This is a genomic window from Rhizobium alarense (assembly GCF_021555155.1).
Classification (GTDB): Bacteria; Pseudomonadota; Alphaproteobacteria; order Rhizobiales; family Rhizobiaceae; genus Rhizobium_D; species Rhizobium_D alarense.
Window position 1 is genome coordinate 23,864 of sequence record NZ_JAKGBU010000015.1, and the last position, 46,511, is coordinate 70,374.

At 64.7% G+C, this 46,511-nt stretch carries 41 protein-coding genes and 1 pseudogene; 12 read left to right on the forward strand and 30 right to left on the reverse strand.

From position 1 onward, the window contains the following. The 4 genes and pseudogenes from eutB to doeB form a co-directional block, all read left to right on the forward strand. A pseudogene (eutB, locus tag LXM94_RS06810) lies at positions 1-310 on the forward strand (hydroxyectoine utilization dehydratase EutB); the annotation flags it as partial. Further along, positions 307-1,299 (forward strand): ectoine utilization protein EutC, encoded by a 993-nt coding sequence (gene eutC / locus LXM94_RS06815; RefSeq protein ID WP_235770410.1) that lies wholly within the window; start codon positions 307-309, stop codon positions 1,297-1,299. The pseudogene eutB and the gene eutC, both read left to right, overlap by 4 nt. Positions 1,300-1,331: 32 nt before the next feature. Beyond that, complete coding sequence (doeA, locus tag LXM94_RS06820) at positions 1,332-2,513, forward strand: ectoine hydrolase DoeA (protein WP_235770411.1); 1,182 nt, start codon at positions 1,332-1,334, stop codon at positions 2,511-2,513. Positions 2,514-2,516: 3 nt separating this feature from the next. Further along, positions 2,517-3,524, forward strand: coding sequence for a N(2)-acetyl-L-2,4-diaminobutanoate deacetylase DoeB (gene doeB / locus LXM94_RS06825; RefSeq protein WP_235770412.1), 1,008 nt, complete (start codon positions 2,517-2,519; stop codon positions 3,522-3,524). A gap of 228 nt (positions 3,525-3,752) precedes the next feature. Here doeB and LXM94_RS06830 read toward each other — a convergent pair whose 3' ends face one another. The 9 genes from LXM94_RS06830 to LXM94_RS06870 all read right to left on the reverse strand — a co-directional run bounded on the left by LXM94_RS06830 (position 3,753) and on the right by LXM94_RS06870 (position 13,591). Beyond that, positions 3,753-5,021 (reverse strand): glycerate kinase type-2 family protein, encoded by a 1,269-nt coding sequence (locus LXM94_RS06830; RefSeq protein ID WP_235770413.1) that lies wholly within the window; start codon positions 5,019-5,021, stop codon positions 3,753-3,755. A gap of 3 nt (positions 5,022-5,024) precedes the next feature. Next, positions 5,025-5,345 (reverse strand): Dabb family protein, encoded by a 321-nt coding sequence (locus tag LXM94_RS06835; RefSeq protein WP_235770414.1) that lies wholly within the window; start codon positions 5,343-5,345, stop codon positions 5,025-5,027. Positions 5,346-5,354: 9 nt separating this feature from the next. Beyond that, complete coding sequence (locus LXM94_RS06840) at positions 5,355-7,010, reverse strand: GMC family oxidoreductase (RefSeq protein ID WP_235770415.1); 1,656 nt, start codon at positions 7,008-7,010, stop codon at positions 5,355-5,357. Between the two features lie 35 nt (positions 7,011-7,045). Next, complete coding sequence (locus LXM94_RS06845; RefSeq protein ID WP_235770416.1) at positions 7,046-7,825, reverse strand: 3-ketoacyl-ACP reductase; 780 nt, start codon at positions 7,823-7,825, stop codon at positions 7,046-7,048. Then, the gene (locus LXM94_RS06850) at positions 7,822-9,330 is read right to left on the reverse strand and encodes a GMC oxidoreductase (protein ID WP_235770417.1); all 1,509 of its coding nucleotides are present in this window, start codon (positions 9,328-9,330) and stop codon (positions 7,822-7,824) included. Before LXM94_RS06850 ends, LXM94_RS06845 begins: the two co-directional genes overlap by 4 nt. Positions 9,331-9,337: 7 nt before the next feature. Next, positions 9,338-10,453, reverse strand: coding sequence for an ABC transporter ATP-binding protein (locus LXM94_RS06855; protein WP_235770418.1), 1,116 nt, complete (start codon positions 10,451-10,453; stop codon positions 9,338-9,340). Between the two features lie 4 nt (positions 10,454-10,457). Continuing rightward, positions 10,458-11,339, reverse strand: a complete 882-nt coding sequence (locus LXM94_RS06860) for a carbohydrate ABC transporter permease (protein ID WP_235770419.1) — start codon at positions 11,337-11,339, stop codon at positions 10,458-10,460. Next, positions 11,336-12,217: a carbohydrate ABC transporter permease gene (locus LXM94_RS06865; RefSeq protein ID WP_235770420.1), complete on the reverse strand. Its 882-nt coding sequence runs from the start codon at positions 12,215-12,217 to the stop codon at positions 11,336-11,338. The genes LXM94_RS06860 and LXM94_RS06865 overlap by 4 nt, the downstream gene beginning before the upstream one ends. Before the next feature lie 162 nt (positions 12,218-12,379). Next, positions 12,380-13,591: an ABC transporter substrate-binding protein gene (locus tag LXM94_RS06870; protein WP_235770449.1), complete on the reverse strand. Its 1,212-nt coding sequence runs from the start codon at positions 13,589-13,591 to the stop codon at positions 12,380-12,382. Between the two features lie 342 nt (positions 13,592-13,933). Between LXM94_RS06870 and LXM94_RS06875 the strand changes: the two genes are divergently transcribed. Beyond that, a complete protein-coding gene (locus LXM94_RS06875) occupies positions 13,934-15,022 on the forward strand; it encodes a LacI family transcriptional regulator (RefSeq protein WP_408015596.1) in 1,089 nt (362 codons plus the stop codon). Positions 15,023-15,159: 137 nt separating this feature from the next. On the opposite strand, the gene LXM94_RS06880 is transcribed toward LXM94_RS06875, so the two are convergent. The 5 genes from LXM94_RS06880 to LXM94_RS06900 are packed head-to-tail and all read right to left on the reverse strand — an operon-like array spanning position 15,160 to position 21,103. Further along, positions 15,160-16,665 carry an aldehyde dehydrogenase family protein gene (locus LXM94_RS06880; protein WP_235770422.1) on the reverse strand — a complete coding sequence of 502 codons (1,506 nt, stop codon included), beginning with the start codon at positions 16,663-16,665 and terminating at the stop codon, positions 15,160-15,162. Continuing rightward, positions 16,665-17,444, reverse strand: a complete 780-nt coding sequence (locus LXM94_RS06885; RefSeq protein ID WP_235770423.1) for an enoyl-CoA hydratase/isomerase family protein — start codon at positions 17,442-17,444, stop codon at positions 16,665-16,667. Before LXM94_RS06885 ends, LXM94_RS06880 begins: the two co-directional genes overlap by 1 nt. Then, a complete protein-coding gene (locus LXM94_RS06890) occupies positions 17,437-19,050 on the reverse strand; it encodes an acyl CoA:acetate/3-ketoacid CoA transferase (protein ID WP_235770424.1) in 1,614 nt (537 codons plus the stop codon). Before LXM94_RS06890 ends, LXM94_RS06885 begins: the two co-directional genes overlap by 8 nt. 8 nt (positions 19,051-19,058) lie before the next feature. After that, positions 19,059-20,060 (reverse strand): Gfo/Idh/MocA family protein, encoded by a 1,002-nt coding sequence (locus tag LXM94_RS06895; RefSeq protein WP_235770425.1) that lies wholly within the window; start codon positions 20,058-20,060, stop codon positions 19,059-19,061. Continuing rightward, positions 20,057-21,103, reverse strand: coding sequence for a LacI family DNA-binding transcriptional regulator (locus LXM94_RS06900; RefSeq protein ID WP_235770426.1), 1,047 nt, complete (start codon positions 21,101-21,103; stop codon positions 20,057-20,059). The genes LXM94_RS06895 and LXM94_RS06900 overlap by 4 nt, the downstream gene beginning before the upstream one ends. Positions 21,104-21,603: 500 nt before the next feature. Here LXM94_RS06900 and LXM94_RS06905 point away from each other — a divergent pair, with 500 nt between their 5' ends. Then, positions 21,604-22,773 (forward strand): dihydrodipicolinate synthase family protein, encoded by a 1,170-nt coding sequence (locus LXM94_RS06905; RefSeq protein ID WP_235770427.1) that lies wholly within the window; start codon positions 21,604-21,606, stop codon positions 22,771-22,773. Between the two features lie 53 nt (positions 22,774-22,826). Here LXM94_RS06905 and LXM94_RS06910 read toward each other — a convergent pair whose 3' ends face one another. After that, positions 22,827-23,423, reverse strand: a complete 597-nt coding sequence (locus LXM94_RS06910) for an NADPH-dependent F420 reductase (protein ID WP_235770428.1) — start codon at positions 23,421-23,423, stop codon at positions 22,827-22,829. Between the two features lie 100 nt (positions 23,424-23,523). Next, positions 23,524-24,309, reverse strand: coding sequence for a 3-oxoacyl-ACP reductase family protein (locus LXM94_RS06915; RefSeq protein WP_235770429.1), 786 nt, complete (start codon positions 24,307-24,309; stop codon positions 23,524-23,526). Between the two features lie 112 nt (positions 24,310-24,421). Here LXM94_RS06915 and LXM94_RS06920 point away from each other — a divergent pair, with 112 nt between their 5' ends. The 3 genes from LXM94_RS06920 (at position 24,422) to LXM94_RS06930 (ending at position 27,175) form a co-directional block, all read left to right on the forward strand. Continuing rightward, on the forward strand, positions 24,422-25,351 hold the full coding sequence (locus LXM94_RS06920; RefSeq protein WP_235770430.1) for a LysR family transcriptional regulator: 930 nt from the start codon (positions 24,422-24,424) through the stop codon (positions 25,349-25,351). A 68-nt stretch (positions 25,352-25,419) separates the two neighbouring features. Next, positions 25,420-26,115 carry a uracil-DNA glycosylase gene (ung, locus tag LXM94_RS06925; protein WP_235770431.1) on the forward strand — a complete coding sequence of 232 codons (696 nt, stop codon included), beginning with the start codon at positions 25,420-25,422 and terminating at the stop codon, positions 26,113-26,115. Positions 26,116-26,188: 73 nt separating this feature from the next. Next, on the forward strand, positions 26,189-27,175 hold the full coding sequence (locus LXM94_RS06930) for a squalene cyclase (RefSeq protein ID WP_235770432.1): 987 nt from the start codon (positions 26,189-26,191) through the stop codon (positions 27,173-27,175). A gap of 12 nt (positions 27,176-27,187) precedes the next feature. Here LXM94_RS06930 and LXM94_RS06935 read toward each other — a convergent pair whose 3' ends face one another. The 6 genes from LXM94_RS06935 to LXM94_RS06960 form a co-directional block, all read right to left on the reverse strand. Beyond that, the gene (locus LXM94_RS06935; protein ID WP_235770433.1) at positions 27,188-28,141 is read right to left on the reverse strand and encodes a nucleoside hydrolase; all 954 of its coding nucleotides are present in this window, start codon (positions 28,139-28,141) and stop codon (positions 27,188-27,190) included. A gap of 42 nt (positions 28,142-28,183) precedes the next feature. Continuing rightward, positions 28,184-29,419: an NAD(P)/FAD-dependent oxidoreductase gene (locus tag LXM94_RS06940; RefSeq protein ID WP_235770434.1), complete on the reverse strand. Its 1,236-nt coding sequence runs from the start codon at positions 29,417-29,419 to the stop codon at positions 28,184-28,186. Positions 29,420-29,555: 136 nt separating this feature from the next. Next, a complete protein-coding gene (locus tag LXM94_RS06945; RefSeq protein ID WP_235770435.1) occupies positions 29,556-30,428 on the reverse strand; it encodes a metal ABC transporter permease in 873 nt (290 codons plus the stop codon). Next, a complete protein-coding gene (locus LXM94_RS06950) occupies positions 30,425-31,297 on the reverse strand; it encodes a metal ABC transporter permease (RefSeq protein ID WP_235770436.1) in 873 nt (290 codons plus the stop codon). The genes LXM94_RS06945 and LXM94_RS06950 overlap by 4 nt, the downstream gene beginning before the upstream one ends. After that, positions 31,294-32,160: a manganese/iron ABC transporter ATP-binding protein gene (locus LXM94_RS06955; protein ID WP_408015597.1), complete on the reverse strand. Its 867-nt coding sequence runs from the start codon at positions 32,158-32,160 to the stop codon at positions 31,294-31,296. The genes LXM94_RS06950 and LXM94_RS06955 overlap by 4 nt, the downstream gene beginning before the upstream one ends. Next, positions 32,160-33,056, reverse strand: coding sequence for a metal ABC transporter substrate-binding protein (locus LXM94_RS06960; protein WP_235770438.1), 897 nt, complete (start codon positions 33,054-33,056; stop codon positions 32,160-32,162). Before LXM94_RS06960 ends, LXM94_RS06955 begins: the two co-directional genes overlap by 1 nt. A 213-nt stretch (positions 33,057-33,269) precedes the next feature. On the opposite strand from LXM94_RS06960, the gene LXM94_RS06965 reads away from it, so the two are divergent. Next, the gene (locus LXM94_RS06965; protein WP_235770439.1) at positions 33,270-33,980 is read left to right on the forward strand and encodes a hypothetical protein; all 711 of its coding nucleotides are present in this window, start codon (positions 33,270-33,272) and stop codon (positions 33,978-33,980) included. A 32-nt stretch (positions 33,981-34,012) separates the two neighbouring features. Here LXM94_RS06965 and LXM94_RS06970 read toward each other — a convergent pair whose 3' ends face one another. The 7 genes from LXM94_RS06970 to LXM94_RS07000 form a co-directional block, all read right to left on the reverse strand. Continuing rightward, positions 34,013-34,408: a VOC family protein gene (locus LXM94_RS06970; RefSeq protein WP_235770440.1), complete on the reverse strand. Its 396-nt coding sequence runs from the start codon at positions 34,406-34,408 to the stop codon at positions 34,013-34,015. A gap of 114 nt (positions 34,409-34,522) precedes the next feature. Beyond that, entirely contained in the window at positions 34,523-36,019 is a 1,497-nt protein-coding gene (gene lysS, locus LXM94_RS06975) for a lysine--tRNA ligase (RefSeq protein ID WP_235770441.1), read from the reverse strand. Between the two features lie 169 nt (positions 36,020-36,188). After that, complete coding sequence (gene gltX / locus LXM94_RS06980) at positions 36,189-37,658, reverse strand: glutamate--tRNA ligase (protein ID WP_235770442.1); 1,470 nt, start codon at positions 37,656-37,658, stop codon at positions 36,189-36,191. Positions 37,659-37,833: 175 nt separating this feature from the next. Then, complete coding sequence (locus LXM94_RS06985) at positions 37,834-39,603, reverse strand: SLC13 family permease (protein ID WP_235770443.1); 1,770 nt, start codon at positions 39,601-39,603, stop codon at positions 37,834-37,836. Positions 39,604-39,911: 308 nt separating this feature from the next. Further along, on the reverse strand, positions 39,912-40,667 hold the full coding sequence (locus tag LXM94_RS06990) for a TerC family protein (protein WP_235770444.1): 756 nt from the start codon (positions 40,665-40,667) through the stop codon (positions 39,912-39,914). A gap of 112 nt (positions 40,668-40,779) precedes the next feature. Continuing rightward, positions 40,780-41,619, reverse strand: coding sequence for an AraC family transcriptional regulator (locus LXM94_RS06995; protein WP_235770450.1), 840 nt, complete (start codon positions 41,617-41,619; stop codon positions 40,780-40,782). Positions 41,620-41,692: 73 nt separating this feature from the next. Next, the gene (locus LXM94_RS07000) at positions 41,693-42,355 is read right to left on the reverse strand and encodes a TetR/AcrR family transcriptional regulator (protein WP_235770445.1); all 663 of its coding nucleotides are present in this window, start codon (positions 42,353-42,355) and stop codon (positions 41,693-41,695) included. Positions 42,356-42,497: 142 nt separating this feature from the next. Here LXM94_RS07000 and LXM94_RS07005 point away from each other — a divergent pair, with 142 nt between their 5' ends. Both LXM94_RS07005 and LXM94_RS07010 read left to right on the forward strand, forming a co-directional pair. After that, entirely contained in the window at positions 42,498-43,697 is a 1,200-nt protein-coding gene (locus tag LXM94_RS07005; protein WP_235770446.1) for an HlyD family secretion protein, read from the forward strand. Between the two features lie 21 nt (positions 43,698-43,718). Further along, positions 43,719-45,311, forward strand: coding sequence for a DHA2 family efflux MFS transporter permease subunit (locus tag LXM94_RS07010; protein WP_235770447.1), 1,593 nt, complete (start codon positions 43,719-43,721; stop codon positions 45,309-45,311). Positions 45,312-45,354: 43 nt separating this feature from the next. On the opposite strand, the gene LXM94_RS07015 is transcribed toward LXM94_RS07010, so the two are convergent. Then, a complete protein-coding gene (locus LXM94_RS07015; RefSeq protein ID WP_235770448.1) occupies positions 45,355-46,239 on the reverse strand; it encodes a PhzF family phenazine biosynthesis protein in 885 nt (294 codons plus the stop codon). Between the last annotated feature and the right edge of the window lie 272 nt (positions 46,240-46,511).

Sequence of the window (46,511 nt, forward strand, 5' to 3'; positions counted from 1 at the left end):
TGCCGATTCGCTCGGCGGCGGCATCGGCCTCGACAATACGGTGACCTTCCCGATGTGCCGCGCGCTTCTCGACGACGTGATCCTGCTTTCCGAAGCCGAGATCGCCGCCGGCATGCGCCATGCCTATCTTGAGGAGCGCGAGGTGATCGAGGGTGCTGCGGCGGTCGGAATCGCGGCGCTTCTCGCCGGTCGTCTCGGCACGCTCGACGGTCCCGTCGTTGCGATCCTTTCCGGCCGCAATGTCGATATGAACCTGCACCGGCGGGTGGTGAACGGCGAGGACGATCCGTTTCGGGAGGAGATGGCATGACCACGATGAAGATCCTGACCGAGGCGGATCTCCGCCGGATCGTGCCGCTCGATCTCGAGGCGATCGCCTGCGTCGAGGATGCCTTCCATGCGCTTGCCACCAAGGCCGTGTCGATGCCGCCGATCCTGCGACTCGATATTCCCGAGCATCGCGGCGAGGTGGATGTGAAGACGGCCTATGTGCCGGGTCTCGACGGATTTGCCATCAAGATCAGTCCCGGCTTCTTCGACAATCCGAAGATCGGCCTGCCGAGCACGAACGGCATGATGGTGCTGTTGTCGGCGAAGACCGGCCTGGTGCAGGCGCTGCTGCTCGACAACGGCTATCTGACCGACGTGCGCACGGCTGCTGCCGGGGCCGTTGCGGCGAAACATCTTTCGCGTGACGATGCGTCCGTTGCCGCCATCTTCGGTGCCGGCATGCAGGCGAAGCTGCAGCTCGAAGCCTTGAGCCTGGTCCGCCCGATCCGTGAGGCCCGGATCTGGGCGCGCGATCTGGAGAAGGCTGAGGCCGCCGCGACGGACCTCGCCGGCAGGCTCGGCATTTCCATTCGCGCCGTGGTCGATCCGGCGCAGGCGGTCGACGGCGCCGATGTCATCGTCACGACCACGCCGTCCGAAACGCCGATCCTGAAGGCCGAATGGCTCCAGCCCGGCCAGCATGTCACGGCCATGGGCTCGGATGCCGAGCACAAGAACGAGATCGAGCCCGCGGTCATCACCGGCGCCGGCCTCTATGTTGCCGACAGCCTGAAGCAGACGCGCCGGCTGGGCGAGTTGCACCACGCCATCGAGGCGGGGCTCGTCACAGCAGAAGCCGATTTTCCGGAACTGGGCGCGGTCATCGCCGGACGCAGGCAGGGCCGCACGAGCCCGGACCAGATCACCGTCGCCGATCTCACCGGCACGGGCATCCAGGACACCGCCATCGCCACGCTCGCCTTTGCCCGTGCACGCGCGGCCGATGCCGGAACGACATTCGAAAGCTGAATGCCGGCGCCGCCGGTTTTGAGGAAAGACCCATGAAACAAGCCAATCTCAAATTCTCCCTGGCGGAGTACGAAGCACGGCTCGACAAGACCCGGAAGGCCATGGAGGCCAAGGGTATCGACGTGCTGATCTGCTCCGATCCGTCGAACATGAACTGGCTGACGGGCTATGACGGCTGGTCCTTCTACGTGCACCAGTGCGTCGTCGTGCCGCCCTCGGGCGAGCCGATCTGGTACGGCCGCGGGCAGGATGCCAACGGTGCCAAGTTCACCGCCTACCTGAAGCACGAGAACATCATCGGTTATCCGGACCACTATGTGCAGTCCACCGAGCGCCACCCGATGGACTACCTGTCGGCAAAGCTCGCCGAACGTGGCCTCGACAAGATGACGATCGGCGTCGAGATGGACAATTACTGGTTCTCCGCCGCCGCCTTCGCCTCGCTCACAAAGCATCTGCCGAACGCCCGCTTCGTCGACGCGACCGCGCTCGTGAACTGGCAGCGTGCGGTGAAGAGCGAGACGGAAATCACATATATGCGCAATGCCGCGCGCATCGTGGAAGCCATGCACCAGCGCATCTTCGACACGATCGAGGTCGGCATGCGCAAATGCGATCTCGTCGCCGAGATCTACGATGCCGGCACGCGTGGCGTCGATGGCATCGGCGGCGACTATCCGGCGATCGTGCCGCTGCTTCCATCCGGCGTCGAGGCGTCCGCGCCGCATCTCACCTGGGACGACCGGCCGATGAAATCCGGTGAAGGTACGTTCTTCGAGATCGCCGGCTGCTACAACCGCTACCACCTGCCGCTGTCGCGCACCGTCTTCCTGGGCAAGCCGACGCAGGCCTTCATCAATGCGGAAAAGGCGACGCTCGAAGGCATGGAGGCGGGCCTTGCCGTCGCCAAGCCCGGCAACACCTGCGAGGACATCGCCAACGCCTTCTTCGGGGTTCTCAAGAAATACGGCATCGTGAAGGACAACCGCACCGGCTATCCGATCGGCGTCTCCTATCCGCCGGACTGGGGCGAGCGCACCATGAGCCTGCGCCCCGGCGACAGGACGGAACTGAAGCCGGGCATGACCTTCCATTTCATGACGGGTCTCTGGCTGGAGGATATGGGCTTCGAGACGACGGAGAGCATCCTGATCACCGAGGCCGGGGTCGAGTGCCTGGCCAATGTGCCGCGCAAGCTTTTCGTGAAGGACTGAGCCATGCTGGAACGTACCTTGCGCCCGTCGCCGATCAGCCCCACGGTCGATTTTTCGGCCGAGGGGGTGCAGCACGGCTTCCTGCGCCTGCCCTACAGCCGGGACGATTCCGCCTGGGGATCTGTGATGACCCCGCTGACGGTGGTGAAGAACGGCGACGGGCCGACGGCACTGCTCACCGGTGGCAATCACGGCGACGAATACGAAGGGCCGATCGCGCTCTTCGACCTTGCCCGCACGTTGAAGGCGGAGGATGTCACCGGCCGCGTCATCATCGTTCCGGCGATGAATTATCCGGCCTTTGCGGCCGGCACGCGCACCTCGCCGGTCGACAAAGGCAACATGAACCGCAGCTTTCCGGGCGCGCCTGACGGTACGGTCACCCAGAAGATCGCGGATTATTTCCAGCGCGTGCTGCTGCCGCTCGCCGACATCGTGCTCGACTTTCATTCGGGCGGAAGGACGCTCGACTTCCTGCCCTTCTGCGCGGCGCATGTCCTGCCCGACAAGATGCAGGAGGCGAAGGCGTTCGACCTCGTCTCGGCCTTCGGTGCGCCGTGGTCGATGAAGATGCTGGAGATCGATGCGGTCGGCATGTACGACACGGCGGCGGAAGAGATGGGCAAGGTGTTCGTGACCACCGAACTCGGCGGCGGCGGCACCGCGACGGCAAAGAGTGCCGGCATCGCAAAACGCGGCGTCGCCAATGTGCTGAAGGCCGCAGGTATCCTGAAAGGCGCCGTGGTATCGTCGGAGACCACCTGGCTCGACATGCCGGACGGCGACTGCTTCAGCGTCGCTTTGGATGGCGGCATGATCGAACCGCTCTTCGATCTCGGCGATAGGGTGCAGAAGGGCGATGTCGTCGCCCGCATCTATCCGCTTGGCCGCACCGGCGTGGAACCTGAGGAAGTGAAGGCCAAGATGGACGGCATCCTGGCGGCCCGCCACTTTCCGGGTCTCGTCAAGCCGGGCGACTGCGTCAGCGTGCTGGCGGTGGCGGTGGAGTGAGGCTCGCCTGTGATGCGGGAAGAAAATTTTGTGTCGAGCGATGGGCCTCCGTACTTTCGTCGTCGTCCTCGGACGTGTCCCGAGGACCTGCTGCCGTCGCCAAGTGGTCAGACCCTCGCCACAAGGGCGAGGGTGACGACGCGGGCGGAGAAGTGGTGCCCAAATAGGGCCGTAGCGTCTTTGACTGTCGGCCGGTTTCGCAGACGCGGCATACCTTTTAAGTAAGTTTTATCTTACCAAAATCGCCCGAAAATCGTTGACGTTCGTACCGGTCGGGCCGGTGTCGAAGATGTCGCCGACCGCGTCGAAGGCGCTCCAGGCGTCGTGGCCCATCAGCAGCGCGCGCGGGTCGATGTCCTTTTCCCGCATCCTTGCGATCGAGGTGCCATCAGCGAAGGCGCCGGCATTGTGTTCCGAGCCGTCACGGCCGTCGGTGTCCGCCGCCAGCGCATGAATGTCGTGCTGGCCATCGATGGCAAGCGCGAAGGACAGCAGGAATTCCGTGTTGCGCCCGCCCTTGCCGTAGCCCTCGTCACGGATCGTCACGGTCGTTTCGCCGCCGGAGAGGATAAGCGAAGGTTTGCGGAACGGGCGGTCGTGAGTGCGCATTTCGCGGGCGAGTGCGGCATGCATCAACCCGATGTCGCGCGCCTCGCCCTCGATCGAATCCGACAGGATATGCGTCTCGATCCCATGTCTGCGTGCTGCCTCGGCCGCCGCCTCCAGCGACACGCGGGCCGAGGCGATCACATGATGTTCCTGCCGCGCGAAGACCGGGTCGTCGGGTCCCGGCGCGGCGGCATTCGCGCCGTTGATGTGGTCCATCACCGCATCCGGAAGTTTCATCCGGTACTGGCGGATGATGGCCCGAGCATCGTCCGGCGTCGATCTGTCCGGCACGGTCGGGCCGGAAGCCACATGGGCGGGGTTGTCGCCCGGTATGTCGGATAGGACGAGGCTTGCGACGCGTGCCGGGTGCGCCGCATGCGCCAGCCGGCCGCCCTTGATGCGCGAAACGTGCTTGCGCACCACGTTCATGGCCGAGATCGGCGCGCCGGAGGCGAGCAGCGCCCTGTTGACGACGATCTCGTCGTCAAGCGTCAGGTTGCCGGCCGGCGCAGGCAGCAGCGAGGAGCCGCCGCCGGAGATCAGCGCGATCACCAGATCATTCTCCGTCAGGCCCCGCACCTCGCGCAGCAGCCGCCCCGATGCGGCAAGACCCGCCTCGTCCGGCACGGGGTGGGCCGATTGCAGCACGGCGATCCGCCGGCATTCGGCGACAGGCCCGTGCTGGGCGACGACCGCCCCCTCGAGTGGCCCATCCCACAGCGTTTCCAGCGCCGCGGCCATCTGGCTCGCTGCCTTGCCGGCGCCGACCACGACGGTCCTTCCCTTCGGCCGTTGCGGCAGGTGCGCCCGGATCGCCTCCAGGGGATCAGCCGCCTTAACGGCGACATGGAAAAGGGAGGCCAGGAAGGCGCGCGGATCGTTGATCATCCCTCAGTCATCGGCGATTTCGAGATCGTAGACAAGCACGCCCTCGATGCCGCCCTGCGCCGCGGCGACGATCTTGGCACCGGTCCTGCGGTGTTCCTCGTCGACAAGATAGGCGTCCCGGGCGAGCGTATCGTCGAAATCGACGATGAAACCCTCCGAGTAGCCCTTGTCCATGCCCGTCTCCGGGCTGACATTGATGCCGACATGAGCGGCGAGAAAACCGGGAATGCGGTCCTTCAGCGCCGTGATCTCATTATAGATTTCCGTCTTCAGGTGCTCGGCCAAACCGGGCTTGAAGCGAATGAAGACGCAGTGGCGGATCATCGGTTCCTCCTATCGAATGGCGGCACGCGCCCTCGGCCGCGTGTCGTTGCGTTCGTGCGCGAAAATCTGCGGCGCGAGTGGCGGGCGCTCGCGGATGATGTCGGCACCCTTTTCCCCGACCATGATCGTCGGCGCGTTGGTATTGCAGGACGGAACGCGCGGCATGACGGAACTGTCGCAGACGCGCAGGCCTTCAAGCCCCCGGACCTTGAGATCGAGCCCGACGACGGCGTCGGCGCCGGTGCCCATTTTGCAGGTGCCGACCGGATGGTGGTCGGTCTTGGCATTGGCACAGCCGTAGTCGAACAGCTCCTCGTCGGTCACAACTTTCGGCCCCGGCAGACGCTCGGCGATCACGAAGGGTTTCAGCGCCGCCTGCTGCATGATCTCGCGGGCGATCTTCAGTCCTTCGATCGACATCTTCCGGTCATGCGGGTCGTCCCAGTAGTTCGGGTCGATCAGCGGTGCGGCGGCAGGGTCGGCGGAAGCAAGCCGTACGGTGCCACGCGAGCGCGGATGCAGATAGGCCGAGTTCAGCGTCACGCCGGCATTCCTCAACTTCTCGACTCCCGCCTCGATGCCGGAACCGAGGCCGAGGTGGAACTGGATGTCGGGCGAGCGGGCATCGGGGTCGGCGTACCAGAAGCCGCCCGTCTCGAACAGCGAGGAGGCGACGGGGCCGGAGCGGAAGAGCACATATTGCAGGCCGGCCCAGAGCGTGCGGTGCAGCTTCGCCACGCCGTCATAGGTGTGGTCGCCGGTGCATTCGGAAATCACGAAAAGATCGAGGTGGTCCTGCATGTTGGATCCGACGGCCGGCAGGTCGTGCTTCACCTGAACGCCTGCCGATTTCAGGTGATCGGCCGGGCCGATGCCGGATTGCAGGAGCAGCTTCGGCGAGCCGATGGCGCCGGAGGAGACGAGTACCTCGCGCTCTGCCCGGATCGTCTCGACGCCCTTGGCCGTCACCGCCTCGACGCCGACGGCGCGGGTTCCCTCCAGGACGATGCGGGCGACGCGGGTGCCGGTGCGGATCGTCAGGTTGCGGCGGTCCCTGATCGGCGAGAGATAGGCGAGCGAGGCGGAGGAGCGGCGGCGGTTTTTCTGGGTGAGCTGGTAGAAGCCGACGCCCGCCTGCTGGCGGCCATTGAAGTCGTGGTTGTAGGGGATGCCGAGCTCCTGGCCGGCGCGGATATAGGCGTCGCAGATCGGCAGGCCCGAAACCGGCATGGAGACGCCGAGCGGACCGCCATAGGAATGATAGTCGTCGGCAAAACGCTGATTGTCCTCGGCCCGCTTGAAATAGGGCAGGATTTCCCGATAGCTCCAGCCCTCGCAGCCGTCCTCGCTCGCCCAGAGATCGTAGTCGCTCGCATTGCCGCGGGTATAGAGCTGCGCGTTGATCGAGGAGCCGCCGCCGATCACCTTCGCCTGGGTATAGCGCAGCACGCGGCCCTTCATGTGCTTCTGCGGCACGGTCTCCCAGCCCCAGCTCGCCACGCCCTTGGTCATCCTGGCGAAGCCCGCCGGCATGTGGAACAGCGGGTTCCAGTCCCCGCCGCCGGCCTCCAGCAGCAGCACGCGCACGGTCGGATCTTCCGAAAGCCGGTTTGCCAGAACGCAGCCGGCAGGCCCGGCGCCGGTGATGATGTAGTCGTAAGTCATGCGGTGTCCTCAGGTTTCTGCCCGGGCGCGGCAGTTCAAAGCCGCCCGATCGACAGCCCGCCGTCGAGATTGATCACGCTGCCCGTTGCAAAGCCGAACCGCCCCGTCGCAAGTGCGGCGACGGCGCTGCCGATGTCGTCCGGTTCGCCCCAGCGCCTCACCGGCACCAGGCCGCCGTCGATCAGTGCGTCGTATTTCGCCGAGACGCCGGCGGTCATGTCGGAGCGAATGATACCGGGGCGGATCTCGAAGACGGCGATGCCGGTTTCCGCCAATCTCAGCGCCAGCCCCTGGCTGAAGGCTGCGAGCCCCGCCTTGGTCATGCAGTAGTCGAGCCGTTCGGGCGAACTCAATGCTGCCGACACGGATGTGATGTTGATGACCGAGCGTGGGCCTCGTGCCGCCTGTCCGGCCAGCATCGAGCGCAGCACGGCCTGGGTAAAGAACACAGTGCCGCGGAGATTTGTCGAAACGATCGTATCGAAATTCTCCGGCGCGAGGTCGAGGAAGTCGGCGCGCACGACCGACGCGATGCCGGCATTGTTGACGAGGCATTCGATGCCGCCGAGCCTGTCCTCGATCGCGGAGACGGTCCCCGCGTGACCGGAGAGATCGGCAAGGTCACCCTTGAGATAGATCGCGCGGCCGCCCAGCGTGGAGATGTCGGCGAGCATTGCGTCCGTCGCGGAATCGCTGTCTCCGATGCCGGTGATGGCGATGTCGAAACCGTCTGCCGCAAGAGCCCTCGCAACGCCAAGCCCGATGCCGCGACGGCCGCCGGTGATGATCGCAACGGGACGTTCGCGCGGGCTCATGCTGCCAGATCCCGGATCTTGATGTGGTCGGCGACGCGCAGTGCCTGCGCGGCAACCGTGAGCGCAGGGTTTACCGCGGCCGAAGTCGGCAGATAGGAGGCGTCGACCACGAAGAGGTTCGGATGATCAAAGGCGCGGCACCAGACGTCGAGCGGCGCTTTCGCCGGATCGGCGCCGATGCGCACGGTGCCGCACTGGTGCGACGGCGTGCGCTTGTCGAAAGCGCGGGCGAGCACGATCGGGAACCCGGCCTTTTTCAGAGCGCGTTTCAGCTTTTGCACGAGGTCGAGATGGGCCTGCCAGTTGGTGCGCGTCCATTTGAGGACGATGCGGTCGCGGTCGACCATGATGCGGCTTTCGGGATGCGGCAGGTCCTCGCTCATTGCGTAGAAATCGATCGTGTGCGCGGCTGCCCGTTCCAGCAGCCATTCCGGCACGGACGGCATGTTGGCCTTCAATATCTTGCCCGAAACACGGCCGAGAAGCTGGACATTGCCGAGCGGCGGACCGCCCTCTCCGTCGGAGAGGTAGTAGTCGTTGAAGCCGAATGTCTTCTGGTAGATCGCGGTGTTGCGATAGAACGGCGAGACGCCGATCACGGCGCTCGAATTGTGGTTCATGAAGTTGCGGCCGACCTGGTCCGAGCTGTTGGCAAGCCCGTTCGGGAAAGCTTCCGAGGCCGAGCGCAACAGGAGCGCGGCGGATTGCACCGCGCCCGCCGAGAGGATCACCAGCTTCGGCGAAACGCTTTCGGACCGGCTATCCCGCGCATAGTGCACCGTCGACACGGTGCGCCCGTGCGGCGCCGTCGCGAGCCGCGTCACCCGGCAACGGGTCCGCAGCTCGACATTCGGATGTTTGAGCGCGTCGGCAAGGGCCGTGCTTTCCGCGTCCATCTTGCCGTCGTTGGCGTTCGGATGCGCATCCCAGGGGGTCTTCGCCCTGGCGAGCCAGCGGTCGAGGTCGACGCCGAGCGGCAGCGAATAGGGATGCAGGCCGTTCGCCTTCATCTTCGCCCGGACGTCGGCAATGGCAGGTTCGTCCGGCACGGGCGGAAAGGGGTAGGGCGCGGAATGGTGCGGCTCCGTCGGATCCTCGCCGAGTACACCGCGCACGTTGTAGAGCGTTTCCGCCGCCGAATACCACGGCTCCAGTTCCTCGTAGCCGAAGGGCCAGGCCGGCGAGATGCCGTCCGCATGCTGCATCTCCTCGAAGTCCTCGCGGCGGTAGCGTACGAGGACCGCGCCGTAGAATTTCGAATTGCCGCCGACATTGTAATAGTTGCCGGGGTTGAAGGCGGTGCCGTCCGCCTCGTACCACAGCTCCCTGGGGCGGAAATGGCCGCGCTGGAAGATCGCCCGCTGGTCGCGGTTCTCGGGCCGGTCGGTCAGATGGTCGCCCGCCTCGAGGATGACGATTCTGGCTCCGGTCGGCGCAAGCCCGGCGGCGATGGTCGCGCCGCCGATCCCCGATCCGATGATGACGATGTCCGGCTGCGTGGTCATGATCGTCTCAGGCGATGCGGAGCTGGCTTGCGGGGTCGAAGAACACCGCCTTGTCGAGGTTGAACGCCAGCCGCGCCATCTGTCCGGCGGCAATCCTGACATCGGCGCGAAGGCGGGCGACGATTTCCTTGCCGCCAAGGTTCGTGACGGCGAAGGTGTCGGCGCCGGCCGGCTCGACGACTTCGATGAGGCATTCCCCCTCCGCGATGGTGCGCGCGTTGCGGTCGGCGCCGTCCGGGTCGGTCAGCGCCTCCGGACGGATACCGAAGATGACGTCCCTGCCGCGATAGGCGCCGAGCCCGCCCGGGGCATCCGGCACCGACAGCAGCAGCGGCTCCGCCTGCGGGCGGGCCAGCGACACGGCGAGGCCGGCGCCGTTCTGCTCGATCTTGCCGTTGAGCAGGTTCATCGCCGGCGAACCCATGAAGTCGGCGACGAAGATGTTGGCTGGATTGTTGTAGATCTCCGCCGGCGAGCCGAACTGCTGCAGCACGCCGTCCTTCAGGACGGCGATCTTCGACGCGAGCGTCATCGCCTCGATCTGGTCGTGCGTCACATAGACGATGGTGGTCTTCATGCGCTGGTGCAGGCGCTTGATCTCCGTGCGCATATCGACGCGAAGCTTCGCGTCGAGGTTTGAGAGCGGCTCGTCGAAGAGGAAGAGCTTCGGGTCGCGCACCAGCGCCCGGCCCATCGCCACCCGCTGGCGCTGGCCGCCGGAAAGCTGGCCGGGCTTGCGGTCGAGCAGATGGCCGATCTGCAGCATGTCGGCGACCTGTTTGATCGCCTTGTCGCGCTCGTCCTTCGGCACGCCGCGGATTTCCATGCCGAAGGCGATGTTTCCGGCGACCGTCATGTTCGGATAGAGCGCGTAGGATTGGAACACCATGGCGATGTCGCGCTTGGAGGGATGCAGTCCGGCGACCGAACGGCCGTCGATCGAAATATCGCCCGATGTGATCGGCTCCAATCCGGCGATGGTGTTGAGCAGCGTGGACTTGCCGCAGCCGGACGGGCCGACCAGCACGAGGAAGCCGCCTTCCTCGATTTCCAGGTTGATGTCCTTCAGGATTTCCAGCGCGCCGTAGGACTTGCGCAGATTGCTGATCTTGAGGAACGACATGGTCTTATCCTTTCACGGCGCCGGACATCAGGCCGCGAACGAAGTAGCGGCCGGAGACGACGTAGACGATGAGAGTGGGCAGGGCCGCGAGGATCGCGCCCGCGAAGTGGACGTTGTATTCCTTCACACCCGTCGAGGAGGAAACGAGGTTGTTGAGCGCGACGGTCATCGGAGTCGAGTTGGCGCCGGAGAAGGAGGCACCGAAGAGAAAGTCGTTCCAGATGTTGGTGAACTGCCAGATAACCGAGACGACGATGATCGGCCCGGAGGAGGGCAGCAGGATGCGGCGGAAGATCTGGAAAAAGCCGGCGCCGTCGATCTGCGCGGCTCTGACGAGCTCGGTCGGAAAGTTTTCGTAGTAGTTGCGGAAATAGAGCGTCGTGAAGCCGATGCCATAGACCACATGCACGAGGATGAGGCCCCAGATCGAGCCGGCTATGCCGAGCCAGCCCAGGATGCGCGCCATCGGGATCAGCACGATCTGGAACGGAATGAAGCAGGAGAGCAGCAGCAGGCCGAAGAAGGCGTTCGACCCCTTGAACTGCCACTTGGTCAGGACGTAGCCGTTCAACGCGCCGATGATCGTCGAGATCGCCACGGCCGGAACGACCATCAGGATCGAGTTGATGAAGAAGGGCCGGAGGCCTGTCGGTTGTACGCCGATCTGCGCCGTCGACCACGCGGAAAGCCACGGGTCGATGGTCCAGACCTGTGGCAGGTTCAGCATGCCACCCTGGCGGATCTCGTCGAGCGGCTTCAGCGAGTTCACCAGCATCACATAGAGCGGCAGCAGGTAGTAGACGGCAAAGAGGATCAGCGCCGCGTAGATCAGCGCGCGCGTCAGCCGGTCGTGCGAAATGACATTGTCCTGGCTCGCAGCGCTCATCGGCCTTTGCCTCCGCGGATTTCGGAATAGAGGTAGGGAATGATGATCGAGAAGATCATCACAAGCATGATGATCGCCGACGAAGCGCCGATACCCATCTGGTTGCGGGTGAAGGTGTAGGAATACATGAAGGTCGCCGGCAATTCGGTCGCCTGCCCCGGCCCGCCGCCGGTGAGCGCGACGACGAGGTCGTAGGCCTTGATGGCGAGATGGGCGAGCACGACGAAGGCGGAGAGGAAGATCGGCCGCATCAGCGGAATGATGATGCGGCGGTAGACCGTCATGGTCGAGGCCCCGTCGATCTGGGCGGCCTTGATGATCTCGTTGTCGACGCCGCGGAGCCCCGCGAGGAACATCGCCATGACGAAGCCGGACGATTGCCAGACGGCCGCGATCACGACGCAGTAGATCGCGTAGTTGCGGTCCTTGATCCAGGTGAAGGAAAAGCTCTCCCAGCCCCAGAGATGCATGGTGTTCTCGAGCCCGATGCCGGGATCGAGGAACCATTTCCAGGCGGTCCCGGTCACGATGAAGGAGAGCGCCATGGGGTAGAGGTAGATCGGCCGCAACACGCCCTCGGCCCGGATCTTCTGGTCAAGCAGGATCGCCAGCCCCAGCCCGAGCACCGAACAGATGGCGATGTAGAGCGAGGCGAAGATCGCGAGATTGCTGATTGCCCGCCACCAGTGCGGCAGCGCCCAGAGCTTCGAATAGTTGCTCAAGCCCACGAAGTTGTAGGAGGGCAGCATCTTGCTGTCCGTCATCGACAGGAAGCCCGTATAGGCGATGAAGCCGTAGACGAAGACGAGGACGATGAGAAAACTGGGCGCCAGCACGAGCTTCGGCAGAAGCTCCTGCAGCCGGCTTCGGCTATCCATGGTCGATACCACCGTTGAAATCTGTTTCGGGCGGCGGGGCCTCGCCCTCGTCCGCCTGCCGGCACCTTCTCCCCGCGAGCGGGGAGAAGGTTATATGCCGTATCTCTCCGCAACCCTCCCCCGCAGCCGGAAGAGGGATAGCGTGAAGGCAGATGGGCCTGCTTACTTTGCAGCCTCGACGGCGGCAGCGAGTTCGGCGACGGCCTCCTCGGAGGAAAGCTCGCCGTTGAACTGGCGGGTCACGACGTCGTAGATCGCGTTCTTGACCGAAGCCGGATTGGCATGGCCATGCGCCATCGAGCCCATCAGCGAGCCGTTGGTGTTGGCTTCGGCCAGATCCTTGATCGCCTTCTTGCCGCAATCGTCGAAGTCCGTGTCCGGAACGTCGGTGCGGGCCGGTGCCGAACCCTTGACGACGTTGAAGGCCGACTGGAAGACCGGGCTTTCGATGGCCGACGCCATCTTCAGCTGTGCGGGAACCTTGTCGTCGGCGACCTTGAACATCGCGAACTGGTCGGAGTTGAAAGTCACCGAGCCCTGCGTGCCGGGGAAGCGCATGCAGACGAAGTCGGTGCCCGGCTTCTTGCCGGCCTTGATGAACTCGCCCTTCGCCCAGTCGCCCATGAACTGAACGCCGGCCTTGCCCTCGATCACCATGGCGGACGCGAGGTTCCAGTCGCGGCCGGAGAAGTTGTCGTCGACATAGGAACGCAGCTTCGTCATGCGGTCGAAGGCTTCCTTCATCTCGGCGCTGCCGAGCGTGGCCGGGTCGAGGTCGATGAAAGCCTTCTTATAGAAGTCGTTGCCGAGCGACAGCACGACTGCGTCGAAGATCGTCGCGTCCTGCCAGGGCTGGCCACCATGGGCAACCGGTGTGATGCCCTGTTCCTTGAACTTGTCGAGCAGCGCGATCAGTTCGTCCCAGTTCGCCGGTTCCTTGCCGCCGGCCGCGTCGAGAGCGGCCTTGTTGATCCAGACCCAGTTGGTCGAATGCACGTTGACGGGCGCTGCGATCCAGTGGCCGTCATACTTGGAAAACTGTTGCAGGGCGGTCGGGATCACCTTGTCCCAGCCCTCCTGCGCGGCCACGTCATCAAGATTGCCGAGTGCGCCTTCCTTGGCCCAGTCGAGAATGTCGAAGCCGAGCATCTGCACCGCCGTCGGCGCGTTGCCCGAGGTGACACGGGCACGCAGCACCGTCATGGCTTCCGTGCCGCCGCCGCCGGCAACGGGCATGTCGGTCCAGGAGATGCCCTTGCCTTCCAGGTCCTTCTTGAGGACGTCGAGGGCCGCGGCCTCGCCGCCGGATGTCCACCAGTGCAGGACTTCGACGCCTTCGGCCGCCCTGGCCGATACGCTGCCCATCGTCATCATTACTGCTGCGATTGCTGTCGTCGTCAGAAACTTGCGCATCGAATTCCTCCCGTTTGCAAGTTGTCGAAGGCGGGAGCCTCTTCCCGCCGGTCCGTGCCGCCGCCGTATTGCACGGCGAAGACGATGGAGCCACGGCTGCTGCCGCTGGCTCAATTTAAAACGTTACAAATTCCACCGAGTCAAGCACCGGCCGGCAAAACGATGTTTCCCGGGCTTAGCGCCTTGCATTTCAGCAATATCATGGTCCATTTCAGGCCGAAATGTCACGTTGCGCCGCAGCATTCCGCCGTTTAAATCGTTTGCATTGCACGATTGCCGAACAGGATCGGCCTCTGTAAGCTCATGCCGAATTTCCATACCAGCGAGCAATGTCCCGTCGTGCCAGTCAGTGACCTTCCCCCCGATCTCGAACGCGCCCGCGCGAGTGCCAGGGTCGGCAAGCCGACGCTGAAGACGATCGCCGACATCACCGGACTTGCGATCACCACCGTATCGCGTGCGCTCGGCAATGCGCCGCAGATTTCGGAGAGCACTCGCAAGCGCGTGCATGCGGTCGCCGCGGAGATCGGCTACCTGCCCGATCGCGCCGCCCAGCGGCTGAAGACCGGCCGCACGAATGTCGTCAGCATCCTGCTCGACCCGCACGAGGAGATTCTCGGCTTCGGCACCTCGATCCTGCATGGCATCGCCCGCGGTCTCAAGGGCACGGCCTATCACCTGATCGTCACCCCCAACTTCCTTGACGGCAGCAATGTCGATGCGGTCAACTATATCATCCGCAACGGCATGGCCGACGGATTGATGTTTTCGCGAACCGAACCCTTCGATCCGCGCGTGCGCCTGCTGCTCGAAAACGGCTTTCCCTTCGTCACACACGGCCGCACGGAATTTTCCACATCGCATCCCTATGTCGACTTCGACAATTTCGCCTTCGCGTACGAGGCGACGAAACGCCTCATCACCAAGGGCCGTCGCAAGGTGACCATTATCCTGCCGCCGAAGCGGCTGACCTTCCACCAGCATATGCTGCACGGCTTCATGACCGCCGTGCGCGAGGCCGGTGTCGCCTACGAGATCCCGAGCGAACTCGACCTGGACAGCCCGGCCGACATCATCCGCGACCATATGCGCCGGCGCATGGGCGAGACCGACCCGCCGGACGGCATCGCGTGTCCCGGCGAGGTCTCGGCGCTCGCCACGATCACCGGCATGAGCGACCGGGGCCTGACGCTGGGTGCCGAATACGACATCGTTGCCAAACAGACCTCGCGCCTGCTCACGCAGATCCAGCCCAAGGTGGAGACGATCTACGAGGATTTGACCGCGGCCGGCGAAGCGATGGGCAGCCTGCTCCTGAAGCGGATCGGTGGCGAACCGGTCGAGAACCTGGCCAACATCCAGAGCCCGCAGTTCAGCTTTCCAACGCCGTGAGACCGGCTGGTCGCGTCTTGACGCTCTCTCGTCACGGCGGTCCGTCAGTGCAGGCGACATCTTCCCCGCACGACGAGAGATCGGGTGCAATCCGTCATGCCGCCCGGTGTGCCCGCCCGCAGTTGACGGGAGCTTTCTCATCGCGGCACCCACCAGCTGGTGCGCGCACCCACGTGCATGTTGAGCGTCTTCGTCTCCGTGTAGTCCTCCACCGCATGGCGACCGAGCTCGCGGCCGAGGCCCGATTGCTTGTAGCCGCCAAAGGGCAGTTCCGAGGCGCCGTCCATGAAGGTGTTCATCCAGACCGTGCCGGCGCGCACCTTGCGGCCGATGGTGAGGCAGGTGTCGAAATCGCGACTCCAGACGCTGGCCGAAAGCCCGTAGTCGATCGCGTTGGCGATGCGGATCGCTTCGTTCGTCGTCTCGAAGGTGAGGACAGAAAGCACCGGGCCGAAGACCTCCTCGCGGGCAACGGCCATCTCCGGTGCCACGCCGGACAGGATCGTCGGCGCCATGAACTGGCCGAGGCCGAGGTCGAGTGCCGCACCGCCAAGCGAGATGGAAGCACCGGCCTTTGCCGCATCGTCGACATAGGTGCCGATCCTGTCGAGATGCTGCGGCGTGATGATCGCGCCGACCTGCGTCGTCGGATCGAGCGGATCGCCTACCTTCACTTGTCTCGAAAGTTCTGCGATGCGGGTTGTAACGTCGGCGGCGATATCCTTGTGCAGGATCAGCCGCGAGCCGGCGTTGCAGCACTCGCCGGCATTGAACCAGGCGCCGAAGACGGCGGCGTCGACGAACGCGTCGAGATCGGCATCCGGGAAGACGATCTGCGGGTTCTTGCCGCCGAGTTCGAGCGAGACCTTCTTCAAGGTTTGCGCCGCGTTCGCCATCGTCAGCCGGCCGACGCCGGTCGAGCCGGTGAAGGAGACCATGTCGACATGCGGATGCGTCGTCATCACACTGCCCACCTCGGGGCCGGTGCCGGTGACGATGTTGACGACGCCCGCCGGGACACCGGCCTCGATGAGGATTTCGCCGAGCACGAGCGTCGAACCGGACGTCAGTTCCGAAGGTTTGACGATAGTCGTGCAGCCTGCGGCGAGCGCAAAGGGTAATTTTTGACTTACGATCAGGAACGGGAAGTTCCAGGGCGTGATGATCGACACGACGCCGACCGCGTCGCGCAGCACGACGCCGAGCGTGCCCTGTCCGAGTGTGTTGTAGCTCTCGCCATGCAGGTCACGGGCAAGGGCTGCCGCATAGCGCCAGATATCGGCCGCGCCGCCGAGTTCGCCCTTGGCCTGGCTGATCGGCTTGCCGGATTCGATGCAGTCGAGGAAGGCAAGCTCGTCCGCCCGCGCGGCAATGAGGTCAGCGGCTTTGAGCAGGATGTTGGAGCGCTCGGCACCCGTCATGGTCGGCCATGGCCCGTCGTCGAAAGCCCTGCGGGCTGCCGCGATGGCGCGCTCGGCATCGGCTCCGGTTCCGGCGGGATAGCGGCTGACCACGGTGCCGTGGCCGGGCGCAACGCGTTCGATGGCGCTGCCGGCACCTTGCGTCCAGGCGCCATCGATCAGCATGCGGAAGTCGCGTGCCTTGAAGTCGTCGAGCGCCTTGGGTCTCACATGTGCGGTCATCACCATTCTCCCTTGAAGTCCGCCGGACGTTTCCCCGTGAAGGCCGCGACGCCTTCCTTCAGGTCCCCGGTCTTGGCGACGAGGATCGAGCCGAGGGCCTCCACCGCCGCACCGTTGTCCTCGCCATTCGCCACTGCGATCATCAGCTTGGACACTTCCGTCGCTGCAGGCCCGCGCGCTGTGATGCGGGCTGCATAAGCCTTCGCGGCATTGACAGCTGTTCCGGTCTCCACGACCTGGTCGACGATGCCAAGCGTCGCGGCTTCTGCGGCCGTCAGCACTTCCCCGCCGAGCAGCATGCGTCGCACGGCTTGCGCGCCGAAACGCTTCACCAGCCGTTGCGTGCCCGACCAGCCGGGCACCATGCCGAGGCCCGCTTCCGGCAACCCGATTTTCACTTGGCTTTCCGCTACGCGGATATCGGCGGCGGCGGCCAGTTCCAGACCGCCGCCCAGTGCATGGCCGTTGACGGCGGCGATCAGCGGCATGCGCAACGTCGCCAGCCGCTCGAAGACGCGGTGGCCAAAGCGGACCCAGGCGTGGCCGAACTCATTGGGTTCCATCCCGGCCCAGGCGCGGATGTCGCCACCCGCCGAAAACGCCTTCCCCTCGCCGGTCAGGATCGCGACGCGCACCGCAGCATTGGCCTCGATCTCATCGCAGGCGGCGGAAAGTTCCTTCAGCATGTCGATGTCGAAGGCGTTTGCCTTTTCCGGTCGCGCGATGGTGATCGTCGCGACTTCGCCCTCAACGGAAACGCGGATGCGCAGCTCAGCCATGGTGCGCTCCTTCCGGCCGGCGCGGTGCCTTCTGTGGCAGCGTCAGGCCGATCGGCGCATCGGTGAAGAGTGCGGCATCCATCACCTTCAGGTCCGGCGAGACGATGAGGTCGAATTCCGACTGGTCGAGGATATGTGCCTTAAGATCGACGCCCGGCGCGATCTCGCTGAGCACGACGCCTTCCGGCGTCAGCTTCAGCACGCAGCGCTCGGTGACATAGGTGACGTCCTGCCCCTGCGCGACGCCGCGCGGGCCGGAGAAGGTGACGTGCTCGACGGCATTGACCAGCTTTTTCAGCTTGCCTTCCCTCTCGATGACGAGCTTGCCGTTCTCGACGGCGAGTTTCGCACCGGCATTGAACATGCCGGAGAAGACGATCTTCTTCGCGCGCGCCGTGATGTCGACGAAGCCGCCGGCGCCCGCCGTCACATGCGGCCGGAAGGCGAGCTTCGAGACGTTCACCGAACCGTCCCTGCCGATTTCCAGGAAGGAGAGCAGCGAGGCGTCGAATCCGGCGCCCTGGAAATAGGTGAACTGGTAGGGCGAGGGCATGAAGGCATCGGCATTCGAGGCGCAGCCGAAGGCGAAGTCGAGCAGCGGCACGCCGCCGACGGCGCCCTGTTCGATCACCCAGGTGACGGCGCGGTGCAGGCCCTCTTCCATTAGGATGCGCGGCACGTTGGCCGAGATGCCGAAGCCGAGATTGACAGCGCTGCCGGCCTCCAGCTCCTGCGCCACGCGGCGGGCAATGACCTTCTGGACGTTGAAGTCCGGGACGCGGAAGCTATCGAGCGGGCGGAAGATCTCGCCGGAAATGGCAGGGTCGTAGAGCGTCTGTGTCGTCTGCTTCTGGTCCGGATCGACCACGACATAGTCGACCAGGATGCCGGGCACGCGCACGTCATGCGGTTTGAGCGAGCCTTCCTTGGTGAGGCGTTTCACCTGTGCGATGACGATGCCGCCATTGTTGCGAGCGGCGAGCGCCTGGTCGAGCCCGCCGAGATAGGCACCCTCGTGCTCATAGGTCAGGTTGCCGCGCTCGTCGGCGGTGGTGGCGCGGATGATCGCCACCTGCGGCGCGATCGCCTTGAAATAGAGCCATTCCTCGCCGGCGAAGGTGATCTTCTCGACCACCGGTTCACGGGCGGCGGAGGCGTTCATCGCGCAGCCTTCGCGAGACGGATCGACGAAGGTTTCGAGCCCCACCTTTGTGATCACGCCGGGGCGCCGGGCGGCGGCCTCGCGGTGCATGTCGAAGAGGATGCCGGAGGGAATGTTGTAGGCCGGAATGTCGTTGCCGGTGATCATCTGCCAGATCAGCGGCGGTTCGGCAGAGGAGGGACCTGAGGGGTAGGAGCCGCCGATGATCTTCGCTAGCAGGCCCTTCTTCGCGATATGGTCGACGCCCTTGATGCCGCTCATGTCGCCGGCGGCGATCGGGTGCAACGTCGTCAGGTTTCGCGGATGTCCCGTCGCGTCGAAACGCTCGCCGATCGCCTTCAGCGTCAGGTCCGGGCAGCCGAGGCCGGAGGACGACGAAACCGATACGACGGCGCTGTCCGGGATCAGGTCTGCGGCTTGCCTGGGGGTGATATGCTTGCTCATTCTCGTGCTCAAAGTCCGGATTCGATTCTGACGACGCGGCCCGTCCTTGCGGCCTCGACCACGGCAAGACCGGTCGCGAGCGACCAGACACCGTCTTCGCCCGTCGCGGCCGGCCGGCCCTTGCCGGCGACGGCTGCGTGGAAGGCGGCAACGGCCGATTCGTAGAGATTGCGGTGATCGAGCGGCAGGTCCTGCTCGCCCGAGGCGTCGCGGAGCGTGACGGTGCCGGTCGCGCGCTGGCTCATGACATTGCGGCCGATCAGCGAGCCCTCGGTGCCATGGACCTCAAGGCCTGTTTCGGCGAATTTCGTCGTGAAGCCGTCGTGGAACTGGGCGATGAGGCCGGACTTGAAACGCAACACGCCCATCACGGCGTCTTCCAGTTCGCCCTTCGCCATGCCGCCGGCCTGCGAAAAAGCGATAGCCTCGACGGGGTCGTCGTCGAGCACGAAGCGCAGCGTGTCGGTGTCGTGCACCGTGATGTCGAGGATGACGCCGCCGCCGGCTTCCGGCCGGTCGAGGCGCCAACCCTGGAGATGCGGCGGCAGATAGACGGCGTGGAAGACGCGGGCGGAAAGCGGCCTGCCGATGCGCCCGGCCTTGATCACGTCACGCATGGCCCGGTGCGTCGCGGCATTGCGCAGGTGATGGTTCGTCGCCATCACGACGCCCGCGTCCCTCGCCGCCTTCACCATGGTGCATGCGCCGTCCAGCGACATCGCCAGCGGTTTTTCGCAGAGAATGTGCTTTCCGGCGCCGGCGGCGGCCAGCGTCTGGTCGTGATGCAGTTCGTTCGTCGTCGAAATGTAGACGGCGTCGATCGCCGGATCGCTTAGCAGGTCGTCAAGCGATGTCGTCGATTTCGGGATGCCCTGCTCGGCCGCATAGGCCTTGCCGCGCTCGGCGTTGGTGCTCATCACGGAGACGATCTCGCCGCCGGTCGCGCGGATTGCACCGATTACCCATTCCCTCGCGATCGTGCTCGCACCGATCAGGCCCCATGTCGTCACGCCAGCATCCTCCTTGCTCCACCGTTCCCGCCGGCGCCGCAGCTCTCGCGGACGACGAGGCGCACGGAGTTGACGATCGCCTCGGGTTCGGCCCGGCCGGCATTGATCTGCTTCAGCAGCATCTGCGCCGCCCGCCGGCCCATGCCCTGCGGATCGACGGAAACGGTCGTCAGTGCCGGCACGGCCGTTTCCGCCTCGATCACATCGTCGAAGCCGACGACGCCGAAGTCGCGGCCGGGCTCCTTGCCTTTCGCACGCAGCCCGTCGCAGACGCCGAAGGCGGCCGCATCGTTGAAACAGAGCGCCGCCGTCGGCGGCTCGGGCAGCTGGAGGGCGCGTTCGACGGCTGCGACCCCGCCCGCCCGTGATGCCGTCGAGGCGATCACGAGGTCGTCCGATGCCGGGATGCCCGCTTTGTTCAACGCGTCGCGCCAGCCTGCCGTGCGTTCGGCGAAGACGGTCGTGTTCGCCATGCCGCCGAGAAAGGCGATACGGCGGTGGCCGAGCCCGATCAGATGCCCCACCGCGTCCATCGCCCCGGCGTAGTTGTCGGAAAAGAGTGTCGAGACCTTCGCGCCGACGACATTGCGCACGACAGCGAGCACTGGAATGCCACTCGCCACCAGCGGCTTCAGGTCGGCGGCCTCCGTGCCGCGCGCCGGCGACAGGATGAGGCCGGAAATGCCGTGCTCGCGCATCGAGGCGATCACCTCACGCTGCCGGTCGACACTTTCCGCCGAGTTGGACAGGAACTGCACGTAGCCCGCCGACTGCATGACCATGTCCATGCCGACGGCCAGTTCCGCGAAGAAGGAGTTGGTGAGGTCGTTGACGACGATGCCGATGATCCGCGAGGATGCCGACTGGCGAAGGTTGGCGGCGCCGCGATTGTAGACATAGCCAAGGTCGCGGATGACGGCGGTGACCTTCGCGCGCGTCGCCTCGTTGACCAGCGGGCTCGATTGCAGGACGAGCGAGACGGTCGACTTCGACACGCCGGCGGCGCGCGCAATATCGACGACGGTCACCCGGCCCTTGCTCACGATCTTCCTCCCTGCACGGCGCGTTCTGGCCGCTTGTTGATGGCAGATAATTGGATCGTTCCAAATTTGTCAAGTGTTCGGTTGGAGTTTTTTGTATGTGCTGTTCGGTGGAGAGCTTTAAATCCGGTTGCGGTGGGACTCGTCGATGACTCTCGCCGTCGCGGTCCGGTTTCGGCATAGCAGATCCTCGGGACAGGCCCGAGGATGACGAGGCTCAGTCAATTAACGCGGTGCCTGTGGAAGCGTTTTCGGGAAAATATGAATACTTTTCATAATTTAAGACGGAGTATTGGTTCGTTCTGCGTCCGCATATTTCCATGGGGCGTCATGGTCGGGCTTGTCCCGACCATCTGGTGTCGTCGAATGGAGACAAGGTCTTGATGGTGCCTGCTCGATAGCACTGTCTTGCACTCGGCAGCCTAACACCCGGTTCGCCTCAATTTTCATCTTGAAATTTGGAACGATCTAAATTATTGCCCAAGCAACCTCGGGAGGAAACTATGCCGATCAGCCTTTCCCTGCCGCGCGCCGACGGCGGTGTCGAAACCTACACGCTCGTCGGAACACCGACCGCGAGACCGGCCACCGCACCGCGTTTCAGCCGCATCGCCTATGCCGCCGCGCACGTCGTCTCCGATCCGCGTCGTGACAGCCGGCCCTGGGAAGCGCCAGCGATCGATTGGGAGCGCACCATTGCCTTCCGGCATCACCTGTGGTCGCTCGGCTTCCGCATCGCCGAGGCGATGGATACGGCGCAGCGCGGCATGGGGCTCGACTGGACCGGCGCGCAGGAACTCATCCGCCGCTCGCTTGCGGATGCGCGCACCGTGCCGGGCGCCGACCTCGCCTGCGGCGCCGGCACGGACCACCTGAATTCTGCAGACGCCCGCTCGCTCGACGACGTGATCGAAGCCTACGAAGAACAGATCGGTTTTGTCGAGAAGCATGGCGGCCGCGCCATCATGATGGCGAGCCGGGCGCTTGCCCGTGTCGCGACATCGCCGGACGACTACCGCACGGTCTACGGCCGCATCCTCGGCCAGACGAAGGACAAGGTCGTGCTGCACTGGCTCGGCGACATGTTCGATCCAAACCTGAAGGGCTATTGGGGATCGGGGGCCTTCGAGACGGCGCTCGACACGGTCCTCTCGATCATCGCGGAGAATCGTGACAAGGTCGAAGGCATCAAGATCTCGCTGCTCGACAACGCCAAGGAAGTGGCGCTTCGCGACCGGCTGCCCGACGGCGTGCTCTGCTTCACCGGGGACGACTTCAACTATGCGGAACTGATCGAGGGGGACGGGCGGAAATATAGCCACGCGCTGCTCGGCATCTTCGATGCCGTCGCGCCGCAGGCCTCCAATGCGCTCGCGGCGCTTGCTGCCGGCGATGTCGGCCCGTTCCGGGCCATCATCGAGCCGACCGTGCCGCTGTCGCGAAAAATCTTCGAGGCGCCGACGCAATATTACAAGGCGGGCGTCGTCTTCCTCGCCTGGCTGAACGGCCACCAGGACCATTTCACCATGCCCGCCGGCATGCAGTCCGCCCGCGGCGTGCTGCACTATGCCGACGTCTTCCGCCTTGCGGACACGGCGAACGTGCTCGACAGGCCGGAATTGGCAGCAGCCCGCATGCGGCAGTTGATGGCCGTGCTCGGGGTGTCTGTCTGAGACGCACCGAAGCGCCAGGCGCGGCCCGGCGCTCTTCCATCGCTCACGTCCCTTCAGCCGAGCTTGACCAGGTTCAGCGCCGGCAGGGGGCCGCCCGGGAACTCGACGAGCTTGCCGCCGACGGCCAGCGCGCCGAGATCGATACCGAAGAAGCCGAGCCTTTCGATCAGCCCGCCCACCGCCTCCTTCGCTGCCGCGTCGTCGCCGGAGTAGAAGAGGACGCGTCTGCCGCCGTCGCTTGCCGGATCGCCGGAAAGCAGATGCGGCTGCAGGTGGTTGAAGGCCTTGACCAGGCGCGCGCCCGGCACGGCATCGGCGAAGACGGCGCTTGAGACCCGTCCGCCGAGCTCCGCCTTGCGGAAGCTGGGCTCTACCGGGTTGTTGGCGTCGATGACGATGCGACCGTTCCAGTCCGGCAGGCCGGCCAGGGCGCCATTGAGCTTTTCCCACGGGACTGCGACGAGCACGATGTCGGCGCCTGCTGCCTGTTCCCGCGTTCCGGCGGTGATGAAAGGCGAAAGTTCCGCCTGGAGTGCGGCGAGCGATTCCGGGTCGCGGCTGTTGGCGATGGTGGCGCGGATGCCGTTCCTGGCGAGTGCGCGGGCGAAGGCCGATCCGATCTGGCCGGATCCGATGATGCCGATGGACATGGGACATTCCTTTCGTGGCGGTCTCCTGGACCGCTCTCCGGAGCGACGATGGGAGATGTTGGCAGCGAGCCGGTCGGTGCGACCGGCTCGCTCTGTGGCGTCAGGCTGTGAAACCGCCGTCGGCGACGATGTCAGCACCGGTGACGAAGGCCGCTTCCGGGCTCGCCAGATAGGCGACGACGCTTGCGATCTCATGCGCCTTGCCGTAGCGACCGATCGCCATGCCGGGGCCGACGATCTTGGAGACCGGCCCGCCGTCCGGGTTCATGTCCGTATCGGTCGGGCCCGGGTGTACGGTGTTGACGGTGATGCCCTTCGGCCCGAGGTCGCGCACCAGGCTGCGGTTGAAGCCGGCGACGGCTCCCTTGGTGAGCGTGTAGAGGGAGGCCGTCGGGAAGGCGGCGTAACGCACCATCGACGAGCCGATGTGGATGACGCGGCCGCCCTCCGCCATGTGGCGCACGGCCTCCTGCGTTGCGACGAAGACGCCGGTCACGTTGACGGCGATCATGCGCTGGTAGTCCTCGAAGGCGATGTCGGTGATCGGACCGCCGAGCGCGATACCGGCATTGTTGACGAGGATATCGATCGCGCCGAAACGGTCGACCGCGGTCTTCACGGCGGCGCGGACGGCCTCATGGTCGCCGGCGTCGGCCTGGATGGCGAGCGCGCGGCCGCCCTCGGCCTCGATGGCACGCACGACATCGGCCGCCTTGTCCGGCGAGCCGTGGAAGGTCAGCGCAACGGAGGCGCCATCGGCGGCGAGCCGCCGGGCGATTGCCGCACCGATCGAGCGCGAGCCGCCGGTGACGAGGGCGACCTTGCCGGTCAGCGCGCCGGTCACCGGCGTGGCCTGCGAGGCGGCGAGGGGGGTGATCTGGTTCATGGCTGTGCTCCTTGCATCAGGGTTTGTGTCTTTCAATGGAGCCAATATTGCGCTTTTTGTTCTTCGAGATTAGTCTGTAATAGCTGTCATTATCTTCAAGCATTCATTGAATATGGAAACACTTGCCAATCTCGAAAGTTTTGCGCGCAGCGCCGAAACCGGCAGCTTTTCCGCCGCCGCGCGCCGACTGTCGCTGACGCCGGCCGCCGTCAGCCGCAACGTCGCGATGCTGGAACGCAATCTCGGCGTCAGGCTCTTTCAGCGCAGCACCCGCAGGCTGACGCTGACCGAGGACGGCGAGCGTTTCCTGGAGGCGATCCGCGACAATCTGGAGGGCCTGCAGGCCGCTATTTCCGGTATTGCAGGCGGCCAGTCGGCGCCTGCCGGTCTCCTGAAAGTCAGCCTCAGCCCGACTTTCGGCCTGCGCTACGTGTTGCCGCTGTTGCCCTCCTTTCTCGCGGCCTATCCGGCGATCCGGCCGGAATGGCATTTCGAGAATCGGCCCGTCGACCTGATCGCCGAAGGCTACGACGCGGCGATCGGCGGCGGCTTCGAGCTTTCGCCGGGCATCGTGTCGCGGGCGCTCGCTCCGGCGCATCTGATCGCCGTCGCGTCACCCGGCTACATGATCGGCCATCCGATGCCGCGCGACCCCGCCGAACTCGGCGAGCATCAGGGCATCGTCATGCGCTCGTCGCGCACCGGCCGTCTGCGTACGGGCACGATGCGCACCAGCACCGGCGCGGAAATGCCGGTGGCGCTCAGGCCGACTGTGGTCGTCAACGATCCTGCGGCCATGGCCGAGGCCGCACTTCTTGGCCTCGGCATCACGGTCGTTGCGGTACCGGACGCCTTGCCGCATCTGGAGACGGGACGGCTCCTGCGTATCCTGCCGGACTGGTATATCGATGCCGGTTCGGTCTCGATCTACTATGCCAGCCGCATCCTGCTGCCGGCAAAGACCCGCGTCTTCGTCGACCATCTCGCCGGCGCGTTCCGGCGCGGGGGCCTGGCGGAACGGTTTTCGGCAAGCGTGCCGTAAGCGCGGGAGATGCTCGACAGCCCGCCGACTTTTGGCGATAGAAGACGGCTGACGCGAGGGAGTTTGACATGACCGAACAGACCATCCGGATCGGCGAAAGCTGGAAGGCGCCACTCTCGGCGGAGTTCTCGAGCCCCTATATGGCGAGCCTCAAGGCATTCCTTCTGAAACAGAAGGAGGAAGGCCGGCGCATCTTCCCGAAGGGCGCCGAGTATTTCCGTGCGCTCGACCTGACGCCGCTCGACGAGGTGCGCGTCGTCGTTCTCGGGCAGGACCCCTATCACGGCGAGGGGCAGGCGCACGGGCTCTGTTTTTCCGTGCAGCCCGGCGTGCGCATTCCGCCCTCGCTCGTCAATATCTACAAGGAGATGCAGGACGATCTCGGCATTCCGCCCGCCCGCCACGGTTTTCTTGAGCACTGGGCGAAGCAGGGGGTGCTGCTGCTGAACAGCGTGCTGACGGTGGAAATGGGCCGCGCTGCGTCGCATCAGGGGCAGGGTTGGGAGCGCTTCACCGACGCCGTCATCCGTGTCGTCAACGAGCAGGAAAAGCCGGTCGTCTTCATCCTCTGGGGCTCCTATGCCCAGAAGAAGGCGAGCTTCGTCGACCAGCGCAAGCACCTCGTCATCCGCTCGCCGCACCCGTCGCCGCTGTCCGCGCATAACGGCTTCTTCGGCTCGCGGCCGTTCTCGAAGGCCAACGACTTTCTCGTGAAACACGGACGCAAACCGATCGGCTGGGAACTTCCGGCGAGGCCGGAATAGGGGTTGTCGCTGGCGCCGGACGAAGGAAGCGGCTACAAATCCCTTGTTCCGCCCCGCTGACAGGTTGGCCCGCATGACCGCGTCCCTTTCGGTGATTGACTGGCTGCTCGATTCCGACCCGGCGATCCGCTGGCAGGTCCTGCGCGACCTGCTCGATGCGCCTGACGCGGAGTGGCAGGCGGAGCGTGCCAAAGTCGAGACCGAAGGCTGGGGCGCCGACCTTCTCTCTCGCCAGGATGCGGACGGACAATGGGCCGGCGGCGCCTTTATGCCGGCCGACTACACGGAAGAGAAATGGCGCGAACTGGGCCAGGCCTGGACCGCTACCTGCTTTTCGCTGCAGCAACTTCACGAATACGGCCTTGATCCCGCCTCCGAGCGCGCGCACCGGACAGTTGATCTTATCGGCCGGAATTCCCGCTGGGACGAGGGCGGCCAGCCCTTCTGGGAGGGTGAAGTCGAGGAATGCATCAATGCCCGCACGGTGACTGCGGGGGTCTACTTCTGCGTCGACGTTTCGCCGATCGTGAGACGGCTGCTCGGCGAGCGGCAGCCGGACGGCGGCTGGAACTGCGAGCGCTGCAACGGCTCGCATCGCTCCTCCTTCCACACGACGATCAATGTGCTGGAGGCTCTTCTTGCCTACGAGCAGGGCGGTGGCGGCACGCCGGAAACCCGTGCGGCGCGGGCGGCCGGCGAAGAATATCTGCTGAAACGCGGCCTTTTCCGCAGGCTTGCCACCGGAGAGCCGATCGACGAACGCTATTTGAAACTCCTGTACCCGACCCGCTGGCGCTATGATCTCCTGCGGGCGCTCGACTATTTCCGCGCCGCGTCACTGGCGACAGGCACGGACCGCGATCCGCGTCTGGCCGAAGCGATAGGGCACCTGCGCTCCCGCCGGTCGGAGGATGGCACATGGCCGCTCGACTGGACGATGAAGGGACCGGTGTGGTTCGAGATGGAAGCGGCGGGCAAGCCCTCGCGCTGGATCACGCTCCGGGCCTTGCGGGTGCTGCGCTGGTGGGACGCGTCAACGGTCGTTGGCGGCGTGGTGTAAGACGTCGCCGCTTCAGCCCTGTCGCACCAGCGTTTTCTCGATCAGGTTGATCACCATCTCCGCCTCGATGCCGGTGCAGGCGAGCTGGCTCGGGATGTCGTCCCAGTTGCCGGGCGGGAAATGGCGGCTGTCGGGTTTCTGGATCGTCTGGCCGTCGGCAATGCCGCCGGCGACGACGCGGATCGCGCCGCTGCGCGTCGTGAAAAGCTCCGGCGCAACGAGATAGACGCAGGCGCAGCTGTCGTGCACGACCATGCCGTCCTCGACATGCCGACCGTAGAAGTCGATGTAGAACTGCGAGATGTCAGAGAGCAGCTTTGCATCCTTGCCGCCGCGCTCGACGATGCGGGCAAGCCGCGTGCGCGTCATCACCGTCTGCATGGTAACGTCGAGGCCGACGACGACGACCTTCCACGGTGCCGTCATCACCACGTCGGCCGCTTCCGGGTCGCCGTGGATGTTGGCTTCTGCCGCCGGGGTGATGTTGCCCGGCACGTCGAAGGCGCCGCCCATGATGATGACCTGCTTGACGAGGCCGGCGATCTCCGGGTCCTCCTTCAGCGCATAGGCAAGGTTCGACATGCGGCCAACGGCGATCAGCGTCACCTCGCCGGGGTTGGCGCGCACGGTGTCGATGATGAAGCGGTGCGCCGGGCGGCCGTCGACCGGCAGGTCGATCGTTTCCGGCACGTCTATATTGCCGAGCCCGTCATGGCCGTGGATCAGCACCGGCCAGTCGACGGGGTTGCGCATCGGGTCCCAGGTCTTGCCCTCGCCCTTGGCGACGGGTGCGGCGATGCCCCATTCACGCTTCAGGAACAGCGCATTGCGCGTCGTCGTATCCACCGAGGCATTGCCGAAGACGGTGGTGATGCCGACGAGGTCGATCTCGGGATGGCGGTGCAGGAAGAGGAGTGCCATCGCGTCGTCCACACCTGGATCGGTGTCGAAGATGACCTTGTGCATGGTGTGGTTCTTTCATTCTTGCCGGTTTTGTCGAAGGGAGGGCTACTGGAAGCGGGCGATCGAGAAGGGCGCGAGGCCCTGATCGCCCGTCCCCGCGAGCAGGTTCGCCACATGCCGTCCGGTCGTCGCCGAGAGCGTCAGTCCCAGATGGCCGTGGCCGAAGGCGAAGGCGATGCGCGTGTCGCCCGGGTGCAGGCCGATCACCGGCAGGGAATCCGGTGTCGAGGGCCGGCGGCCCATCCACTCGGTGCCGCCGTCTTCGGGCAGGTCCGGCACGTAGCGGCGCATCTTCCTGCGCATCGCCCCGGCGCGGGCGTAGTTCGCCGCCGTTTCGGGTTTGGCGAGCTCCACTGCGCCGCCGACCCGCAACGCATTCTCGAAGGGCGTTGCGACGAAACCGTGCTCGGAAAAAAAGACGGGCATTTCGAGCGTCAGGGACGGGTTGACGAAGGTCGTGTTGTAGCCGCGTTCAGTCTCGAGATGCACGTGCAGTCCCAGCCTCTCCACCAGCGTCTTCGACCAGACCCCGGCAGTGATCACCGCCTTATCGAAGAGATGGGCATTCTGCGCGCCGGTGCGCACGGTGATCCCGTCCGTGCCCCGTTCGGCCGACGTCACGGCGGCGTCGATGAAGGTCGCCCGTTCGCGCAGCGTCGCCTGCAGCCGACGCAGCAGCGTCAGCGGATATTCAAAGGTCTGGTAGCCGTCGTTGTAGACCGCGCCGGCGAAGTTGCCCTTGAGTGCCGGAATCCGGCGGCGGGTCTCGGCGGCGTCGAGCGTCTCGACATTGCAGCCGACGAGCCGTGCATTCTCTGCCTCGTGTGTGAAGGCCTTGTCGCGTGCCGCCACCGTATCGAAGATCGTCATCGCGCCCGTGCGGCGGATATGGCCGGTGACGCCGGCGATCTCCCCCATTGCGTGGTGGTCGGCCTCCGCCGTCTTCATCAGGAACAGCAATGCCTCGCGTGAGCGCGCCACCTGCGACGGGCGCGAGGCAAGCAGGAAACGGCTGAGCCAGGGCATCAGCGCCGGAAGGTCTCCCCAGCGCACGGTCAGCGGCCCCAGAGGGTCCAGCAGCCATTTCGGTGCGGAGAGGAGCATGCCCGGTCGGGCGATCGGGTCGATCTCCGGCACGGCGAGGATGCCCGCATTGCCGACCGAGGCTGGCAAACCGCCGGCGTCCCGCTCGATCACCGTCACCTGATGGCCCTGTTCGAGCAAATGCAGGGCCGTGGCGCAGCCGATGATGCCGCCGCCAACGATTCCGATATGTGCCATGAACGTCCCGTCTTTTGCGCGGGCGATTGCTCGCCCGTCTGATTTGGCCGGACGATAGACGGAAATGAACGGGCTGTCGACCTTGGGAAAATGGTCCTTTGCCGAGCCCGGGAGCAGCCGGAAAGGTCCGGTTCCTTCAGCTTCCGGTTGAGACCGCAGGCGCCTCTTCGGCTGCAATGCCGGCCCTGCGGAGCTGGATACCCTGCCAGACGAAGGCGGCGGCGAAGACTATCGTCATCAAGACGACGATGGTCGGCGCGGGCGCGCTGTCGAGGAAGAAGCTCAAGTAGATTCCGGTGAAGGAGGTGCCGGTCGCGACCGCGACGGCCGTCGCGAGCATCGTGGTGAAACGCCGCGTGACGAGCGCCGCGATCGCGCCCGGTGCGACAAGCATCGCGACGGAAAGGATGATGCCCACCGCCTTCAGCGCACCGACAACCACAAGCGAAAGCACCGCCAGAAGCCCGTAGTGCAGGAGCTTGACCGGCAGCCCGATCGCGCAGGCATGCTGTCGGTCGAAGGCATGGACGAGCAGATCCTTGCGCAGGATCAGGATGAAGCCGGTGCTGACGAGCGCGATGATGCCGGTCTCGACGAGGTCGGCGACCGCGATGCCCAGCATGTCGCCGAAGAGGATGTGGTCGAGGTGGATATCCGGCTGGACCTTGACATAGAGAACGAGACCGAAACCGAACATGCCCGAGAAGACGATGCCGAGGACGGTATCCTCCTTCACCCGGCTGTTGTCCTTCAGGTAGCCGGCCGCGAGCGCGCAGAAGAGCCCGGCGACGAAGGCGCCGGCTGCGAAGGGCAGGCCGACGATATAGGCGACGACGACGCCCGGCAGCACGGCGTGGGAGACCGCGTCGCCCATCAGCGACCAGCCCTTGAGCACGAGATAACAGGACAGAAGAGCCATCGGCACGGCGACGAGCAGCGTCACCACGAAGGCGTTCTGCATGAAGGCGAGTTGGAACGGCAGCAGGGCCATTTCGAGAGTTTCGCTCATCGCGCGGCTCCCGTTGCTTCTTCGAGTGCCAGCCGGCCCTTGCGGCGGGCGGCAAGCAGACCGTGTTTGGGCGCAAAGGCGAAGGCGGCAAGGAAGATCGCCGTCTGCAGCACGACGATGATGCCGCCGGTCGCCCCGTCGAGGAAATAGGAGAGGTAGGCCCCGATGAAGCTCGTTGCCGCGCCGATGCCGGCGGCGAGCACGATCAGGCGCTGGAAGCGGTCCGTCAGCAGATAGGCCGTGGCACCCGGCGTCACCACCATGGCGACGACGAGGAAGGCGCCGACAGTCTGCAACGCCGCGACCGTCGAGGCGCTGAGCAGGGTGAAGAACAGGATCTTGAGCGCGGTCGGATTCAGGCCGATCGAGCGGGCATGGCTTTCGTCGAAGAAGGTGACCATGAGATCCTTCCACTTCAGCAGCAGGACCACCAGTGTCACCCCGCCGATGATGGCGAGCTGCAGCGTATCCTGCGGCGTGATCGCGAGGATATTGCCGAGCACGATCGTCTGAATGTTCACCGAAGTCGGCGACAGCGAGACCATGAAGAGGCCGATGCCGAAGAAGGAGGTGAAGATCATGCCGATGATCGCATCCTCTTTCAGCTTCGTGCGGCGGTTGAGGAAAAGCATGGCGCCGGCGGCGAGCCCGCCGGAGAGGAAGGCGCCGGCGGCAAAAGGCAGGCCCAGCATATAGGCGCCGGCGACGCCGGGCACGATCGCATGCGAGAGCGCGTCACCGATCAGCGACCAGCCCTTCAGCATCAGATAGGCCGAGAGGAAGCCGCAGACGCAGCCGACGAGCGCACTCACCCACATCGCATTGACCATGTAGGAATAGCCGAACGGCTCGATCAGGGTGTCGGTCATTCGACCTTTTCCTCCGCCCGCTCGCCATAGATGACGAAAGGCCGCTCGTCGTCGGTGATGACCTTGATCGAACGTCTGTCCTCGTCGTCATGCAGGTCGCGGCCGCCGAGGATGAAGTGTCGAAGCACCCCGCCGAAGGCCCGCTCCAGATTGGCCTCGGTGAAGGTCTCCGCCGTCAGGCCGGCGGCGATGACGGTGCCCTTGACGAGGATGGTGCGGTCGCAGAAATCGGGCACGCTGCCGAGATTGTGCGTCGAGACGAGCATCACGCGTCCCTCGTCGCGCAATGTCTTCAGGAGTGCGATGATCTGCTCCTCCGTCGTGACGTCAACACCGGTGAAGGGTTCGTCGAGCAGGATAACCTGCCCCTCCTGCGCCAGCGCTCGTGCCAGGAAGACGCGCTTGCGCTGGCCACCGGAGAGTTCGCCGATCTGCCGCTTGCGGAAGTCGCTCATGTTGACCCGCACCAGCGCTTCCTCGACCATGGCATGGTCGTGCTTCGAGGGGATGCGTAACCAGTTCATGTGGCCATAACGGCCCATCATCACCACGTCCTCGACGAGAACGGGGAAGCTCCAGTCGACCTCCTCGGCCTGCGGCACATAGGCAACGAGGTTCTTCTTCAGCGCCTCGCGCACGCTCATACCGAGGATCGTCACCGTCCCCGCGGCAACCGGCACGAAGCCCATGATCGACTTGAAGAGGGTGGACTTGCCGCTGCCGTTGACGCCGACGAGGGCCGTGATCGTTCCCTTCGGGATGGAAAAACTCGCGTGGCGGAGCGCCGTGTGACCGTTTCGATAGGTGACGGTCACGTCGCTTGCCGTAATGCCTTCGACCGGCGCTGCGCGCTTGCCCATCATCATTGCGTCAGGCCTTTCACGATGGTTTCGGATGTGGCCCTGAGCAGGTCGAGATAGCTTGGGACCGGGCCGTCGGCTTCGCTGAGCGAGTCCACGTAGAGCACGCCGCCATAGGCTGCCCCCGTTTCGGCGGCGACCTGCTTGGCCGGGTCGGCGGAAACCGTGCTTTCGCTGAACACCACGTGGATATTGTATTCGCGCACGGCGTCGATGACGGCTTTCACCTGTTTCGGCGTGCCTTGCTGGTCGGCATTGATCGGCCAGAGATAGAGTTCCTTCAGGCCGAAGTCGCGGGCGAGATAGCTGAAGGCGCCCTCGCTCGTCACCAGCCAGCGCCGGTCCTCGGGCAACCGGCCGATTTCCGCCTTCATCTCGGCGGCGAGCGCGGTGATCTTTTCCGAGTAGGCCTTGGCGTTCGCATCATAGGTGGCTGCGTTGTCAGGATCGATCGAGACCAGGGCCTTGCGGATGTTCTCGACATAGATCAGCGCGTTGTCGGGCGACATCCAGGCGTGCGGATTCGGCTTGCCCGTATAGGGGCCTTCGGCAATTCCCATCGGCTCGATGCCGTCGCTCACCGTCACGTTGGGCACATCGCCCAGATTGGCGAGGAATTTCTGGAACCATAGTTCGAGGTTCAGCCCGTTCCACAGCACGAGCCTGGCGTCCTGCGCCTTCAGAATGTCGCGCGGCGTCGGCTGGTAGTTGTGGATCTCGGCGCCGGGCTTGGTGATCGATTCCACCTCGGCCGCGTCGCCGGCGACGTTGCGCGCGATGTCGGCGATGACCGTGAAGGTCGTGACGACCTTCGGCTTCGCCTGGGCGTGCGCCGTCGCGAAAGAGACGGTTGCGAGACCGGCTGCGACAATCAGCGATTTGAGCAGGTGAAACGACATTCTGGCCTCTTTGATAATGATTTTGCGAACGATTTGCAATTAGATAGAGCCGCGCCGTCGTGAAGTCAACGCTATTGCAAATCATTTGCAATAATACGGTTTGTGCAGCGCCTTAAGGCTTTTGAAACGCCGGAGGACTAGCTTGGCGCCGAAATGCGTTCGCTCCGGCGGCGCCATTGGTCGAACGCCCGAAGGTTGAGAGTAGGCGCCACGGTGAAATTCGTTCCCGCAAAGCTGCGTCTGTCGCGAAAGGTTCTCGTGCTCGTCGCGGGCGTCCTCGTGCTGTCCGGCGCTTCGGGGGCCGCTGCGGTCTTCGTCGGCCGGGATGCCATCCTGGGCCCGCCGGCGGAGAAGGTGACGGGTGTTTCCTGCACGGTCGTCAACACGGTGCGCCTTGAGCGCGACGGCCAGCACTGGGTCCGCCGCTACGTGCGTGCGCATGCGCTGGACGGCGATGTCCGGGTCAAGACGGCGCTGCGCGTCGCAGGCGCTTTTGCCAACAAGGAGGAGGCAGACCTCTACCAGGTCGTCCTGCTCGACGACGCGGGGCCCGCCCATCGCGCCGACATGCGCGGCCGCGCCATCGGCGCCGAGGTGCTGTTCGCCCGCAATCCGGCCGTCATCCCCGGCATGACCGCGCCGTTCGTCGCCCGCTATGTCGACGGTGCGCCCTCCGCGAACGGTGAATTCTACGGTGAGAAGCACGAGCTCTCGCTCGACGAGATCAAGGAAATCGTCACCGCCATGAGCCAGCCGGAGGACTGCAGCGATCCGGGGTCGGAGGGGGGAGAAGACGGCCACGGCGCGCCCAGCGAGGTCGCGTCTGCTGATCATGGATCCGGCGGGCATGGCGATGAGACACCCGCCGCGGACCATGGCGGAGAGGAAGAGCGTGGCGAAGGCGCGCACGACGAGGGCCATTGAGGCTTGCTCTCCGGCCGCTTCATAGCCCGGTTTCAGGCCTCGTCGGCGTAGCAGACGGCCTGCAGCTTGTTGCCGTCCGGGTCGCGCACATAGGCGGCATAGTAGTTCGGGCCGTAGTGCGGCCGCGGTCCCGGGGCGCCTTCGTCGGCACCGGCGTTTGCCAATGCGCGCTCGTGGAATTCGTGAACCTGCTGCCGCGTATCGGCGATGAAGGCGACATGCGTGCCGTTGCCCCAGGTGGCTGGTCTGCCGTCGGCGGGGCTGTAGATGTAGATGGTCGGCATCCGGCCATCGCGCTCATAGGCAAGCGGCTTTTCCGCCGGTTTCGGCAGTCGTGCAAAGCCGATCGCCCCGAGCACGGCATCGTAAAACCGCGCCGAGCGCGCCTTGTCATTGGTCCCTAAGGTGATGTGGCTGATGATGGACAACGCTTTTCCCCTCGTTGCGGGCCTGGAGAATAAATAGGCAGGCCCTGCTGACAGCATTATGTCAGCAGGCCCTGAACGTCAGCCGCATCGTGGGTGCGGCGAATGCCCCGCGCCTCAGTCCGCCTTGGCGCGGCGGGCCGGGAAGAGGATGACGTCGCGGATCGACGGGGCGTCGGTCAAGAGCATGATCAGACGGTCGACACCGATGCCCAAACCACCGGCCGGCGGCATGCCCTGGTCGATCGCATCGAGGAATTCCTCGTCGAGCTGCTTTTCCTTCTCGCCGCGCGCATGCGCCTGCTCGAGCTGCTCGACCATGCGGGCGCGCTGTTCTTCGGGGTCGTTCAGCTCCGAAAAGGCGTTGCCGAGTTCCCAGGTGTTGCAATAGGTCTCGAAACGCTCGACGAGGCGCGGCTCGCCCGGCACTTCCTTGGCGAAGGGCGAGATGTCCTTCGGGAAATGCGTGACATGGGCCGGCTGGATCAGCGTCGGCTCGACCTTCTCTTCGAAGAGGAAGGCGAGGCATTCGCCCCAGGTCCAGTCTTTCTCGACTTCGAAGCCGGCAGCCTTGGCGGCGGCACGGGCCTCCTCATCGGTCTTGATCGAAAGGAAGTCGATGCCGGTCGCTTCCTTAACGGCGTCCGGCATTGGCACGCGGCGGAACGGCCTCTTGAAGGAGATTTCCTTGTCGCCGTAGGCGAACTCGGTCGAGCCGTGGATCTTCGTTGCGAGTTCCGCGAAGAGCCGTTCCACGAGGTCCATGATGTCCTCGTAGTCCGCATAGGCCCAGTAGCACTCCATCATGGTGAATTCGGGATTGTGCCGGGTGGAGACGCCTTCGTTGCGGAAGTTGCGGTTTATCTCGAAGACCTTGTCGGTCAGCGCCGAGACCAGCGTGCGCTTCAAGTAAAGCTCCGGCGCGATGCGGAGATACATATCGAGCTTCAGCGTGTTGTGATGCGTCTTGAAGGGCTCGGCCGTGGCACCCCCATAGACGGAATGCAGCATCGGCGTCTCGATTTCCATGAAACCGTCGTTTTCCATGAAACGACGGATGCCCGAGACAATCTTCGAGCGCTGCTGGAAGCGCAGCTTCGATTCCTCGTTGGTCATGATGTCGAGGTGGCGCTTGCGGTAGCGGATTTCGACGTCGGAGACACCATGCCACTTCTCCGGCATCGGCAGCAGCGTCTTCGTCAGCATGGTGATCTCATGCGCGTTGATCGTCAACTCGCCGCGCTTGGTGCGCCGGACCATGCCGGTGACGCCGATGATGTCGCCGATGTCGATCATCGGCAGGAGCTTGCGCGCCTCGTCCGGCGTGGTGTCCTTGTGGCTGAAGATCTGCACCTTGCCGGAGGCGTCATGGATGTCCATGAACATACCGGAGTTGCGCGAGGAATAGACGCGGCCGGCAACAGTGACGATATCGCCCGACTCGGTGTCCGGCTCCAGACCCTCGTATTTCGCGGCCAGTTCCGCGTTCGTCATCGTCCGGTGGAAATGCGCCGGATAAACGTCGCCGATCTCGGCGCGCAGTTGCGCGAGCTTCTGGCGGCGGACTTCCGTCGGGTCGGAGGAAAGGGCGGTTTCGGTCTTCGTGTCGGTCATCGTCTTCTGCCTCTTTGGGCCGGATCATTGTTCTTGTCGGTGCGGCTTGCTCCCGGCGACCCTCCCCCTTGTGGGGAGGGCCGGAGCGAAGCGGAGGGGAGGGGTCTTTCCGCCAGGGAATGAAGTCCCTTCCCCAACCCCTCCCCACAAGGGGGAGAGGCTCGCCATTTCATTTCCCGCTGCCGATCATCGACGCCACCACCTGTGCCGCGACCTTCAGGCGCTGGCGCACGACGGAGCGGCCGAGGATCGCCATCGAATCGAACAGCGGCAGCGAGCGCGACGAGCCGGAGACGGCGACGAAGAGCGGTGCGACGACCACTTTCAGCTTCTTGCCCATGCGGTCGGCGATGGCGCGCAGTTCCGCCTCGATGCTCTCGACGTTCCACTCGAAGATTTTTTCGAGATCCGGCTGCACCGTGTTGAGGATCTCGAGGATCTCCTCGGGGCTTGATTTCACTTTGGCAAAGGCCTCGGGAGTCAGGCCGAGGTCTGACTTCAGCAGGAAGCCGGCCAGCTCCGGCAGGTCGCCGAGCTTGGTGATGCGCGACTGCGAGAGTTTCAGACCCTGATTGATACGATCGTTCTCCATCGCCCATGCGAGGACACGAGCGGCGAATTCTTCCTCCGAAAGCTGCTCGCGCAGCCAGCGGCCGTTCAGCCAGTCGAGCTTCTGGATGTCGAAGATCGCGCCGGCCTTGGAGAGGTTGTCCGGATCGAACTTCTCTGCCAGCTCCGCCACCGTCATCAGTTCCTCGCCTTCGGCGATCTGGATGAAGAATAGGCCGAGGAAGTTCATCAGCGCTTCCGGCAGGTAGCCGAGTGCCGAATAGTAGGAGATCGAGGTCGGGTTCTTGCGCTTCGACAGCTTCGACTTGTCGGCGTTCCGCATCAGCGACAGATGCATGAAGACCGGCGGCTCGAGGCCGAGATACTGGTAGATGAGGATGTGCTTCGGAACCGAGGCGAGCCATTCCTCGCCGCGCGCCACATGGGTGATCTTCATCAGGTGGTCGTCGACAACATTCGCCATGTGGTAGGTCGGCATGCCGTCGGCCTTGAGAAGCACCTGCATGTCGACGGAATCCCACGGGATTTCCACCGCGCCATAGACGCCGTCGATGAACTTGCAGGAGCCTTCGGTCGGGATCTTCATGCGCACGACATGCGGCTCGCCGGCCTCGACGCGCTTCGTCACTTCCTCGGCGGAAAGATGCAGGCAGAGCCCGTCATATTTCGGCTGCTTGCCGGCGGCGCGCTGCGCCTCGCGCATCTGCTCCAGCCGCTCCGGCGTGCAGAAGCAGCGAAAGCCGTGGCCGTTTGCCTCGATCTTGCGCACGTAGTCGAGATAGATGTGCTTGCGGTCGGACTGGCGATAGGGACCGTAGGGGCCGCCGACATCCGGGCCTTCCGACCACTCAAGCCCGCACCATTTCAGTGCGTCGAGCACCTTCTGCTCGAATTCCGGCGTCGAGCGGGTCGCATCGGTGTCTTCGATCCTGAGGATGAATTCGCCGCCGTGCTTCTTCGCGAAGAGATAATTGAAGAGCGCGATATAGGCGGTGCCGACATGCGGCTCGCCGGTGGGGGAGGGTGCGATACGCACGCGAATGCCGGAGGTCGTCCCGGAAGTGCTCATGGTTTTGGCCCGTCTCGACATATTCTGGAGCCTGCCGGAGGTGTTCCGGCCCGGACTCGTCTTGCTTTATGGGAAGGAAGGCCCGGATATTCGCCCCGAAAACCCGGGAGAAGACGGACTTTTCCGTTTGGGCTGCGTGAGACCACATTCGTTCCGGCGCGTCAAGGCGTGGCGCCTAGCCGACGGGCCAGATGACGAGCAGCGCCGGCACACTGATGACGACGATAAGGAAGGACAGCGGCAGGCCGAGGCGGGGATAGTCGCTGAAACGATAGCCGCCGGGTCCCATGACCAGCGTGTTGCACTGGTGGCCGATGGGGGTGAGGAAGTCGCAGCCCGCGCCGATGGCGACGGCCATGAGGAAGGCCTCGGGCTTGTAGCCGAGCGTCGTGGCGAAGCTTGCCGCAATCGGCGCCATGACGAGCACGGTTGCCGCGTTGTTGAGGAAGGGCGTCACCGCCATCGCCGTGACGAGGATCAACGCCAGCGCGCCATAGGCCGGCATGGCCGAGGCCGCCGTGCCGAGCCAGCCGGCGATCAGTTCGCTCGCTCCCGTTGCGCGCAGGCTGTCGCTGACCGGAATCAGAGCCGCGAGCATCACGAGGATCGGCCCGTCGATCGTCCGGTAGGCATCGTTCAGCGGAATCACCTTGAAGACGAGCATTCCAACGGCGGCCGCAAAGAAGCCGGTCGCCACCGGCACGGCAGCCGTCGCCGTCGCCGCCATGGCGAGGATCAGGATGATAAGGGGGATCAGCGCCTTGCGCGGCGTGCCGAGCAGGATCTCGCGCTGCGCCAGCGGCAAGAGCCCCAGTTCCATCATCGACTGGGTCAGGCTCTTCGAGCCGCCCTGGATTACGAGCACATCGCCCGGGCGCAAGTTCACTTCGCTCAGCTTCTCGGTGATGCGCTGTCCCTGTCGTCCGACGGCGAGAAGATTGATGCCCCAGGTGTGGAACAGCGCCAGCCGGCGTGCCGACAGGCCGATCAGCCGGGAATCGTTCGAGATCACCACTTCGACGGCATTGATCTCCTCCCCGTCGCGGGGCTGGGCGATCGGCTTGCCGGAGAGCTTGAGGTCGTTGGCCGAGACGACCTGGTCCATCGCGCCCGGCGTGCCCTCGAGAAGGATCGTGTCGCCTTCGCGGATCGTGACATCGGGGAGCGGCGCCATGCGCTTGTCGCCACGGATAACCGCTGTCGCCACCAGGTCCCCCTCACCGGGCTTCATTACCTCGTTCAGGCTCTTACCGATGGCCTTCGATTTTTCACCGACCGAGACGTCGGAGGAGTAGGCGGCTGATTCCAGAGCCTCCTCGATTGACGGGTTCTGATTGACGCGAACCGGCACCAGCCAGTTGAAGAAGATCAGGAAGATCACGCCGACGATCGTCAGGATCGCGCCCATCGGCGTGAAATCGAACATGGTGAAGGTGACGCCGGTCAACTCCTCGCGCAGGCGTGACACGACGATGTTGGGCGAGGTGCCGATCTGCGTCATCAGCCCGCCGAGGAGTGCCGAGAAGGCCATCGGCATGAGGTAGCGCGAGACCGGCACGCCGGCCCGTTTTGCGAACTGGAAGGCGAGCGGCATCATGATCGCGAGCGCGCCGATGTTCTTGATGAAGGCCGAGAGCGCAGCGACCGTGATCATCAAGAGGGCGAGTTGTGCCTGGAAGCCGGACAGGGTGGGAAAGAACCGCTGCAGCGCCAGGCTGACGACACCGGAGCGCGCCACGCCCGCGCTCACCACCAGCGCGCTGCCGACGATGATGACGATGTCGTCGGAAAAGCCGACGAAAGCCTTTTCAAAGGGAACGACACCGAGGGCGATCGCGACGAGCAGCGAGCAGCAGGCGACGATGTCGTAGCGGAACCGGTCCCAGACGAAGGCCGCCATCATGCCGGCGATCACCAGGAACGCGAGGATCTGTTCCGTCGTCATGCACACTTCGCCTCGCCGTTGCGACCCGCTTCGATGCCATTTCATCTAGCGGCGGCGCGACAAAAAGACAGTACGGCCCGGAAGGTTCCTCGGCATCCCGATGGAACCCGATGCCGGCTCGCGCATTTCGAAGGTCAGAAGACGTGGCCGTGCCAAGCGGACATGACGGAGATGGAGAACACGGGAATTTTGCCGCTTTCTTCCCGCGGCCAACGAAACGGCAGACGAGCTCCTTAACCCGTCCGACCCGCCTTCGCGTCAGTCCGAAAGGCCGGCGCGTTCCCTCCGCGCCGGCCTTTCGTCCGTGTCTAGTGCGCGGTCGAGCCGGTCTTGGTCTTCCGCCTGGCGCGGCGCGACAGCATGTTCAGCAGCTCGACGAGGGCCGAGAAGGCCATGGCGGCGTAGATGTAGCCCTTGGGCACGTGGAAGCCCATGCCTTCGGCAATCAGCGTCGTGCCGATCATCAGCAGGAATCCAAGCGCCAGCATGACGATGGTCGGGTTCTTTTCGATGAAGTTGGCGAGCGGCGTTGCCGCAAGCAGCATGACCGTCACCGCGACCAGGACGGCGACCACCATGATGGGCAGGTGCGGCGTCATGCCGACGGCGGTGATGATGCTGTCGATCGAGAAGACGAGGTCGAGCAGCAGGATCTGGCCGATGGCGGACGTGAAGGTGGTCGTCACTGAACTCGCGATGAAATCCTCATCATGGTCTTCCGGATCGACGCTGTGATGGATTTCCTTCGTGGCTTTCCAGACGAGGAACAGGCCGCCGGCGATCAGGATCAGGTCCTTCCAGGAGAAGCCGTGGCCGAAGGCCTCGAAGATCGGCGTTGTGAGCTGCACGATCCACGCGACGGTGCCGAGCAGCGCGAGCCGCATGACGAGGGCCAGTCCAATGCCGACGCGCCGCGCCGAAACGCGGTGTTCCGGCGGCAGTTTGTTGGTGAGGATCGAGATGAAGATCAGATTGTCGATGCCGAGAACGACCTCCATGACGATCAGCGTGACGAGCGCGACCCAGGCGGCCGGATCCTGCACGAGGGCAACTATGCTGTCCATCCGGTCTTCCTCTCCATAAGCGCGGTTGAGAATAGCCTCCCGTATTTATGGAGATTTCGACGGCTGGCAAGCGGTCGTGCGTCCGGATCGTCGCTTTTCGCCGCCGCGTCTCTCAATCGGCGAGCGGCAGCCAGATTTCGACTCTGCCGAGGCCACTGTGCGGATCGAAGTCCTCGCCATACATTTCGAGCACGTCCGGAAAGGCGCCGATCTTGCGGCCGGAGACCGGAAGCCAGGTGCGGAAGGCCGCGTCGACGGTCGCCGGTATGCCATTGACGTGACCCGCATGCGGGAACATCGCCCATGCCTGGACCGGGATGCGGACGCTCTCGAAACCCGGTGGCAGGTCGTCTGTGCTGGCGACCTTGACGGCGGCCAGGTAGCGGAAGCCGTTCTCCAATCCGGGCCGAATGAAGCAGAGGCCGAAAGCCGAACGGCCGATCTGGCCGGGGATATGGCCGAAATGCGTGTTGAATTTCTGCCAGAGCGCCGGAATACCGGCGCTCTGGCCATAGGTGATATCGGCGCCGAGGCCCGCAACGGTAAAGGCGTCGAGGGTTTCGAAGCGTGGTTTTGGAAGGTCTGTCTTGGGGATCGCGGTCATGCGGATGGGCTCCTGGAGGGTGAGGCCGGTCAGATCGCGCCGGCGACGTACCGTCTCAGGCGTCATGCCGAACTGGTCGCGGAAGGCGCGGGTGAATGCCTCATGGGAGCCGTAGCCGGCATCGAGCGCCACGCCCAGGATATCTTCCGCACCGCCGGCGAGTTGCCTGGCGGCTTCGGACAGGCGCCGCGCCCGCAGGTAGGCGGTGAGCGTCTGCCCGGTCATCTCGCCGAAACGGCGCGAGAGATGATAGCGGGACATGCCCGCTACACGCGCAATCTCGTCGAGCGAGATCACGCTGCCGTAGTGGCTTTCGATGAACCAGATAGCCTTGGCGACGGGATGCATGGCGTGTCGGCTCTCCATGGACAGCCATCTTATGACGCCGATCGCACGCGGTCACTTGATCGCGGTTGCGCGATTAGATCCCGGCCGTTCCGTAGGCGGCGAGGAACATGCGAATCGCGGAGGCGACGTTGCGTTCGATCTCGGCGCGTGCCGGCACAAGCGCCATCGCCCCGAAGAGGCGCGGCTTGAAAAGGCCGACGGTCGTCAGCTCGATGAACTGCTTGGCGGCATGCGCCGTGTCGTCGCAGGCGATCGTTCCGTCCGCCACCTTGGCGTCGAGATAGTGCTGCAGCACCGAGACCGGATTGATCGGCGTGGCGCTGAAGAAGCGGCTGCAGAGATTCGGCATGCGCGGGCTCGCCGCGATCACCATGCGCATCGCGCCGATCGTGTAGTCGGACGTAACGTGCGTGGCGAACAGCAGGCCGAATTCCCTCAACGTCTCGGCGAGGGGTAGATCGCTGTCGAGCACGTGGCGCACGGTCTCGGTGATCCGCCGGCGCTCCCGCTCGATGAGATCGCCGAAGAGTTCCTCTTTGCTCTCGAAATAGACGTAGATCGTACCTTTCGAGACGCCAGCGGCCCGCGTGATGTCATTCATGCTCGCAGCCTCGAAGCCCTGCTCCATGAATATCTTCTTGGCGCCGTCGAGGATCTGCTCGCGCTTGGCGGGGTCCTCTCCGGCCGCCCGACGTCCGCCCGGAGGGTTCGCCAATTTTTCCTGTGTCGTCTCCATCATCCGTTCCATTTGCGCTGCAGCGCGAAATAATTCGAACCGATCAGTTCGATTTCACTTGATATGCGTGAGAAATGGTTCTATGTCAAATCGAACCGAACGGTTCAGTTCGATTGTATTCAATATGAACGATGGTGCATGCATGTCCGCTTCCCAGGGCGCAGGTGCGGCGAAGGTCCGCGCGGTCGACGAGGATTTCAAGCCTGAAACGGCCGAGGCACGGCCGACGGAGCCGGAGGCTATCGCTGCAGCGCCGATCTCGGGGTCCGCGGGGCAGAAGAAGGGCGTGCGCCGCTTCGTGCTGCCGGTGATCGTCACGGCGCTGCTTGCCGGCGGCGCCTGGTATGGCTACGAATGGTGGACGAACGGCCGCTTCATGATCTCGACCGACGACGCCTATATCGAAGGCGACATTGCCGCCATCTCTCCGAAGGTTTCCGGTTACGTCGCGGTCGTCAACGTCGTGGCAAATCAGCAAGTGAAGGCGGGCGATCCGCTGGTGACGCTCGACAACGGCGACTATCGCCTTGCCAAGGAGCAGGCCGAGGCCCAGATCGCGACGCAGAAGCTTTCCCTCGACCGTCTCGATGCCCAGATCGAGGGTGCCAGGGCGAGCCTAGCCCAGTCCGAGGCGCAGAAGGTTGCCATGCAGGCCGCGGTCCGCGGCGCCGAGGTCGCGGAAAAGCGCGCCAAAGACCTGAATGCCAAGGAAGTCGGCACCGCCGCCTCGCTCGACAGCGCCCGGGTGGCGCTCGACCAGGCGAACGCCAACCTCGTCGGCGCCGACGCGAACATCGTTGCCGCGAAAGCAAACATCGCGGTGCTCGAAGCGCAGCGCCGGGAGGCTGAAAGCACCGTCCGCTCCCTGGAGCTCTCCCGTGACAAAGCGGCGCGCGACCTCGGCTTCACCGTTCTCAAGGCACCCTATGACGGCGTGATCGGCAATGTGTCCGTCCAAGTCGGCGACCTCGTCTCCGCCGGTCAGCGGCTCGCCGCACTCGTTCCGGTGCGCGACCTCTATGTCGAGGCGAATTTCAAGGAAACGCAGATTGCGAACCTCATGCCGGGCTCGAAGGTTCACCTGCATGTCGACGCCTACGAGGAGGACGACATTGTCGGCACCGTCGCGTCGATCGCTCCGGCTTCAGGCTCCGTCTTCTCGCTGTTGCCGGCGGAGAACGCCACCGGCAACTTTACCAAGGTGACCCAGCGCGTGCCGGTGCGCATCGCGATACCGCAGGAAGCGCTCGACAGCGGCAAGCTGCGCGCCGGCCTGAGCGTGGTCGTCGACGTCGACAGCCGCACCGCGCCGGACGGTACCGCGGTCGCCCAGGCCCAATAATAGGATCGAAGGAGCGCGGACATGGCCGCGACCGCTCAAGCAACCGCCGGTGCCGTGCCGCCGGCGCAGGCGCAGACCGACAAGGTCCCCGTCCGGCGCGTCATCGCCTTCTTCGCGATGGTCTTCGGCATGTTCATGTCGATCCTCGACATCCAGATCGTCTCTGCCTCGCTTTCAGAAATCCAGGCGGGTCTCGGCGCCGGTGCGGACGAGATCGCCTGGGTGCAGACCTCCTATCTGATCGCCGAAGTCATCATGATCCCGCTGTCAGGCACGCTTGCACGCATTGTCTCGACGCGCGTGCTCTTCGCCGTCTCCGCCGCGGGCTTCACCATGGCGAGCGCACTCGCGGCGACGGCGACCAACATCGATCAGATGATCGTCTACCGCGCGATCCAGGGCTTCATCGGCGGCGGCATGATCCCGTCGGTCTTTGCCGCCGCGTTCACCATCTTCCCGCCGTCGAAGCGCAGTGTCGTTTCGCCGATGATCGGTCTCGTCGCGACGCTGGCGCCAACCATCGGCCCGACGGTCGGCGGCTATCTCAGCCATGCCTTCTCCTGGCATTGGCTGTTTCTCGTCAACATCATTCCGGGCATCATCGTCACGGTCGTCACCTGGAACTTCATCGATTTCGACAAGCCGGAGTTCTCCCTCATCAAGCGCTTCGACTGGTGGGGTCTCTTGTCCATGGCGGTCTTCCTCGGCTCGCTCGAATATGTGCTGGAGGAGGGCAACAACAAGGACTGGTTCAGCGACGGGCACATTGTCTACGGCTCGATCGCCGTGGCCGTCGGCGCCGTCATCTTCTTCTGGCGCGCCTTCAAGGTACCGTTCCCGGTGGTGGACCTGAAGGCCTTCGCCAACCGCAACTTCGCCTTCGGCTCGCTGTTCTCCTTCGTCATGGGCATCGGTCTTTACGGCCTCACCTATCTCTACCCGCTCTATCTCAGCCGCATCCGGGATTACGATTCGCTGATGATCGGCGAGACCATGTTCGTCTCGGGACTTGCCATGTTCTGCACGGCACCGATCGCCGGCGCGCTTTCCTCCCGTCTCGATCCGCGCGTCATGATGATGATGGGCTTCGGCGGATTTGCGCTCGGCACCTGGTGGATGACGCAGATGACCGCCGACTGGGATTTCTGGGAGCTCCTCGTGCCGCAGATCCTGCGCGGGTGCTCGCTGATGATCTGCATGGTGCCGATCAACAATGTCGCGCTCGGAACGCTGCCGCCGGACCGCATCCGCAACGCGTCCGGCCTCTACAACCTGACGCGCAACCTCGGAGGCGCCGTTGGGCTCGCCATCATCAACACGCTCATTACGCAGCGGTCGGAGGAGCACTATGCACGCCTCTCCGAACACGTGCAGTGGGGCAATCCGGAGGCCGTCGAGCGCATGAACAGCATCGCGGCGAGCTACAGCGCGCACGGTCTCGACGGTGCGACGATCGCGATCAAGCAGATGGCCGGCATCGTGCAGCAACAGGCCTTCGTCATGTCCTTCATCGACGTCTTCCTGCTGTTGACGGGACTTTTCTCCGCCCTGGTCGTCTGCGTCTTTGCGATCAGCCGGCCGCAGTCCGGCGTCGGCGGTGGCGGCGGACATTGACATCCGTCGCCAGCCGACGCGGGCCTTTCCGCGTATTCATTCCCTAAACGGCCAAGGTGCCACGCATGACGGAGACGCAGGAGCCGCCTATCCGCACGGCGCCCTGGCCATCGATCTCCACGCTGATCAGGCTCGGTCGGCCCATGTCCATTCCCTGGGCAATCCGGAATGCGCGTGGCGTGCCGCCTTCGAGGGAGGCGATCAGGGCGCATGTCGCGCCGGTGGCGCTGCCGGTCGCCGGATCCTCCGGCAGGCCGTCGAACGGCGCGAACATGCGCGCGGTGAAATCGACCGCTCCGTCCCGGTCCGCCACCTCACGGCAATAGAGATAGATCGCATCGGCACCATCCACCGGCAGGATTTCGGCAAAGGCCGCCTCGTTTGCCTTTGCCCGCGCCAGTGCCTCGCGCGCGGCGATTTGTACAACGAGGAAGGGCAGTCCCACGGATGCGACGCAGGGGGCATGGACCTGCGACGTGATGTCCGCTGCCGACAGGGACAGGCAGCCGGCGACGTCGGCAGGCGTAAATACCCGCCCCGTCGAGAGCGCCTCCGGTGCAGTGAGCTGGATCTGGTCGACGCGGCCATTCGTGCGCGCGATGCGCGCCCGCACCAGACCGGCCGTTTCCTCGAAGACAAACTCCTCAACCGGATTCGCCTCGTCAGCAGTCGCCAGCACATAGGCTGTGCCGACATTCGGATGGCCGGCGAACGGCACCTCGACGCTCGGCGTGAAGATGCGCACATGCGCCGTGTTCCCGGCATCGCGCGGGCGCAGGACGAAGGCCGTCTCGGAATAGTGAAACTCGCGGGCGATCGCCTGCATCTGTTCGCCCGTAAGGCCGTCGGCGTCCAGAACGACCGCGAGCGGATTGCCGCCAAATCGGGTCCGGGTGAAGACATCGACCGTATGGAAAGGCAGGCGCATTCTCGGGGCTCCATTGGCGGTTCCGGTCATAACAATCCCGGCCGGGCGGTTCAATCTCGATATCCACCAGCGGCGTCATGCCGCCGTGGGCAGAGAATGTCCGCCCGTCCTTCACGCGCAGCGCCTGTACGGCCGCCCGGCCATGCGACAGAATGGAACGACAAGAATCGGCAACGGGAGACCAGCATGCATGTCCGGCCGCGGCGCCGCCATTTTCTGACAGGGGCAGCCGGTCTCGGCCTGTCACTGGCCTTGCCCCGCCTTTCGGACCC

What these genes read in the sequence shown, in the direction of transcription:
- eutC (WP_235770410.1), top strand. Translation starts at nt 307, where the DNA reads ATGACCACGATGAAGATCCTGACCGAGGCGGATCTCCGCCGGATCGTG.
- doeA (WP_235770411.1), top strand. Translation starts at nt 1,332, where the DNA reads ATGAAACAAGCCAATCTCAAATTCTCCCTGGCGGAGTACGAAGCACGG.
- doeB (WP_235770412.1), top strand. Translation starts at nt 2,517, where the DNA reads ATGCTGGAACGTACCTTGCGCCCGTCGCCGATCAGCCCCACGGTCGAT.
- LXM94_RS06830 (WP_235770413.1), bottom strand. Translation starts at nt 5,021, where the DNA reads ATGATCAACGATCCGCGCGCCTTCCTGGCCTCCCTTTTCCATGTCGCC.
- LXM94_RS06835 (WP_235770414.1), bottom strand. Translation starts at nt 5,345, where the DNA reads ATGATCCGCCACTGCGTCTTCATTCGCTTCAAGCCCGGTTTGGCCGAG.
- LXM94_RS06840 (WP_235770415.1), bottom strand. Translation starts at nt 7,010, where the DNA reads ATGACTTACGACTACATCATCACCGGCGCCGGGCCTGCCGGCTGCGTT.
- LXM94_RS06845 (WP_235770416.1), bottom strand. Translation starts at nt 7,825, where the DNA reads ATGAGCCCGCGCGAACGTCCCGTTGCGATCATCACCGGCGGCCGTCGC.
- LXM94_RS06850 (WP_235770417.1), bottom strand. Translation starts at nt 9,330, where the DNA reads ATGACCACGCAGCCGGACATCGTCATCATCGGATCGGGGATCGGCGGC.
- LXM94_RS06855 (WP_235770418.1), bottom strand. Translation starts at nt 10,453, where the DNA reads ATGTCGTTCCTCAAGATCAGCAATCTGCGCAAGTCCTACGGCGCGCTG.
- LXM94_RS06860 (WP_235770419.1), bottom strand. Translation starts at nt 11,339, where the DNA reads ATGAGCGCTGCGAGCCAGGACAATGTCATTTCGCACGACCGGCTGACG.
- LXM94_RS06865 (WP_235770420.1), bottom strand. Translation starts at nt 12,217, where the DNA reads ATGGATAGCCGAAGCCGGCTGCAGGAGCTTCTGCCGAAGCTCGTGCTG.
- LXM94_RS06870 (WP_235770449.1), bottom strand. Translation starts at nt 13,591, where the DNA reads ATGATGACGATGGGCAGCGTATCGGCCAGGGCGGCCGAAGGCGTCGAA.
- LXM94_RS06875 (WP_408015596.1), top strand. Translation starts at nt 13,934, where the DNA reads ATGCCGAATTTCCATACCAGCGAGCAATGTCCCGTCGTGCCAGTCAGT.
- LXM94_RS06880 (WP_235770422.1), bottom strand. Translation starts at nt 16,665, where the DNA reads ATGACCGCACATGTGAGACCCAAGGCGCTCGACGACTTCAAGGCACGC.
- LXM94_RS06885 (WP_235770423.1), bottom strand. Translation starts at nt 17,444, where the DNA reads ATGGCTGAGCTGCGCATCCGCGTTTCCGTTGAGGGCGAAGTCGCGACG.
- LXM94_RS06890 (WP_235770424.1), bottom strand. Translation starts at nt 19,050, where the DNA reads ATGAGCAAGCATATCACCCCCAGGCAAGCCGCAGACCTGATCCCGGAC.
- LXM94_RS06905 (WP_235770427.1), top strand. Translation starts at nt 21,604, where the DNA reads ATGCCGATCAGCCTTTCCCTGCCGCGCGCCGACGGCGGTGTCGAAACC.
- LXM94_RS06910 (WP_235770428.1), bottom strand. Translation starts at nt 23,423, where the DNA reads ATGTCCATCGGCATCATCGGATCCGGCCAGATCGGATCGGCCTTCGCC.
- LXM94_RS06915 (WP_235770429.1), bottom strand. Translation starts at nt 24,309, where the DNA reads ATGAACCAGATCACCCCCCTCGCCGCCTCGCAGGCCACGCCGGTGACC.
- LXM94_RS06920 (WP_235770430.1), top strand. Translation starts at nt 24,422, where the DNA reads ATGGAAACACTTGCCAATCTCGAAAGTTTTGCGCGCAGCGCCGAAACC.
- ung (WP_235770431.1), top strand. Translation starts at nt 25,420, where the DNA reads ATGACCGAACAGACCATCCGGATCGGCGAAAGCTGGAAGGCGCCACTC.
- LXM94_RS06930 (WP_235770432.1), top strand. Translation starts at nt 26,189, where the DNA reads ATGACCGCGTCCCTTTCGGTGATTGACTGGCTGCTCGATTCCGACCCG.
- LXM94_RS06935 (WP_235770433.1), bottom strand. Translation starts at nt 28,141, where the DNA reads ATGCACAAGGTCATCTTCGACACCGATCCAGGTGTGGACGACGCGATG.
- LXM94_RS06940 (WP_235770434.1), bottom strand. Translation starts at nt 29,419, where the DNA reads ATGGCACATATCGGAATCGTTGGCGGCGGCATCATCGGCTGCGCCACG.
- LXM94_RS06945 (WP_235770435.1), bottom strand. Translation starts at nt 30,428, where the DNA reads ATGAGCGAAACTCTCGAAATGGCCCTGCTGCCGTTCCAACTCGCCTTC.
- LXM94_RS06950 (WP_235770436.1), bottom strand. Translation starts at nt 31,297, where the DNA reads ATGACCGACACCCTGATCGAGCCGTTCGGCTATTCCTACATGGTCAAT.
- LXM94_RS06955 (WP_408015597.1), bottom strand. Translation starts at nt 32,160, where the DNA reads ATGATGGGCAAGCGCGCAGCGCCGGTCGAAGGCATTACGGCAAGCGAC.
- LXM94_RS06960 (WP_235770438.1), bottom strand. Translation starts at nt 33,056, where the DNA reads ATGTCGTTTCACCTGCTCAAATCGCTGATTGTCGCAGCCGGTCTCGCA.
- lysS (WP_235770441.1), bottom strand. Translation starts at nt 36,019, where the DNA reads ATGACCGACACGAAGACCGAAACCGCCCTTTCCTCCGACCCGACGGAA.
- gltX (WP_235770442.1), bottom strand. Translation starts at nt 37,658, where the DNA reads ATGAGCACTTCCGGGACGACCTCCGGCATTCGCGTGCGTATCGCACCC.
- LXM94_RS06985 (WP_235770443.1), bottom strand. Translation starts at nt 39,603, where the DNA reads ATGACGACGGAACAGATCCTCGCGTTCCTGGTGATCGCCGGCATGATG.
- LXM94_RS06990 (WP_235770444.1), bottom strand. Translation starts at nt 40,667, where the DNA reads ATGGACAGCATAGTTGCCCTCGTGCAGGATCCGGCCGCCTGGGTCGCG.
- LXM94_RS06995 (WP_235770450.1), bottom strand. Translation starts at nt 41,619, where the DNA reads ATGCATCCCGTCGCCAAGGCTATCTGGTTCATCGAAAGCCACTACGGC.
- LXM94_RS07000 (WP_235770445.1), bottom strand. Translation starts at nt 42,355, where the DNA reads ATGGAGACGACACAGGAAAAATTGGCGAACCCTCCGGGCGGACGTCGG.
- LXM94_RS07005 (WP_235770446.1), top strand. Translation starts at nt 42,498, where the DNA reads ATGTCCGCTTCCCAGGGCGCAGGTGCGGCGAAGGTCCGCGCGGTCGAC.
- LXM94_RS07010 (WP_235770447.1), top strand. Translation starts at nt 43,719, where the DNA reads ATGGCCGCGACCGCTCAAGCAACCGCCGGTGCCGTGCCGCCGGCGCAG.
- LXM94_RS07015 (WP_235770448.1), bottom strand. Translation starts at nt 46,239, where the DNA reads ATGCGCCTGCCTTTCCATACGGTCGATGTCTTCACCCGGACCCGATTT.